This is a genomic window from Achromobacter spanius (assembly GCF_039673305.1).
GTDB lineage: Bacteria > Pseudomonadota > Gammaproteobacteria > Burkholderiales > Burkholderiaceae_B > Achromobacter > Achromobacter spanius_F.
On sequence record NZ_JBDJLJ010000047.1, the window covers coordinates 1 to 43,512 of the forward strand.

Genomic DNA, 43,512 nt, shown 5'->3' on the forward strand with positions numbered 1-43,512 from the left:
CGTTTGCGCCGCGGTCGCCGGAGGAGGGTTTGCGCGCGCCGCGCGCTTCTTCTTCCTGGCGCCGCTGGTAGCCGGCGGGATCCTTCTGGCGCTCGACGTTTTCCCGGGTGCGCTCGATCTGGGCGACCAGGCGCGCGCGGGCGCCGGTGCGGGTGCGCTTGGGCGCGTCTTCGGCATGGGCGTCGCGCGCCGTTTTCTTGATCGTCAGCGTCTTGCGCGGACGGCCCTGTTCATCAGAGGACATACGAATCCTGGCGAATGTGCAAAGGTAGGGGTATCAGAAGGGTTTGACGACGACCAGCGCCACCACCACCAAGAGCAGCAAGACGGGAACTTCGTTGAACCAGCGATAGAACTTGTGTGAACGGGTGTTCTTGCCCTGTTCGAATTTACGCAGCATGACGCCACAGGCGTGATGGTAGCCGATGACGAGCAGGACGAAAAAGAGCTTGGCGTGCATCCAGCCGTTGCCCGGTCCCACGCCGATGCGGTAGCCCAGGTACAGCCACATGCCGAACACGACCGCCACGATGGCCAGGATGGTGGTGAACCGGTACAGGCGGCGGGCCATGCCCAGCAGCGTGGCCTGGACGGCCCCGTCCGACTGCTGTGCCAGATTCACGAAAATGCGCGGCAAATAGAACAATCCGGCAAACCAGGAGGCGATGAAGACAATATGGAAGGTCTTGACCCAGAGCATGGCCATGGCGCGATCCGATCGAGGAAAGCCGCATTGTAAGCTGCGGGCCGTCCTGGTCCGGGCGCGGCAAAGGGCGCCCGCGTACGGGCGCGAGCCCCTTCAAACCACGGCGGATCCGGACGCGCGTCAGATCACGTAAAGATCCACGTATTCGTGGACCGGCATGGCTTCGAGCGTCTTCTGGTCCAGCGAGGCGCCCAGGATGCGTTGCTGCTGTCGCGCCGGAAAGACGCGGGCCAGATTGGTGCGGAACTTGGCTTCCAGGAGCGGAATGCCGTCGGCGCGGCGGCGCTTGTGGCCGATGGGGTATTCGCAGACCACTTCATCCAGCGCGGAGCCGTCCTTGAATTCGACGGTCAGCGCGTTGGCGATCGAACGCTTGGCGGGGTTGTGATAGTCGCTGGTGTAGGCAGGATCCTCGACGCAGACGATCTTGTCGCGCAGTGCGTCGATCCGCGGGTCCCGCGCGACGTCGTCCTCATAGTCGCCCGCGGTGAGGCGGCCGAACAGCAGCGGCACGGCCACCATGTACTGGATGCAGTGGTCGCGGTCGGCGGGGTTGTCCAGCGGGCCCTTCTTGTCGATGATGCGGATGCACGCCTCATGGGTGCGGATGGTGATCTTCTTGATGTCGTCCGCGCTCTTGCTCAGCGCCTTGAGCTGGCCGTGGATCTGCATGGCGCATTCCACCGCCGTCTGGGCATGGAATTCCGCGGGGAACGAGATCTTGAACAGCACGTTTTCCATCACGTAGCTGCCGTAGGGGCGCTGGAACTTGAACGGCTGGCCCTTGAAGAGCACGTCGTAGAAGCCCCAGGTCTTGGCGGTAAGCACCGACGGATAGCCCATTTCGCCAGTCCCCGCGATGAGCGCCAGGCGCACCGCGCGGCTGGTGGCGTCGCCGGCGGCCCAGCTCTTGCGGCTGCCGGTGTTGGGGGCATGGCGGTAGGTGCGCAGGCTCTGGCCGTCGACCCAGGCCAGCGACACGGCGTTGATCACTTCGTCCCGCGACAGGCCCAGCATCTGCGCGACGACGGCGGTGGACGCCACCTTGACCAGCACCACGTGGTCCAGGCCCACCTTGTTGAAGGAGTTCTCCAGGGCGATGCAGCCCTGGATTTCGTGCGCCTTGACCATGCCGGTCAGCACGTCGCGCATGGTCAGCGGTGGCTTGCCCGCGGCGACCGCCGTGCGCGACAGCCAGTCGGCCGTGGCCAGGATGCCGCCCAGGTTGTCGGAGGGATGGCCCCATTCGGCCGCCAGCCAGGTGTCGTTGAAGTCCAGCCAGCGGATCATGGCGCCGATGTTGAAGGCCGCCTGCACCGGGTCGAGCTGGAACTGCGTGCCGGGCACCTTGGCGCCGTTGGGCACCACGGTGCCCGGCACGACCGGGCCCAGCAATTTTCTGCACGCCGGATATTCCAGCGCTTCCAGGCCGCAGCCCAGCGTGTCGATCAAGCAGTTGCGTGCGGTCTCGTACGCAAGATCGCTGCTGATTTCATAGGTCAGGACGTAGTCCGCGATATCGGCCAGGACCTGGTCGGGATCGGGACGCACGTTCGAGATCGGGGCAGACATAGCAGTACCTCTTTGGAGAGTGAATACAGGTGGCCATGCCGTGCCCTCGATCCCGTCTTACTTGCGCTTGTCGATGGGCACGAACTTCTGGTCTTCCGGGCCCACGTAGTTGGCGGTGGGACGGATGATCTTGTTGTCGATGCGCTGCTCGATGATATGGGCGGACCAGCCGGCCGTGCGCGCAATGACGAACAGCGGGGTGAACATGGCGGTGGGCACGCCCATCATGTGGTAGCTGACGGCCGAGAACCAGTCCAGGTTGGGGAACATCTTCTTGACGTCCCACATGACGGTTTCCAGGCGTTCGGCGATGTCGAACATTTTGGTGGTGCCGGCCTTCTTGGACAGCTTCTTGGCCACTTCCTTGATGACCTTGTTGCGCGGGTCGGAGACCGTGTAGACCGGGTGGCCGAAGCCGATGATGACTTCCTTGGCTTCCACGCGGCGGCGGATGTCGGCCTCGGCCTCGTCCGGCGTCTCGTAGCGCTTCTGGACTTCGAACGCGACTTCGTTGGCGCCGCCATGCTTGGGGCCGCGCAGCGCGCCGATGGCGCCGGAGATGGACGAGAACATGTCCGACCCCGTGCCGGCGATGACGCGCGCCGTGAACGTGGACGCGTTGAATTCGTGTTCGGCGTACAGGTTCAGGGAGATGTGCATCGCCTTGACCCATTCGTCGCTGGGCTTTTCGCCGTGCAACAGATGCAGGAAATGGCCGCCGATGCTGTCGTCGTCGGTCTGGACGTCGATGACACGGCCGTTGTGGCTGAAGTGGTACCAGTACAGCAGGGCGGAGCCCAGGTTGGCCATCAGGCGATCGGCGATGTCGCGCGCGCCCGGGGTGTTGTGGTCGTCTTTTTCAGGCAGGACGCAGCCCAGCACCGACACGGCCGTGCGCATCACGTCCATCGGGTGGCTGGCGGCGGGCAGGGCTTCCAGGGCAACCTGCAGCTGCGCGGGCAGGCCGCGCAGGCTGCGCAGCTTTTCCTTGTAGGCCTTGAGTTCGGCTTTGTTGGGCAGCTTGCCATGGACGAGCAAGTGGGCGATTTCCTCGAATTCGCTGGTATGGGCGATGTCCAGGATGTCGTAGCCGCGGTAGTGCAGGTCGTTGCCGCTGCGGCCAACGGTACACAGCGCGGTGTTGCCCGCGACCACGCCGGACAGCGCGACCGACTTCTTGGGCTTGAAACCGGCCTTTTCTTCCGGCTTGGCGTCCGATTTGGCTTCTTGCTTCTTGGGAGCCGTGCTCATGTCTCTACTCCTTTCCTTACGCGATGGAAGATGCAATGGGGGGCGGGCGATGCCGCGGGTTTGCCGCGGCGCCGCCGGGACGTTCCGGGGTCAGGCCTTGCCCTTCTGGAAGAGCGCGTCCAGCCTGGATTCGAATTCGTGGTAACCGATGCGGTCGTACAGTTCTTCGCGCGTCTGCATCAGGTCGACCACGTTCTTCTGGTGGCCGTCGCGGCGGATGGCCGTGTAGACGGCTTCGGCGGCCTTGTTCATGGCGCGGAAGGCGGACAGCGGGTAGAGCACCATGCCCACGCCCACGCTCTTTAGCTCTTCCACCGAGAACAGCGGCGTCTTGCCGAATTCGGTGATGTTGGCCAGCACCGGCACCTTGACCGCTTTGACGAAGCGGTCGTAGGTCGGCAGGTCGTAGGCGGCTTCGGCGAAGATCGCGTCGGCGCCGGCTTCCACGCAGGCCAGCGCGCGTTCGATGGCGGCATCCACGCCGTGCGAGGCGATCGCGTCCGTGCGGGCGATCAGGTAGAAGTCGCTGTCGGTGCGGGCGTCGGCCGCGGCCTTCACGCGGTCGGCCATTTCCTCGGTCGTGACGATTTCCTTGCCGGGGCGGTGGCCGCAGCGCTTGGCGCCGACCTGGTCTTCGATGTGGCAGGCGGCCGCGCCGAACTTGATCAGGCTCTTGACGGTGCGGGCGATGTTGAACGCCGACGGCCCGAAACCGGTGTCGATGTCGACCAGGAGCGGCACATCGCACACGTCGGTGATGCGACGCACGTCGGTCAGGACGTCGTCCATGGTGTTGATGCCCAGGTCCGGCAGGCCCAGCGAGCCGGCCGCGACGCCGCCGCCGGACAGGTAGATGGCGCGGTAGCCGGCGCGCTTGGCCAGCAGGGCGTGATTGGCATTGATGGCGCCGATGATCTGCAGCGGATGCTCTTCGGCGAGCGCGCGGCGGAAAAGGGCGCCGGGCGATTCGGGTCTGGACATGGTTGTCTCCTGTTCTTGGTAGCCCACGACCTTAGCGTGGGTCCGAAAAATAAATCTGTCCCCTGCGCGACAATCGCTTCCGCCCGGGCAAAGAGACAGGTTTATGGTCCGGTCTTGCGTATTTCCGGCATTGCTTAAGGATTGGGCCCGCATGAACGGGCCCAATCCTTTTACTGCAAGCTGCTTACTTCAGCAGGTCCTTGACGCCGTCGCGCTCTTCGAGGAGCTCTTTCAGCGTGAAGTCCAGGCGCTCGCGCGAGAAGGCGTCGATTTCCAGGCCTTCGATGCGCTTGTATTCGCCGTTTTCGGTCGTGACCGGCACGCCGTAGATGATGCCTTCGGGGATGCCGTAGGAGCCGTCCGACGGGATGCCCATCGTGACCCACTTGCCGTTGCTGCCCAGGACCCAGTCACGGACGTGGTCGATGGCGGCGTTGGCGGCCGAAGCGGCCGAGGACAGGCCACGGGCTTCGATGATGGCGGCGCCGCGCTTGCCCACGGTGGGGATGAACGTGTCGCGGTTCCAGGCGTCGTCGTTGATCAGCTTGGAGAGCGATTCGCCGCCGACGGTGGCGAAGCGGTAGTCGGGGTACATGGTGGGCGAGTGGTTGCCCCACACGACCAGCTTTTCGATGTCGGCGACGGCCTTGCCAGACTTGGCGGCCAGTTGCGACAGGGCGCGGTTGTGGTCCAGGCGCAGCATGGCGGTGAAGTTCTTGGCCGGCAGGTCCGGCGCCGACTTCATGGCGATGTAGGCGTTGGTGTTGGCGGGGTTGCCGACGACCAGGACCTTGACGTTGCGGCTGGCGACGTCGTTCAGGGCCTTGCCCTGGGCCGTGAAGATCTGGGCGTTGACCGACAGCAGGTCCTTGCGTTCCATGCCGGGGCCACGGGGGCGGGCGCCGACCAGCAGGGCCACGTCGGCGTCCTTGAAGGCGGTGCGCGGGTCGCTGTGCGCGGTGACTTCCTGCAGCAGCGGGAAGGCGCAGTCATCCAGTTCCATGATGACGCCCTTCAGGGCCTTTTGCGCTTTCTCGTCGGGGATTTCCAGCAGTTGCAGGATGACGGGTTGATCTTTACCCAGCATTTCGCCCGAGGCGATGCGGAATAGCAGTGCGTAACCGATTTGGCCGGCGGCGCCGGTGACGGCGACACGCAAGGCAGGCTTGGACATGGACGTTCTCCGTAATGGTTTGGCGAGAAAAAATCTCACCAATCAGTGTAATCGTTGGGCGCGGGAATCAGCGCGGCCGCGGCCGCCCTGCGCGTCGCGCGGGCAGCTTTGAATCCTAGATCGAATTAACGTATGCGTCAATTGCTCTTCTATCTTATATAAGACATAAGACGTTGGACAGCTCGCCTCCCGATATGCCACAATAGAGCGTTTATTCGAATGCGCCGCGGCCCCGCTTGGCCGTGCGCCTGTAACAAGCCAGAAGACCGGCCGCAGCAGCGCATTACGGATGGGATTGCATCCTTTGCGCGGCTTTCCCATTTCTCCGGATAAACATGACACTTTCAAGAAGATCCATGGCAGAGCCCCGGCCCGAAACCTCCTTACGCACTCGCGCCGCCCGTCCCACGGGCGAGGGGGCCGCTTTCAGTCCGCTCTACCGCCAGATCAAGGATCTGCTTGTTCAAAGCCTCGAACGCGGCGAATGGAAGCCCGGCGAGCTCATCCCCAGCGAAATCGATCTGGCCGCCCGTTTCCAGGTGAGCCAGGGCACGGTGCGCAAGGCGGTCGATGAGCTGGCGGCCGAGCACATGCTGCTGCGCCGCCAGGGCAAGGGCACCTTTGTCGCCACCCACCACGAAGCCCGCGTGCGCTACCGTTTCCTGCGCCTGGCCCCCGACGAAGAGGGCGAGGCCGGCCGCGCGGAAAGCCGCATCCTGGAATGCCGTCGCATGCGCGCCCCAGCCGAGATCGCGCGCGCGCTGGACCTGCGGGCCGGCGAAACCGTCGTGATGATCCGCCGCCTGCTGTCCATGGGGCAGACGCCCACCGTGCTGGACGACATCTGGCTGCCCGGCTCCATATTTCGTGGCCTCACCCTCGAGCTGCTGACCGCCAACAAGGCGCCGCTCTATGGCCTGTTTGAATCCGAGTTCGGCGTCAGCATGGTGCGCGCGGACGAGAAGCTGCGCGCGGTCGCCGCGCCGGCCGAAGTCTGTACGCTGCTTAATGTTGCCGCCGGAGCGCCGTTGTTGCAGGTAGACCGGGTGTCTTACACATACGGTGACCGCCCCATGGAAATCCGCCGGGGGTTGTACTTGACCGATCGATACCACTACCGCAATAGTCTGAATTGATGAGCTTTTTACCTACGATTTGATACCAACCCATTCTCTGGGCGAAAATACCGTGTTTGCCCGCAAGGGCCCGGCATTTTTGCCGTAACGATTCCCTAGTTCCGAAACACCGAGGCCGTCATGTCCGACACCGCTGCCAAGCCACGTCCGCAGTTTCGCAATATTGGTATTGCGCAACTTGCCAGTTACCGCCTGCCCCTGGCCGGCAAGCTGTCCATTCTGCACCGCGTCAGCGGCGCGCTGCTGTTCCTCTGTCTTCCCTTGGTCATCCTGCCGTTGTTCGCGGCCAGCGTGGCCGCGCCCCAGACGTTCGCAGCCGTGGCGGCGTACGCCGGCAATCCGATCGTCAAGCTTGTCTTCCTGGTCCTGGTCTGGGGCTACCTGCATCACTTCTGTGCGGGGATCCGGTACCTGCTGCTGGATCTGCATATCGGCATCGACAAGCTGTCGGCCAAGAAGAGCGCCGGCGTGGTGTTCGGCGTCAGCCTCGCGCTGACCCTGGTGTTTGCTCTCAAACTGTTCGGAGTGCTGTAAATGGCCGCCGCTAAAAACTACGGACCCAAGCGCCTGGTCGTCGGCGCCCATTATGGCGTCATGGACTTCATCATCCAGCGCATCACCGCCGTCATCATGGCCGTGTACACGCTGGTGCTGCTCATCGGCATCCTGATGATGCCGGCCTTCACGTACGAGCACTGGACCGCGCTGTTCAACTTCTACGTGGGCGTTCTTCCGGTTGGCCAGATCCTGGCCACCCTTGCATTCATTGCGCTGGCCTGGCATGCCTGGATTGGCGTGCGCGACATCTGGATGGACTACGTCAAGTCGGTGGGCGTGCGCCTGCTGATGCAAGTGCTGACGATCCTCTGGCTGGTCGGTTCGGTCGTTTACTTCGCGCAAATCCTCTGGAGCATTTAAGCCGTGGTCTCTGTCCTGAAATCCTTGCCGCGCCGCCAGTTTGATGTGGTGGTCGTGGGCGCCGGCGGAGCCGGCATGCGTTGTTCGCTGCAACTGTCCCAAGCGGGCCTGTCGGTTGCGGTGCTCTCCAAAGTGTTCCCCACGCGTTCGCACACCGTTGCCGCTCAAGGGGGCGTGAGCGCCTCGCTGGGCAACATGAGCGAAGACAACTGGTACTGGCACATGTACGACACCGTCAAGGGTTCGGACTGGCTGGGCGACCAGGACGCCATCGAATTCATGTGCCGTGAAGCGCCGAACGCCGTGTACGAGCTCGAGCACTTCGGCATGCCGTTCGACCGCAACCCCGACGGCACGATCTATCAGCGTCCGTTCGGCGGCCACACCGCCAACTTCGGCGAAAAGCCGGTCCAGCGCGCCTGTGCCGCCGCCGACCGCACCGGCCACGCGCTGCTGCACACCCTGTACCAGCGCAACGTCGCCGCGCGCACCCAGTTCTTCGTCGAATGGATGGCGCTGGACCTGCTGCGCAACGAAGCCGGCGACGTCGTGGGCGTGACCGCCCTCGAAATGGAAACGGGCGAAATCTACATCCTGGAAGCCAAGACCACGGTGCTGGCCACCGGCGGCGCGGGCCGCATCTGGGCCGCTTCCACCAACGCCTTCATCAACACCGGCGACGGCCTGGGCATGGCTGCCCGCGCGGGCATCCCGCTGCAGGACATGGAATTCTGGCAGTTCCACCCGACCGGCGTGGCCGGCGCGGGCGTGCTGATCACGGAAGGCGTGCGCGGCGAAGGCGGCATCCTGCTGAACAAGGATGGCGAGCGCTTCATGGAGCGCTATGCGCCCACGCTGAAGGACCTGGCCCCGCGCGACTTCGTGTCGCGCTCGATGGACCAGGAAATCAAGGAAGGTCGCGGCTGCGGTCCCGACGGCAGCTACGTGGTCCTCAAGCTTGATCACCTGGGCGCCGACGTCATCAACAAGCGCCTGCCCTCGATCCGCGAAATCGCCATCAAGTTCGGCAACGTGGACCCGATCAAGGAACCGATCCCCGTCGTTCCGACCATCCACTACCAGATGGGCGGCATTCCGGCCAACTACCACGGCCAGGTGCTGTCGCGTGAAAACGGCGAGAACAAGATCGTCAACGGCCTGTACGCCATCGGCGAATGCGCCGCAGTGTCGGTCCACGGCGCGAACCGCCTGGGCACGAACTCGCTGCTGGACCTGATCGTGTTCGGCCGCGCCACCGGCAACCACATCGTGAATTCGCACCCGGAGCGCCAGCACGCGCACCAGGACCTGCCGAAGCAGGCGGTCGAATTCTCGCTGGACCGCGTGAACAAGCTGGAATCGCGCACCTCGGGCGAAAAAACGCAGGATATCGGCAACGCCATCCGCTTCTCGATGCAGCGCCACTGCGGCGTGTTCCGCACGCTGGAACTGCTGAACGAAGGCGTGACCCAGATCGAAGACCTGGCCAAGCAAGCCGACAATATCTACTTCAAGGACAAGTCCAAGGTGTTCAACACCGCCCGCGTCGAGGCGCTGGAGCTGGCGAACATGACGGAAGTGGCACGCGCCACCATCAAGTCGGCCGCCGCCCGCACCGAAAGCCGCGGCGCGCATGCACTGGACGACCACCCGACCCGCGACGACGAGAACTGGCTGAAGCACACGCTGTGGTACTCCGAAGGCAGCCGCCTGGATTACAAGCCTGTTCAGATGAAGCCGCTGACGGTCGAGTCCTTCCCGCCCAAGGCGCGTACCTTCTAAGTCCGGATTGAGCCTACTATGAGCAACAAGAGAATCGTCAAGTTCGAAATCTACCGCTACGATCCGGACAAGGACGAGCGTCCCTACATGCAGAAGCTGGACGTCGAACTCCAGCCCACCGACAAGATGCTGCTTGATGCGCTGGTGCGCATCAAGAACGACGTCGATGACAGCCTGGCCCTGCGCCGTTCGTGCCGTGAAGGCGTGTGCGGTTCCGACGCCATGAACATCAACGGCAAGAACGGCCTGGCCTGCACCACCAACCTGCGCGAACTCAAGGAACCCATCGTCCTGCGTCCGCTGCCTGGCCTGCCGGTCATCCGCGACCTGATCGTGGACATGACGCACTTCTTCAACCAGTACCACTCGATCCGTCCGTACCTCATCAACGACACGCCGCCGCCCGAGAAAGAGCGCCTGCAGTCGCCCGAGGCGCGCGAAGAGCTCGATGGCCTGTACGAGTGCATCCTGTGCGCGTGCTGTTCCACTTCCTGCCCGTCGTTCTGGTGGAATCCGGACAAGTTCGTCGGCCCGGCCGGCCTGCTGCAAGCCTACCGCTTCATCGCCGACAGCCGCGACGAAGCTACCGGCGACCGTCTGGACAACCTGGAAGATCCGTACCGCCTGTTCCGTTGCCACACCATCATGAATTGCGTCGACGTCTGTCCCAAGGGGCTGAACCCGACCAAGGCGATCGGCAAGATCAAGGAACTGATGGTCCGCCGCACGGTCTAGTTTGAAGTAGATTTTTTGATTATCGGCCCGAAAGCTCTTTTGCCGCCGGGCCGCCCCAAGGCAAAAATGTCCCCTCGGGGGGCAGCAAGCCCGCGTAGCGGGTGCGGCGTGGGGGCATTACGTTAAGGTGTCACGATGAGCAGGCTAACTGAACTGGAGCGGGCGCGACTGCGTTGGCGGGCGCGCCGCGGCCTGCTCGAAAACGACTTGATCATCACCCGGTATCTGGACGCTTACGAGGCTGAACTTACCGATGATGATGTGGCCGCATTGACCCAGCTTTTCGAGATGGGAGACAACGATCTTCTCGATTTGCTGCTGGCTCGTAAGGAACTCGAAGGCGAACTGGACACGCCCAGGCTTCGGGGCATTATTGGCCAGATGCGCGCGCTCTGATTAATTGAGAGGAATAAACATGAACCTGTCTGACAAAAAAGCCACTCTGTCCTTCTCGGACGGCAGCGCACCCATTGAGTTCCCTGTCTACAAGGGCACGGTCGGTCCGGATGTGATCGACATCCGCAAGCTGTATGGTCAGACGGGCATGTTCACGTTTGATCCCGGCTTCATGTCCACGGCTGCCTGCGAATCGGGCATCACGTACATCGACGGCGACAAGGGCGAGCTGCTGTACCGCGGCTTCCCCATCGAGCAGCTGGCCGTCAATTGCGACTTCATGGACATTTGCTACCTGATCCTGAACGGCGAACTGCCGAACCAGGAACAGAAGGCCGATTTCGACTCGCAAGTGACCCATCACACGATGGTCAACGAGCAACTGCATTTCTTCCTGCGCGGCTTCCGCCGCGATGCGCACCCGATGGCCGTCCTGACGGGCCTGGTCGGCGCGTTGTCCGCGTTCTATCACGACTCGACCGACATCACGAACCCGCAGCATCGCCACATCTCGGCGATCCGCCTGATCGCCAAGATGCCGACGCTGGTCGCGATGGCGTACAAGTACTCGCAAGGCCAGCCGTTCATCTATCCGCAGAATGACCTGTCCTACACGGGCAACTTCCTGCGCATGATGTTCGCCACGCCGTGCGAAGACTACGAGGTCAATGAAGTCGTCGAGCGCGCGCTGGACCGCATCTTCATCCTGCACGCCGATCACGAGCAAAACGCCTCCACCTCGACCGTGCGCCTGTGCGGTTCGTCGGGCACCAACCCGTTCGCCGCCATCTCGGCCGGCGTGGCTTGCCTGTGGGGCCCGGCTCACGGCGGCGCCAACGAAGCTTGCCTGCAGATGCTGGAAGAACTGCAAGCCAATGGCGGCATCGCCAAGGTCGGCGAGTTCATGGAGAAGGTCAAGGACAAGAACTCGGGCGTGCGCCTGATGGGCTTTGGCCACCGCGTCTACAAGAACTACGACCCGCGCGCCAAGCTGATGCAGGAAACCTGCAAGGAAGTTCTGGCTGCCCTGGGCCTGGAAAATGACCCGCTGTTCAAGCTGGCCATGGAACTGGAACGCATCGCCCTGTCGGATCCGTACTTCGTGCAGCGCAAGCTGTACCCGAACGTGGACTTCTACTCGGGTATCGTCCAGCGCGCCATCGGCATCCCGACCTCGCTGTTCACGGCCATCTTTGCGCTGGCCCGCACGGTGGGCTGGATCGCCCAGTGGAACGAAATGCTGTCGGATCCCGATTACAAGATCGGCCGTCCGCGCCAGCTGTTCACCGGTTCGGTCACGCGCGACGTGCCCCCGATGGACAAGCGCTGATCCGCTGTTCGCGCTTCAGCAGGAAAAACCGCCTTCGGGCGGTTTTTTTTCGTCCGCGATTTTGCGGATATCATCCGTCCCATGATTCCGATAGCACTGCCTTCCGCCGGCTTTTTCATTTTTCTGTCCGTTGGCTTCTTTGCCGGCCTGCTGCTGCTGGGCTGGGCGGTGGTTCTGGCGATCAGCGGCAGCGCTCGCCGCACGGTGCGCAAGTACTGGAAGACCTCCACCTTGCTGCTCCTGGTGCTCGCGGCGCCGTTCAGTTTCTATGTCTGGGTCCAGGCAGTGATGTGGCAGATCGAGAAAGAAAGCGGCCGCAGGGAGGCGGCGCGCAATGTCACGCTGGCGCAGGCGACTGCGGTGAGCGGCGTGACCATGCCCGCCGGCACGCGCCTGACGCTGCAGGACGAAGGCAAACTGGACACCTATGTCGAAGCCGACTTCCCGCAAGCGGTGAACATCCAGGGCGTGGAGGCGACGTCAGCGCGGCGCTACCTGGACACCGAGTACGACAAGGAGACCTACGTCACCCTGGGCCGGCATCCGCGCACGGTGATCCTGCGTGGGGCGGGCGAGCAGGTGGTTCAGGGGTGGCGTTGCGATGCCGGGCAGGACATCGAGTTCGATGTGGAGCCCGATGGCGCCATGAAGACGTTGACCCAATGCGTCCTGGCGCAGGGCAACCAGGCCGCGGGCCTGGCCATTGCGCGCGGCGCTGTTCTGCGTGGGTCGAGCGGCACCGTCTACACCGACGGCTCGCGCGATCCCGACCGCTGGTGGATCGAGATCAAGGACGACACGGCCGTACAGGTGTTTGGGTTGTTCCTGAGCAAGCCGCGGATCTACCTGGATGACGCGCGCAAGCTGGTGCGCGTCACCGATGCGGAACTGGCGTGCCCGACGGAATTCGGCGGGCTGCGCTACGCCCCCGGCACGCAATTCAAGACCGCAGGGCGCGGGTCTGGCGACGCGCGGGATCCGTACCCCGGCATTTTGGTCTTCAGTCCGTGGAACGGCCAGGCGGCCAGCCGGCCAGGCTTGGAGGACGTGCCCGAGGGCATGTCCGTGATGCAGACGCTGCAGGGCCAGGTCGTCGATATCGTGAAGAACGAAGCGGCGGGCGTGTTCCGCTTCGCGACCATCATCGTCGACGACGAGCAACCGACAACACCGGCCCGCGCCCGCTGTCCGTAGCGGGCCCTGCTAGAAGCCGATGCCGCGCGCCATCAGCACGGCGAAGAGCGGCAGGAAGATGAACAGGTGCGACGCGATCATCACCCAGCGCCGCGCCCGCTTGATCTCGGGCAGGGCGGGGACGAAGCCCGGCTGCTGGCGAGACTGTTTGGCCCAGCGCAGGAAGGTCAGCGTGGGCGGAATCGAACAGAGCGCGATGACGACGAACAGCGTGATCTTGGCGTGGAACCAGGGGTTGCCCATGTAGAACGCCGCGCCTTTGGCGCCCAGCATCAGGCGCAGCACGCCGGTGACCAGCACCAGGATCGCGCTGACCCCGTACAGGCGGTCGTAGATGACCAGGCGCTTTACGCTGGCGGCCGTCAGGTCGGGGCGCAGCAGCACGGCTTCGGCGGTCAGCACCACCACCAGTACGAAGATGGCCAGGTAGTGGAACCAGGCATACATTGCATCGGCCAGCATGACGTCTCCAGAGCAAAGGAAAAGCTAGGTTGTACCATCGCCGCGCGTCAGCGGGCCAGGGCAACAGCAAAGCGGCCTGATAGCAAAAAAACGGGCGCCCCGCAGGGCGCCCGTGGTCTGTCAGCGAGACGCTGCGATCAGCGGCGGCGCTTCTTGGCTTCTTCCGCGGCTTCCTGCTGCGCATCCACCACGGCCAGGGCCGTCATGTTGACGATGCGACGCACGGTGGCGCTGGTGGTCAGGATGTGCACGGGGCGGGCTGCGCCCAGCAGGATCGGCCCCATCGCGACGCCATTGCTGCCGGTCATCTTCAGCATGTTGTACGTGATATTGCCGGTGTCCAGGTTGGGCATGACCAGCAGGTTGGCCGGACCCTTGAGCGTGCTGTCCGGGTAGGCCAGGACACGGATCTTTTCCGACAGGGCGGCGTCGGCGTGCATTTCGCCGTCGACTTCCAGGTCAGGCGCGCGATCCTGCACGATCTGGCGCGCGGCCGACATCTTGCGCGACGATTCCGTGACGCGGCTGCCGAAGTTGGAGTGCGACAGCAGGGCGATCTTGGGCACCACGCCAAAACGCAGCATTTCGTCCGCGGCCTGGATGGTGATGCTGGCGACTTCCTCGGCCGTGGGGTTTTCGTTGACGTGCGTGTCGGTGACGAACAGCGTCTGGTCGGGCAGCATCAGCACGTTCAGGGCGGCGTACGTCTGGCCTTCCTTCTTGCCGATGATTTCGTCGATGTACTTGAGCTGGTTGTCGTACTTGCTGGCCACGCCGCACAGCAGCGCGTCGGCATCGCCACGGTGCAGCAGCATCGCGCCGATCAGCGTGTTGTGCTTGCGGATCATCGCCTTGGCGATGGCCGGCGTGACGCCTTCGCGGCCCTTCAGCTGGTAATACGCGTTCCAGGTTTCGTTGAAGCGGCTGTCGTCTTCGGGATCCACGATCTCGAAGTGCTCGCCGGCGATGAGGCGCAGGCCCGCCTTCTGGATGCGCATCTCGATGACGGCCGGACGGCCGATCAGGATCGGGAACGCCAGCTTTTCGTCGGCCACCGTCTGCACGGCGCGCAGGACGCGTTCGTCTTCGCCGTCGGCGTAGATGACGCGCTTGGGCGCCTTCTTGGCCTGGGCGAACAGCGGACGCATCAGCTGGCCGGAGTGGTACACGAAGCCCATGAGCTTCTGGCGGTAGGCTTCGATGTCTTCGATCGGGCGGGCGGCGACGCCGGAGTCGGCGGCGGCCTGGGCCACGGCCGGGGCGATCTGGACGATCAGGCGCGGGTCGAAGGGCTTGGGAATGATGTAGTCCGGACCGAACGACAGTTCCTGGCCGGCGTAGGCGCGGGCCACTTCGTCGTTCTGTTCGGCCTGGGCCAGGTCGGCGATGGCCTTGACGCACGCCAGCTTCATCTCTTCGGTGATGCGCGAGGCGCCGGCATCCATGGCGCCGCGGAAGATGAAGGGGAAGCACAGCACGTTGTTGACCTGGTTCGGGTAGTCCGAACGGCCGGTGGCGATGATGCAGTCGGGGCGGGCGGCCTTGGCGACTTCGGGGCGGATCTCGGGTTCCGGGTTGGCCAGGGCCAGGATCAGCGGGCGGTCGGCCATGGTCTTGACCATGTCGCCCGTCAGCACGCCGGCGGTGGAGCAGCCCAGGAACACGTCGGCGCCGTTGACCACGTCGGCCAGCGTGCGCGCGTCGGTCTTCTGCGCGTAGCGCTTCTTGTTGGCTTCCATGTTTTCATCGCGGCCGTCCCAGATGACGCCACGCGAGTCCACCACGTAGATGTTCTCGCGCTTGATGCCCAGGTGCACCAGCAGGTCCAGGCAGGCGATGGCGGCGGCGCCGGCGCCCGAGCAGGCCAGCTTGACCGAGCCGATGTCCTTGTTCACGACCTTCAGGCCGTTCAGGATGGCGGCGGACGAAATGATCGCGGTGCCGTGCTGGTCGTCGTGGAAGACGGGGATCTTCATGCGCTCGCGCAGCTTCTTCTCGATGTAGAAGCATTCGGGCGCCTTGATGTCTTCAAGGTTGACGCCGCCCAGCGTGGGCTCGAGCGCGGCGATGATGTCGACCAGCTTGTCCGGGTCGTTTTCGGCCAGTTCGATGTCGAACACGTCGATGCCGGCGAACTTCTTGAAGAGGCAACCCTTGCCTTCCATCACGGGCTTGGCGGCCAGGGGGCCGATGTTGCCCAGACCCAGCACGGCGGTGCCGTTGGTGATCACGCCGACCAGGTTGCCACGCGAGGTGTACTTGGATGCCGCGTCGTCGCCCTGGTCGAAAATGGCCATGCAAGCCGCAGCCACGCCGGGGGAGTAGGCCAGGGACAGGTCGTCCTGGTTGGCCAGGGTCTTGGTCGGGGTGACCGAGATTTTGCCGGGGGTGGGATAGGCGTGGTAATCCAACGCCAATTTGGTGAGAGTTTCGTCCATGGGATCGGGGCCTGGTAGGCGCTAACTGAAAAAGAAACAGGGATGCAAAAGGCGGGCTCGCGGCCCGCCGTATTCTTTGCGAAATGCTTGGGGAACACCCGTATTTCACCAGAAAGCGCGGGCGCTTGGTTGCTGCACTGCAGCGAGCGTTCGCTTTTGATCAAAAAAAGCGTGCGCCGCGTCAGCCGAAGAGCGGATGGCACATCGGCTGATGCCCCGGGTCGGGACCAGGCTTTTGGCCTGGAGGGGCCCTAGATCTCCCAGGGCGGCGTCAGGCGGCTGCCAGCGTTCAGTTTCTGGCGCAGCGCGCGGACATCGTCCCGCCGGTCCAGGCTGTCCAGCGCATACAGGACGATCCAGTCCGCGCTGACCTCGAAGAAGTCGCGCAGCTGGGCCCGCGTGTCGCTGCGCCCGAAGCCGTCCGTGCCGAGCGTGCGGTAGGGCGCGGGCACCCAGGCGCGGATCTGTTCGGGCACGGCGCGCACGTAGTCGCTGGCGGCGATCACCGGCGCGTTGCTGGCGCCCAGGCAGGCGCGGACCCAGTCCTCGTTGTCAGCGGCGTCCAGCCCCAGCACCCGTGCGCGTTCGGCCTGGCGCCCGCCGCGGGCCAGCTCGGAGAAGCTGGTGACGCTCCAGACCTCGGCCTGGATGCCGTAGTCGTCGCGCAGGCGTGCGGCGGCCGTCTCGGCCTCGCGCAGCATGGGGCCGGCGCCGAGCAGGCGCACCTGGGCGTCTCCGTTGGCCGGCCGCAGCCGGTACAGGCCGCGCAGGATGCCTTCGCGCACGGCCGGATCCGCCGGCATGGCGGGCTGCGCAAGGTTTTCGTTGGTGACGGTCAGGTAGAAGAATTCGTCGCGCTGCTCGTCCAGCATGCGGCGCATGCCGTGCTCGACAATGACCGCGACTTCGAACGCATAGGCCGGGTCATAGGCGCGGCAGTTGGGCACGGCGGCGGCCATGACGTGGCTGGAGCCGTCCTGGTGCTGCAGGCCTTCGCCGCCCAGCGTCGTGCGGCCGGAGGTCGCTCCGATGAGAAAGCCGCGCGTGCGCTGGTCGGCGGCGGCCCAGATCAGGTCGCCGATGCGCTGGAACCCGAACATCGAGTAGTAGATGTAGAAGGGCAGCATGGGCAGGCCGTTGACCGAGTAGCTGGTGCCGGCCGCCGTCCACGACGAGATGGCCCCCGCCTCGGTGATGCCTTCTTCCAGGATCTGGCCGTCGCGGGCTTCGCGGTAGTACAGCACCGAGCCGATGTCCTCGGGCTCGTAGAGCTGACCCTGCGCGGAATAGATCCCGATCTGCCGGAACAGGTTGGCCATGCCGAAAGTGCGCGCCTCGTCCGCCACGATGGGCACGATGCGCGGCCCCACGGTCGCGTCCTTGAGCAACGCGGTGAGCATGCGCACGATCGCCATGGTGGACGACATCTCTTTGCCGTCGGCGGCCAGGGCGAAGCGCGCCCATTGCTCGGCGTCGGGCGGCGACAGGCGCGGGGCCTCGGCGTTGCGCCGGGGGATGTGGCCGCCCAGCGCGGCGCGGCGCGCCTGCAGGTGGCGCATTTCCGCGCTGTCCTCGGCGGGGCGGTAGAACTTCAGCGCCAGGCAGTCGGCGTCCGAGATCGGCAGCGCGAACCGGTCGCGGAAGGCCAGCAGCGCCTCGTCGTCCAGCTTTTTCTGCTGGTGCGTGGTCATCTTGCCCTGGCCCGCCGCGCCCATGCCGAAGCCCTTTTTGGTCTGCGCCAGGATCACGGTGGGCTGGCCGCGGTGCCGGGCGGCACGGTGATAGGCGGCGTGGATCTTCACCATGTCGTGGCCGCCGCGGTGCAGGCGGTCGATGGCCTCGTCGGACCAGTCGGCCACCAGGGCGGCCAGCTCCGGGTTCTGGTTGAAGAAATGCGCGCGGTTGAAGGCGCCGTCGTTCGCGGCGAAGGTCTGGAACTGGCCGTCCACGGTATTGGCGAAGGCGCGGGCCAGCGCGCCGCCGGTGTCGCGGCGCAGCAGGGCGTCCCAGTCGCTGCCCCAGACCAGCTTGATGACGTTCCAGCCGGCGCCCGCGTACAGCGTTTCCAGTTCGTCGATGATGCGGCCATTGCCGCGCACCGGCCCGTCGAGCCGCTGCAGATTGCAGTTGACGACGAAAATCAGGTTGTCGAGTTTTTCGCGGGCGGCCAGCGTCAGGGCGGCGATGGATTCGGGCTCGTCCATTTCGCCGTCGCCGAAGATGCCCCAGACCTTGCGGTCCGCCTGGGGGACCAGCGAGCGATGCTCGAGATAGCGCATGAAGCGCGCCTGGTAGATCGCGTTGATCGGCCCGATGCCCATGGATCCGGTGGGGAACTGCCAGAAGTCGGGCATCAGCCACGGATGCGGGTAAGAGGACAGGCCGCGCAGGCCGCGCCCGGTCGCGGTGATTTCCTGGCGGAAGTGCGCCAGGTCTTCTTCGCCCAGGAAGCCTTCAAGAAAGGCGCGGGCGTAGACGCCGGGCGCCGAATGCGGCTGCATGTAGACGATGTCGCCGGGATTGTCCGGCGTGCGTGCGTGGAAGAAGTGGTTGAAGCCGACTTCGAACAGGTCGGCCGCCGACGCGTAGCTGGCGATATGGCCGCCCAGTTCGCCGTGCGCCTGGTTGGCGCGCACCACCATGGCCAGCGCGTTCCAGCGGTTGATGCGCGCGATGCGTTCCTCGACCGCGAGGTTGCCCGGGAAGGGCGGCTCATGGTCCGCGGGGATGGTGTTCAGGTACGCGGTGCGCGTCTGGCTGTTGGCGCGCAGGCCCAGCGAGGCGGCGTGTCCCAGCAGGCTGTCCAGCACATAGCCCGCGCGCGCGGCGCCGTCGGCCTGGACCAGCGACTGCAGGGCATCGCGCCATTCGGCGGTTTCGGCGGGATCGGCGTCGTCCTGGCGGGCCGGTCCGGGAAGTGGCTGGCGGGCGTCGAGCATGGTGGTGTCGTCTCCTGTTTTACCGATCATGCTAGACCCTTGCCCGTGGCATGAGTAATCAAAATCTTGGGCGATATCCCCGGGATTCAGCATAATCTGTTGTCAGGTTTTCACGCTGCGGCAGGTTCTACCGCGGAATCATGCTTACGGGTGGTGACCACTGGGTGGACGTCGAGGCGCTAGAATCCGCGGCTATCAAAGATAGGGAGAGATCCATGACCCAACCCATCCGCGTCCCCGCGGAGGTCACGCTTCCGGAACTGACGTTCCGCGGCGTCCTGCTCGGCGCGCTGATCACCGTCATCTTCACGGCGTCGAATGTCTTTCTGGGCCTGAAAGTCGGCCTGACGTTTTCCTCGGCCATTCCGGCCGCGGTGATCTCGATGTCGGTCCTGCGCATGTTCAAGGACGCCAACATCCTCGAGAACAACATGGTGCAGACGCAGGCGTCGGCCGCGGGCACGCTCTCCGCCATCATCTTCATCCTGCCGGCGCTGGTCATGATGGGCCACTGGCAGGGCTTTCCGTTCTGGCAGACGCTGGGCATCTGCGCGGCGGGCGGCATGTTGGGCGTGATGTTCACCATCCCGCTGCGCCATGTGATGGTGGTGCAGAGCGACCTGCCGTATCCCGAGGGCGTGGCCGCGGCCGAGATCCTGCGGGTGGGCAGCGCCGAGCGCGCGCAGGACGAGGCTGATGCCGGGGCGGGCACGCCGTCCAAGCCCGCCGCGACGGGCATGGGCGACATCGTCGCCGGTGGCGTCGCGGCGGCGGTGGTCAGCTTCGCCGCCAGCGGCCTGCGGGTGCTGGGCGACAGCGTCAGCGGCTGGTTCGCGCTGGGCGGCGCCGTGTTCCGGCTGCCGATGGGCTTTTCGCTGGCGCTTTTGGGCGCGGGCTATCTGATCGGCATCGTCGCGGGGCTGGCGATGCTGACCGGCCTGATCATTTCGTGGGGCATCGCGGTGCCGATCCTGACCGCCATGGGCGACATGCCCGCGGGCCTGTCGCTGGCGAAGTACGCCACGCAGTTGTGGTCGTCGCAGGTGCGCTTCATCGGCGCGGGCGTGATCGGCGTGGGTGCGATCTGGACGCTGGCCACGCTGTTCGTGCCGATGGCGCGCGGCGTGAAGGCCTCGTTTTCCGCGCTGACCAAGGCGGGCGCCGCCCGGGCCGGCAGCGCACCGCGCACCGAGCGCGATCTGTCGGCCGGCTGGATCTCGGTGGTGACGCTGGTGCTGGTGGCGATCCTGGTGATCACGTTCCAGGTCTTCCTGGCGGGCGCGCCGCTGTCGGCCGGCGCCATCTGGAAGCTGGTGGCCTATGCGGTGCTGTTCGCCTTCGTGTTCGGGTTTCTCGTGGCCGCCGCCTGCGGCTACATGGCGGGCCTGGTGGGCTCGTCGACCAGCCCGATTTCGGGCGTGGGCATCGTCGCCATCGTGCTGGTGTCCGTGCTGATGCTGGGCGTGGCCGGCGACCTGATGGCGGTGCAGAACGGCATGCAGATGACGATCGCGCTGGCGATCTTCAGTACGTCGGCCGTGGTGGCGGTGGCCTCCATTTCCAACGACAACCTGCAGGACTTGAAGACCGGCTGGCTGGTGGGCGCTACGCCCTGGCGCCAGCAGGTGGCGCTGCTGATCGGCTGCGTGGTCGGGGCCGCGGTGATCTCCCCGGTGCTGGAGCTGCTGTACAACGCCTACGGGTTCGCGGATGCGATGCCGCGCGAGGGCATGGATCCGGGGCAGGCCCTGTCCGCGCCGCAGGCGACGCTGATGCTCGCGATCGCGCGCGGCATCTTCACCCACCAGCTGAACTGGACCATGATCCTGATCGGCATGGCGGTGGGCGTCGCTCTGATCATCGTCGATGAAATCCTGAAGCGCACCTGCCGCGTCGCGCGCATCCCGGTGCTGGCGGTGGGCATCGGCATCTACTTGCCGCCGACGGTGGCCGCACCCATCGTGGCGGGCGCGCTGCTGGCCTGGTTGCTGGAAGGGGCCTTGCGCCGCCGCGCGGACGCCGCCGGCCAGCCCTACGAGCGGTACGCCGAGGCGGCCAACCGGCGCGGCGTGCTGATCGCGTCCGGCCTGATCGTGGGCGAGAGCCTGGTGGGCGTGCTGATGGCCGCCATCATCGGCGCGTCGGGCAGCGAAGCGCCGCTGGCCCTGGCGGGCGCGGGCTTCGAGACGACGGCTTCCTACCTGGGGCTTGCCGTCTTCGTGATGGTGGCCGTGCTGTTCTGGCGCCGGGTGATGAAACTGGCGTAGCGTCAGGCCGGCGAGCCTCAATCGGACCGAAGCAGGTCGGCCAGGGTGCGCGCGATGACCTTGGTGGCGCGGCGCAGGTCTTCCAGCACGACCCGTTCGTCGCTGCGCTTGGCGTGCGATTCCAGCACGGTGCGCGGACCGGCGCCATAGATCACGCCGGGTATGCCGGCCTCGGCGTACAGGCGCACGTCGGTGTACAGCGGCGTGCCCATGGCGGGGATGGGTTCGCCGAACACGTCCTGCCCGTGCTGCTGGATGGCCTGCACCAGCGGCTGGCCGCCGGGCAGGGGGCGCATCGAATTGGCCAGCAGCAGGCGCTTGATGTCGACGCCAATGCCTGGCGCGGCGGCCGCCGCCTCCTGGATGATGCGCCGGATGTCGGCCTCGACTTCAGCGGCGTTTTCCTCGGGGATCATGCGCCGGTCCAGCTTGAAACTCACCTTGCCGGGCACCACGTTCGTGTTGGTGCCGCCTTCGATGCGGCCCACGTTCAGGTACGGGTGCGAAATGCCCGGGACCTGGGAGGAGATCGCCCGGTACTTCGCGTTCTGCGCATACAGGGCGTTCAGGATCCCGACGGCGCCCTGCAGCGCGTCCACGCCGCTGCTGGGGATGGCCGCGTGGGCCATCTTGCCGTGCACCGTCACTTCCATCTGCAGGCAGCCGTTGTGCGCCGTGACGACTTCATAGCTGAAGCCCGCCGCGATCATCAGGTCCGGCCGGGTCAGGCCCTGCTTGAGGAGCCAGCCGGGCCCCAGCAAGCCGCCGAACTCCTCGTCGTAGGTGAAGTGCAGTTCGACCGCGCCACGGGCCGGCCTGGCGACCGCTTCCAGCGCGCGCACGGCAAACGTGAAACTGGCGAAATCGCTCTTGCTGACGGCGGCGGCGCGGCCGTACAGGCTGCCGTCGTCGATCTCGGCGCCATAGGGATCGTGCGTCCAGCCGTCGCCCGGCGGCACCACGTCGCCATGGGCGTTGAGCGCGATGCGGCGGCCGCCGCCGCCGTACTCGCGGCGCACGATGAGGTTGGTGATGGATTGCATCCCGTAGGCTTGCACGTCCGCGGCGGGCACGGGATGCGCCTCGGCCTGCAGGCCGAAGCCTTGCAGCAGCTCCGCGGTGCGGGCGGCGTGGGGCGCGTTGTTGCCGGGCGGCGTGTCGGTGGGCACGCGCACCAGTTCCTGCAGGAAGCGGACTTCTTCGTCGAAGTGGGCATCAACCCAGGCGTCGAGTCGGGCGTAATCGGTCATGGCGTCAGGTGGTGGTTTCGTTGGCAAGCGCATCCAGCAGGCCCAACATCGCTAGCGTGGCCAGTTCGATGTCGTCGCTGGTGGTGGATTCGCGGGGGTTGTGGCTGATGCCGGCGTTCTGTCCGCGCACGAACAGCATGGCCTGGGGCATGATCTCGTGCAGCTTCATGGCGTCGTGGCCCGCGCCGCTGGGCATGCGGTGCACGGGCACGCCCAAGGCGTCCACCGCGCGTTCCCAGCGCTGCTGCCAGCGCGGATCGCTGGGCGCGGCGGCGGCGCGCATGGTTTCCTCGAGCGTGTATCGCACGCCGCGCCGCTGGCAGATGGCGGCCAGTTCGGCCAGCACGTCGGCAACCAGGGCGTCGCGCTGCGTGTCGCTGGGCGCGCGCAGGTCCAGGCTGAAGCGGCATTCGCCCGGCACCACGTTGATGGACCCGCTGGGCACTTCCAGCATGCCGACGGTGCCGACCGAATCGCCATCGCGCGCGGCCCGCCGTTCGACGTACAGCGCAAGTTCGCAGGCGGCCAGGGCAGCGTCGCGGCGCCGGTCCATGGGCGTGGTGCCTGCATGGCTGGCCATGCCCAGGATCTGCACCTGGTGACGCACGCAGCCGTTGATGGATGTGACGACGCCGAGCGGTAGTCCCAGTTCGTACAGGACCGGTCCCTGTTCGATATGCACTTCGACGAAGCCCAGGTAGCGGGCGGGATCGCGCCGCAGGCCGGGGATGTCGCCGATGCGCAGTCCGGCGTGCGCCATGGCGTCGCGCATGGCGACGCCGCCGGCATCCTTCTGCTCCAGCCATTCCGGTTTGAAGTCGCCGATCAGCGCGCCGGACCCGAGGAATGTGGCCCGATAGCGCTGGCCTTCTTCTTCGGCGAACCCGATCACTTCCAGGTCGAAGGGCAGGCGCCGGCCCTGGCGATGCAATTCGCGCACGCAGGCCATGGGCACGAAGATCCCCAGCCGGCCGTCGTATCTGCCGGCGTTGCGCACGGTGTCGTAATGGCTGCCGGTCATGAGCGTGGGGGCGTCGGGGCGGTCGGCGCGATAGCGTCCGACCACGTTGCCGACAGCGTCGACGCCGATCTCGTCGAATCCGCAGTCGCGCATCCCCTGCAAGATGCGCTGCGCGCAGGCGCGGTGCGCGTCGGTCAGGTAGGTGACGGTGAGCTGGCCCTTTTCGGCGTAGCCGGGGTCGCTGTATTCGCTGAGCTGTTCGTGCCAGTCCCAGATGTCATGGCCCAGCGCGGGCGCGCGGAACAGCTCGTGCAGGCGGAGCTCGGCGGCGCGATGCAGATGGCGCAGCGCCTCTTCCAGTTCGGCGTCGGGCGGGTTGTCCAGCCGCCGCGCGAGCTCGTCCGCCAACTGGCCGCCATCGCGTTCCGTGCCGCGCGGCCCGCGCGGGGAAACGATCGGCGCATGGCCGAAGCGGGTGGAGTACGCGGCGCTGACTTGCGCCAATCGCGCGGCGTCGTCGGCGTTGTCGGCGGGCGCGGGCTGGATTCCCGATTGGGCGCGGACCAGCGCCAGCCGGATGTCCGGACTGGCGGCGTCCACGGCCTGACGCAGGCGTTGGCGCAGGTCCGCGACCGACCGGAAGGGGCGCGAAGGCAGCGCCTGCTCCACGACCCAGGGCGCATGCGGATACAGGTCTGCAAGCAGGGCTTGCGCCTCGGCGGGCGTGGCGGCGTTGAGTTCGGCGAGGGAATGGGCCATGGTCGTCCTGTTCAGCGGGCGGGGCTATAGGGATGCGTGCTTTTCCAGTGCCGGGCGATGTCGAGCCGGCGGCACACCCAGACGCGGTCGTGGCGCGCGATGTGGTCCAGGAAGCGCTGCAGCGCGACGATGCGTCCGGGACGGCCCAGCAGGCGGCAGTGCATGCCGATGCTGAGCATCTTGGGCGCCTCGTCGCCTTCGGCGTAGAGCGCGTCGAAGCTGTCCTTCATGTACTGGAAGAAAGGGTCCGCATGCGAGTAGCCCTGAGGCAGGGCGAAGCGCATGTCGTTGCAGTCCAGGGTGTAGGGCACGATGAGCTGGGGCGCCGTCGTGCCGTCGGTCTTTTGCACTTGCATCCAGAATGGCAGGTCGTCGCCGTAATAGTCGCTGTCGTACTCGAAGCCGCCGTAGTCGGCCACCAGCCGGCGCGTGCGCGGGCTGTCGCGCCCGGTGTACCAGCCCAGCGGGCGCGAGCCCGTCAGCGCCGTGATGGCGTCCATGGCCAGGCGCATGTGCTCGCGTTCCGTGGCCTCGTCGACGTTCTGGTAATGAATCCAGCGCCAGCCGTGGCAGGCGATTTCATGCCCCTGTTCGACGAGGGCGGCCGTCAATTCGGGGTGGCGCTGCAGGGCCATGCCGACGCCGAACACGGTCAGGGGCAGACGCCGCTTTTCGAATTCGCGCAGGATGCGCCACACGCCCGCCCGCGAGCCATATTCATAGATGCCTTCCATGCTGAGGTGGCGGTCCGGGTAGCTGGCCGGACTGAACATTTCCGACAGGAACTGCTCGGATCCCGCATCGCCATGGAGCACGCTGTTTTCGCCGCCTTCCTCGTAATTCAGCACGAACTGCACCGCGATGCGGGCATTGCCGGGCCATCTGGCGTGAGGCGGATTGCGTCCGTAGCCGACGAGGTCGCGGGGGTAGGGCAGCGTGGAATCGTAGGAAGTCATCGGAGCGGGCGACGGGGTTGCATGGCGAACTGAACCATAGCTGGAATACCAGTGCGTGTATACAAATTATGTACATCAGTCCGCGCCCGCGGCGCCATCGGCGATTGCCCTAGGACACCGGCCGCGGCGCAACGAAAAGGCGCACCACGAGGTGGGGCGCGCCTGGCGCGAAGCATGGCCGCGGATCAGCGCAGGTCGCCGCAGGGCCAGCCCGTGACCCCGAAGCCGCCGCTATCCGTTGCGGTACAGAAAGCTGTAGGCGTTGATCGCCGGCACCCCTCCCAGGTGCGCATACAGGACTCGCGAGCCGGCGGGGATTTCGCCCTTGCTGATGATGTCCATCATCCCCTGCATGGATTTGCCCTCGTACACGGGGTCGGTCATCATGCCCTCCAGCCGCGCGCAGGTGCGGATGGCTTCGTTGGTTTCCGCCGAGGGCAGGCCGTAGGCCGGATAGGCGTAGCGCGTGTCCAGGACCACATCCTTGTCCTCGATGGGCCGCTGCAGTCCCACCATGTCCGCCGTGCGCCGGGCGATCCGCAGGATCTGGGCGCGGGTCTGGTCCGGCGTGGCCGAGGCGTCGATGCCGATGACGCGGTCGGCGCGCCCGTCGGCCGCGAAACCCACCACCATGCCGGCCTGCGTGCTGCCCGTGACCGCGCACACGACGATGTAGTCGAACTTGAAGCCCAGTTCGGCCTCCTGCCGCCGCACTTCTTCGGCGAAGCCCACGTAGCCCAGGCCGCCCAGTTCATGGTCCGACGCGCCCGCGGGGATCGCGTAGGGCTTGCCGCCGCGGCGCCGGACCTCGTCGAGCGCGTCTTCCCAACTGCGTCGAAAGCCGATGTCGAAGCCCTGGTCCACCAGCCGCACATCGGCGCCCATCAGGCGGCTCATCATGATGTTGCCGACCCGGTCGTAGACCGCGTCGGAATAGTCCACCCAGTTCTCCTGGACCAGCACGCAGCCCATTCCCAGCTTGGCGGCCACGGCCGCCACCATGCGGGTGTGGTTGGACTGGATGCCGCCTATGGTGACCAGCGTGTCGCAGCCCTGCTCGAGCGCCTGCGGGATCAGGTACTCCAGCTTGCGCAGCTTGTTGCCGCCGAAGGCCAGGCCGCTGTTGCAGTCCTCGCGCTTGGCGTAGATCTCGACCTTGCCGCCCAGGTGCCTGGACAGCCGTTCCAGCTTTTCGATGGGGGTGTCGCCGAATGTCAGGCGATGACGGGGGAATCGCTGCAGATCCATGGGAGCTCCTTGGGTTTTTGCCAGCCCGGCCGAGCGGCGGGTTGGAAAAAATCATAGGAATCATGGGGTTATGTGGTCAATTGCGTATTTTTCGGGTCTGCGGAATTATTAATTTAAATTGCGGCCGATATGGATTTATTATTTTGAATACCAAAATCAATGCGAAATTAAATTTTCAGGGACGCATCTGATGACCGCCGTTTTCACGCTGGACCGCATCGACCGCCAGATTCTCCGCGTGCTGCAGGAAGACGCGCAGATCACCAACCTGGATCTCAGCGCACGCGTCCACCTGAGTCCGGCCGCCTGCCTGCGCCGGGTCGAAAAGCTCAAGAGCGAAGGGGTGATCAGGAAGACGGTGGCCTTGCTGGAACCCGCCGACGTGGACATGGCCACCCTGGTCATCGTGGGCGTGGTGCTCGACCGTTCCACGCCGGAATCCTTCACCGACTTCGAAGCGGCCGCCCGGGGCATCAGCGGCTGCCTCGAATGCCACCTGGTGGCGGGAGAATTCGACTATTTCCTGATGCTGCGCATACGCGATCTGGAACGCTTCAACAAGCTGCATGCGGGCGAGATCATCAAGTTGCCCGGCGTACGCCAGATCCGCACCTTTTTCGTGTTGAAAGAGATCCTGTCGACGACGGCGCTGCCGGTTTGACGAGGCAAATGCGCAACACTCGCATTTGGCCTTAATAAAAATGACGCGCTGCGGCATTTTCGATTAACGGATTTTGATGGCGAGTAGACGGTGAAATGTAAGGGGTTCGCTGGACATTCCAATGCCGCATGACAGCATTCCGAAAGCGCTTTTGCGTCACAGAATTGCAGGAAGACGCCCGTAAACTCAAAGGGTTATACTTCCTACCCATAGGCTAATAAAGGCTTGTACGCGCCTTCTGCCCCTGCTATCCGCCTAACGGGAAGCCCGTGTCGCGGAAGGTTTTCCTGCATCGTCTCGAGTGAAGCACTCGTAAAGGTGAAGCGATATGTCTTCGGAAATAGAATCTCTATCCACGTCTTATCTCTTTGGGGGTAATGCCCCGTATGTTGAGGAGCTTTACGAAGCCTACCTCGACAATCCCGGTTCGGTTCCTGACAATTGGCGTGAATACTTCGACCAGTTGCAGCACGCTCCCGCAACCGACGGCCAGGAATCCACTCGCGACCAGGCCCACGCTCCCATCGTCGAATCGTTCGCCCAGCGCGCCAAGGCCAATGCCTTCGTGCAACGCGCCGCCGAACCCGACCTGAGCGTCGCCAGCAAGCAGGTGTCGGTGCAATCGCTGATTGCCGCCTACCGCTCGCTGGGTTCGCGCTGGGCAGACCTGGATCCGCTCAAGCGCCAGGAACGTCCGCCGATCCCGGAACTCGATCCCGCCTTCTACGGCCTGACCGAAGCCGATCTGGACCAGACCTACTCGGCCACCAACACCTACTTCACGACCGCCAGCACCATGACGCTGCGCGACATCCTGAAGGCGCTGCGCGACACCTACTGCCGCAGCATCGGTGCAGAATTCACCCACATCTCCGACCCCGCCGCCAAGCGCTGGATCCAGGAACGCCTGGAAACCACCCTGGGCGCGCCCACCTATTCGGTCGAAGAAAAGCGCCACATCCTGCAGCAGCTGACCGAGTCCGAAGGCCTCGAGCGCTTCCTGCACACCAAGTACGTCGGCCAGAAGCGTTTCTCGCTGGAAGGCGGCGAAAGCTTCATCGCCTCGATGGACGAAGTGGTCAACCACGCCGGTGAAAACGGCGTCCAGGAAATCGTGGTCGGCATGGCCCACCGCGGCCGCCTGAACCTGCTCGTGAACATCATGGGCAAGATGCCCGGCGACCTGTTCGCCGAGTTCGAAGGCAAGCACGCCGAAGGCCTGACCGACGGCGACGTGAAGTACCACAACGGCTTCTCGAGCGACCTGTCCACGCGTGGCGGCCCCGTCCACCTGTCGCTGGCGTTCAACCCGTCGCACCTTGAAATCGTCAACCCCGTCGTCGAAGGCAGCGCCCGCGCCCGCCAGGAACGCCGCGGCGATGCCGAAGGCAAGCAAGTGCTGCCGGTGCTGGTGCACGGCGACGCGGCCTTTGCCGGCCAGGGCGTCGTGATGGAAACCCTGAACCTGGCCCAGACGCGCGGCTACGGCACGGGCGGCACCCTGCACATCGTCATCAACAACCAGATCGGCTTCACCACGTCCGACCCGCGCGACTCGCGTTCGACGCTGTATTGCACCGACGTGGTCAAGATGATCGAAGCCCCGGTGTTCCACGTCAACGGCGACGACCCCGAAGCCGTGGTGTTCGTCACCAAGCTGGCGCTGGACTACCGCCTGCAGTTCCGTCACGACATCGTCGTGGACATCGTCTGCTTCCGCAAGCTGGGCCACAACGAACAGGACACCCCGTCGCTGACGCAGCCCCTGATGTACAAGCGCATCGGCCATCACCCCGGCACGCGCAAGCTGTACGCCGACAAGCTGACCACGCAAGGCGTGCTGGCCGAAGGCGAAGCCGACCAGCTCGTCAAGGACTACCGCCAGCTGATGGAAGACGGCCAGCGCACCATCGAGCCGGTGCTGACCGACTACAAGAGCAAGTACGCCATCGATTGGTCGCCGTTCCTGGGCGCCAAGTGGACCGACCAGGCCGACACCGCGGTGCCGCTGGCTGAACTCAAGCGCATCGGCGAACGCATCACCACCGTGCCGGAAGGCTTCACGGTGCACCCGCTGGTCGCCAAGCTGCTGAACGACCGCCGCACGATGGCCAAGGGCGAAATGAACCTGGACTGGGGCATGGGCGAACACCTCGCCTTCGCGACCCTGGTGTCCTCGGGCTACGCCATTCGCATCACCGGCCAGGACTCGGGCCGTGGCACGTTCACGCACCGCCACGCCGTGCTGCACGACCAGAACCGCGAACGCTGGAACGACGGCACCTATATTCCGCTGCAGAACGTGTCGGAAGGCCAGGCTCCGTTCACCGTGATCGACTCGGTGCTGTCCGAAGAAGCGGTGCTGGGCTTTGAATACGGCTACTCCAGCGCCGAGCCCAACACGCTGACCATCTGGGAAGGCCAGTTCGGCGACTTCGTCAACGGCGCCCAGGTCGTGATCGACCAGTTCATCAGCTCCGGCGAAGCCAAGTGGGGCCGCCAGTCGGGCCTGACCCTGATGCTGCCGCACGGCTACGAAGGCCAGGGCCCCGAGCACTCGTCCGGCCGCATCGAGCGCTTCCTGCAACTGTGCGCCGACAACAACATGCAAGTGGTCCAGCCGACCTCGGCATCGCAGATCTTCCACGTTCTGCGCCGCCAGATGATCCGCCCGTTCCGCAAGCCGCTGGTGCTGTTCACGCCGAAGTCGCTGCTGCGCAACAAGGACGCGGGTTCGCCCCTGACCGATCTGGCCGGCGGCAGCTTCCGTCCGGTGATCGGCGAGGTCGACGACGCGATCGACGCCAGCAAGGTCAAGCGCGTGCTGGCTTGCTCGGGCAAGGTGTACTACGACCTGGTCAACGCCCGTCGCGAACGTGGCGCCGACAACGTCGCCATCGTCCGTGTCGAGCAGCTGTACCCGTTTGCGCACAAGTCGTTCGAATCCGAACTGCGCAAGTACCCGAAGGCAACCGAGGTGATCTGGGTTCAGGACGAACCGCAGAACCAAGGCGCCTGGTTCTACGTCCAACACCACGTGTACGAGAACATGGTCGAAGGCCAGAAGCTGGGCTACGCAGGCCGTGCCGCTTCGGCATCGCCGGCCGTGGGCTACCTGGCCAAGCACCAGGAGCAGCAGAAGGCCCTGATCGAAACGGCTTTCGCGCCCAAGTTCAAGGTCATGTTGACGAAGTAACCTTTACTTGATGCACGCGCCGCGGGCGGCAAGCGTTCCGGAACCCGTTTCGAACCTTGCCGCGCCGCGTGACCAGAACACACACTTTACGGAATAAATAAAATGGCTATTACCGACGTCGTCGTTCCCCAACTTTCCGAATCCGTCTCCGAAGCGACCTTGCTGACCTGGAAAAAGCAGCCCGGCGCTGCCGTCGAAGCGGACGAAATCCTGATCGAAGTCGAAACCGACAAGGTCGTGCTGGAAGTGCCGGCCCCCGCCTCGGGCGTGCTGGCTGAAATCGTCAAGGGCGATGGCAGCACCGTGACCTCCGGCGAAGTGCTGGCCCGTATCGACACCGCCGCCAAGGCCGGCGCCGCCGCCACCGCGCCCGCCGAAGCCCCCAAGGCTGCCGAGCAAGCCGCCGCCGCACCGGCTCCGGCCGCTGCTGCCCCGGCCTCGACGGCCGCCGCTGGCGTGGCTTCGCCCGCCGCTTCCAAGATCCTGGCCGAGAAGGGCGTTGACGCCGCTTCCGTGGCCGGCACCGGCCGCGACGGCCGTGTGACCAAGGGCGACGCCCTGGCCGCCAGCGCACAGCCCAAGGCCGCTCCGGCCAAGGCTGCCGCCGCTCCCGCCCCGACCACGCTGTCGCTGGACGGCCGTCCGGAACAGCGCGTGCCGATGAGCCGCCTGCGCGCCCGCATCGCCGAGCGCCTGCTGCAGTCGCAGCAGGAAAACGCGATCCTGACCACGTTCAACGAAGTGAACATGCAGGCCGTCATCGACCTGCGCGCCAAGTACAAGGACAAGTTCGAAAAGGAACACGGCATCAAGCTGGGCTTCATGTCGTTCTTCGTCAAGGCCGCCGTCGCCGCACTGAAGAAGTACCCGCTGATCAACGCCTCGATCGACGGCAAGGACATCATCTATCACGGCTACTTCGACATCGGCATCGCTGTCGGCAGCCCGCGTGGCCTGGTGGTGCCGATCCTGCGCAACGCCGACCAGCTGTCCATCGCTGAAATCGAAAAGACCATCGCCGACTTCGGCCGCCGCGCCGCGGACGGCAAGCTGGGCATTGAAGAAATGACCGGCGGCACGTTCTCGATCTCCAACGGCGGCGTGTTCGGCTCGATGCTGTCGACCCCGATCATCAACCCGCCGCAATCGGCCATCCTGGGCGTGCATGCCACCAAGGATCGCGCCGTCGTCGAAAACGGCCAGATCGTCATCCGCCCGATGAACTACCTGGCCCTGTCCTACGACCACCGCATCATCGACGGCCGCGAAGCCGTGCTGGGCCTGGTCGCCATGAAGGACGCCCTGGAAGATCCGCAGCGCCTGTTGCTGGACCTGTAATCTCGACGCCCCTGGCCGGCGCCGCGCGCGACCTGCGGGTCCCGCGGCGCCCCGGCCGGCTCCCCGCCGGCCTGCAGCCTGTACCCGCTGGGCAGGGCGTGCTCCACCCCACACCTCATTCGCGAGAACACTATGTCCAAACAATTTGACGTCGTCGTGATCGGCGCAGGCCCTGGCGGCTACATCGCCGCCATCCGCGCCGCGCAGCTCGGCATGTCGGTCGCCTGCATCGACGCCTGGCAGAACGGCCAAGGCGGCCCGGCTCCTGGCGGCACCTGCACCAACGTCGGCTGCATTCCGTCCAAGGCGCTGCTGCAGTCGTCGGAACACTACGAACAAGCCAACCACCACTTCGCCGAGCACGGCATCGAAGTCAAGGGCGTGAGCCTGAAGCTCGACACGCTGATCGGCCGCAAGAACACGGTGGTCAAGCAGAACAACGACGGCATCCTGTACCTGTTCAAGAAGAACAAGGTCACCTTCTTCCACGGCAAGGGCGCGTTCAACGGCCAGGTGGAAGGCGGCTGGGCCATCAAGGTCACCGGCACCGCCGAAGAAGACCTGGTAGCCAAGCATGTGGTGGTCGCCACCGGTTCGTCGGCGCGTGAACTGCCCGGCCTGCCGTTCGACGAAAAGGTCGTGCTGTCCAACGACGGCGCGCTGAACATCGGCGCCGTGCCCAAGACGCTGGGCGTGATCGGCGCCGGCGTGATCGGCCTGGAAATGGGCAGCGTGTGGCGCCGCCTGGGTTCCGACGTCACGATCCTGGAAGCGATGCCGGAATTCCTGGCCGCCGCTGACGCGCAAGTGGCCAAGGAAGCCCTGAAGGCCTTCACCAAGCAAGGCCTGAACATCCAGATGGGCGTCAAGATCGGCGAGATCAAGGCGACCGCCAAGTCGGTGACCGTGCCTTACGTCGACGCCAAGGGCGCCGAGCAGAAGCTGGTCGTGGACAAGCTGATCGTCTCGATCGGCCGCGTGCCCTACACCGGCGGCCTGAACGCCGAATCCGTGGGCCTGAAGCTGGACGAACGCGGCTTCGTGGCCGTGGACGGCGACTGCAAGACCAACCTGCCGAACGTCTGGGCCGTGGGCGACGTGGTGCGCGGCCCGATGCTGGCGCACAAGGCCGAAGAAGAAGGCGTGGCGGTTGCCGAGCGCATCGCCGGCCAGCATGGCCATGTCAACTTCGACACCGTGCCGTGGGTCATCTACACCTCGCCGGAAATCGCCTGGGTCGGCAAGACCGAGCAGCAACTCAAGGCCGAAGGCCGCGAGTACAAGGCCGGCAGCTTCCCGTTCCTGGCCAACGGCCGCGCCCGCGCGCTGGGCGACACCACCGGCTTTGCCAAGGTGATCGCCGACGCCAAGACCGACGAAGTCCTGGGCGTGCACATCGTGGGCCCGATGGCCTCGGAACTGATCTCGGAAGCCGTGACCATCATGGAATTCCGCGGCGCAGCCGAAGACATCGCCCGCATCTGCCACGCGCACCCGACCCTGTCGGAAGCCGTGAAGGAAGCCGCTCTGGCCGTGGACAAGCGTGCGCTGAACTTCTAAGACGCGCTTGACCTTTGCAAGACCGGGGGCGGGTTCCAGGACCCGCCCTTTTCTTTATCGCCACATTTCATTCAGCCTGATCTGGTTCCCACATGAACGTCAGCGAATACTACGAACACGCCCTGGCCGAACGCGGCTATAAGCCCGACGCCGCCCAAAAGCAGGCGATCGACCGCTTGCAGCGCTACTACGACGAATGGATCAAGTTCAAGTCGATGCGCTCGAACGCGCTGAAGAAGCTGCTGAACCGGCCCGATGTTCCGCGCGGCGTGTACCTGTGGGGCGGCGTGGGCCGCGGCAAGAGCTTCCTGATGGACGCCTTCTATGCCACCGTGCCGGTCGTGCGCAAGACGCGCCTGCACTTTCACGAATTCATGCGCGGCGTGCATCGCGAGCTTGAAGAAGTGAAGGGCATGCAGGATCCGCTGGACGAGGTGGCCAAGCGGGTCGCCAAGCGCTACCGCCTGATCTGCTTCGACGAATTCCACGTGTCCGATGTGGCGGACGCGATGATCCTGCACCGCCTGCTGCTCAAGCTGTTCGAGTACGGCACGTCGTTCGTGATGACGTCCAACTACGAGCCGTCCACGCTGTACACCGACGGGCTGCACCGCGACCGCGTGCTGCCCGCCATCGCGCTGATCCAGTCGCGGATGGACGTCATGAACGTGGATGCGGGCGTGGATTACCGGCGCCGTTCGCTCGAGCAGGTGCAGTGCTATCACACGCCGCTGGACGAGCACGCCCAGCAGGCGCTGCAGAAGGCCTTCGACACGCTGGCCGACACGCCGCCGCAGGAACCCGTGCTGCGGATCGAGCACCGCGAGATCCGCGCGCTGGCGCTGGGCGGTTCGGTGGTGTGGTTCGATTTCGCCACGCTGTGCGGCGGTCCGCGTTCACAGAACGACTACCTGGAGCTGGCCAACCGATTCCACGCGGTGATCCTGTCGGGCGTGCCCAGGATGGGACCGCGGCAGGCCTCCGAGGCGCGCCGGTTCACGTGGCTGATCGACGTGTTCTACGACCACCGGGTCAAGCTGATCATGTCGGCGGAGTGCCAACCCGAAGAGATCTACACCGAGGGCGCGCTGGCCAACGAATTCCATCGGACCGTGTCGCGCATTCTTGAAATGCAGTCGCGCGAGTACCTGGAGTCCGAGCGCCGCCTTGCCGCGACGTTGTAGTTATGCCGCATCCGGCCCGTTTTTTGGCGGGCCGGGCCTCTTTAAGATTGTTAATGCAAGTCATTATCAATTAAGATTTTGAGACTTCTGGTCAAGCGTCGCGGTCTCACTTGTGTCCTCCCCGTTTCTTTCTTCATCGGCCCCGTGCGTGGAAGCGCCGGGCGCGCCTGTCGATGGCCTGTACCGCGAGCATCGTCCCTGGCTGTTTGGCTGGCTGCGCCGCAAGCTGGGCTGCGAGCACCGCGCCGAGGATCTGGCGCAGGATGTCTTTGTCAGGGTGATCCAGGGCCGCAAGCAGGTGCGCGCCAACGAGGCGCGCGCGCTGCTGACCACCATCGCGAAGGGGCTGGTGGTGGACCATCAGCGTCACGCGGCGCTGGAACATGCCTACCTGGCCTATCTGGCCGCCATTCCCGAATCCTACGCGCCGTCTCCCGAAACGCAGGCCGAGCAGTTGCAGGCGCTGGTGCAGCTGGACCGCCTGCTGGACGGGCTGCCGCCCAAGGCGCGCTCGGCCTTCCTGATGTCGCAGCTGGACGGCCTGACCTATCCCGAAATCGCCGAACGCCTGGGCGTGTCGCTGAGTTCGGTGCAGCAGTACATGGTGCGCGCGATGTCCGCATGCTATGCGGTGTTCTATGCCTGACGCCGGCAACGGAATGCCGGCGGACGGCCCGCCGCAAGACGCAGTCGTGCGCGAGGCCATCGTCTGGTGGGCCAGGCTGCAGTCCGGCCTGGCCGATGCGCGCGACCGGGAATCCTGCAGCGCCTGGCTGGCGCAGGACCCCGCGCATCGCATTGCGTGGGATCGCCTGCAGGCCATCGGCCGCGATGCGCGCCGGGTGCCGTCGGCGCTGGCGCATGCCGCGCTGAACGCGCCGGCATCCCGGGGGCGCCGCGCTGCGCTGCGCAGCCTGCTGGCGGTGGCCGGCGTGGCCGCGAGCGGATGGGCGGGCTATCGCCACGCGCCATGGCAGCGCCTGGTGGCCGACGTCAGCACCCGCGTGGGGGAACGGCGTTCACTGGCGCTGGCCGATGGGCTGCGCATTACGCTGAACAGCGACACGGCCGTGCGCGTGAACGTGAACGGCAATGTCCGCGGCATCGACCTGCTGCGGGGAGAAATGCTGGTGCAGGCCGAACCGCGCCCGGGCGTCGAGGCCCTGCGGGTGGACACGGGCTACGGCGAACTGCGGGCCGAAAGGGCGCGCTTCGACCTTCGCCGCACCGCCAGCGGCTCGCGCCTTGGCGTCTACGAAGGCAGCGTCGCGCTGCTGCGCGGGGGCGTGCTGACGCACGTCAACGCCGGCGAGCGGCTGGCCTACGCGGACGACGATGACGTCCGCCGCGGCGCGTCGGACCCGGACCGCCTGGCCTGGGTCGACGGCATGGTGGTGGCCAAGGACTGGCGCCTGGACGACTTTGCGGCGTACCTGGCGCGCCAGCGCGTGGGGGTGATCCGGGTCGACCCTGCGGTGGCGCCATTGCGGCTGTCGGGCGTGTTTCCGCTGGACGATGCCGAACGCGCGCTGAAAGCGCTGGAACCCGCGTTGCCCATCACCGTGACGCGGCACACGCAGTACTGGCTGCAGGTTGGCCCTCGCGAAGCCTGACCGTTACAACTTTCTTTGCCGACGCATTGCAGGTTTTGCATCCCCGTACGGAAAGCAGGAATAGAGACCACCGTACAGGGAGATGTTTGTGTCCGCTTCATTCCATTCGCGCCTGCGCGCACCGCTGACCGCCGGCCGCAAGGCCGTCCTGGCCGCCACTTGCGCAAGCGCGCTCGTTGCCGGCGCGCCGGTCGCGTGGGCCCAGTCCGCCCCGGCCGCCGCCAATGCGCAGCGCAGCTACCAGATTCCGGCCGGCCCCCTGGCCGACGCGCTGACGCAGTTCGCGCGTAGCGCCGGGGTGGTCCTGTCGTTTGACCCCGCGCTGGTGCGGGGCCGTCGCTCGGATGGGCTGGACGGCGCGTACTCGGTCGGTGCGGGCTTTGCGCGGATCCTGTCGGGCAGCGGCCTGCTGGCGCGGGCTCAATCGGGCAATACGTGGACGCTGGTTCCCGCGCCGGCGTCCGTCGGCGACACGCACACGCTGGCGCCCGTAACGGTGTCGGGCATGGCCGACAGCGCCTTCGCGCCCACGGTGGGGTATGTCGCCACCGCCAGCGTCAGCGCCACCAAGACCGACACGCCGCTGATCGAGACGCCGCAATCCGTGTCCGTGGTCACGCGCGAACAGATCACCGAGCAGGGCGCCCAGACGCTGAACCAGGTGCTGCGCTACACGGCGGGCGTGGCCACCGAGTCGCGCGGCGCCACCGCCACGCGCCTGGACCAGTTCAACGTGCGCGGCTTTTCGGCATCGACCTACCTGGACGGGCTGCGCGTGTTCGGCGGCCGCGATGCGCTGCCGCAGGTGGATGCGTTCCGCCTGGAACGCGTGGATGTGCTCAAGGGCCCGGCCTCGGTCATGTACGGGCAGGGCGGCCCGGGCGGGGTGGTGAACCAGATCAGCAAGCGGCCGCTGGAAGAGACGCTGCGCGAAGTGGAATTGCAGGTCGGCAACTATGACTTCCGCCGCGCGAACTTCGATTTCGGCGGACCCATGGATGCCGAAGGCAAGTACCTGTACCGGCTGGTGGGGTCGGGGTACATGTCCGACGGCCAGGTGCAGGACACCAAGGAGCGCCGCTACTTCGTGTCGCCGGCCTTCGCGTGGAAGCCCAACGCCGATACATCGCTGACCGTGCTGACGAACTTCCAGCACGACCCTGACATGGGTTCGTACGGCGCGGTGCCGGCGATGCGCACCCTGCTGAGCGCGCCGGACGGCTTCCGCCTGCCGGCCGACTACTACGACGGCGACGCCAACTTCGAAAAGAGCGACCGCAAGAGCTATTCGCTGGGATACGTGCTGGACCACCGCTTCAACGATACCTTCAAGGCATCGCAGAGCCTGCGCTGGACGCACTCGGAGGCGAAGTACCGCAGCGTCTATGGCGCGATGACCAACTACTACGGCTACACGAATCCGACCTATCTGTACCACCAGCGCGCATCGATCGCGACGGACGTGGACGTGGGCGCGCTGACCATCGACAACAATCTGCAGGCGCGCTTCAACACGGGCAGGATCGGCCACCATGTACTGCTGGGCTTTGACTACCAGCACGTCAAGACCGACACGCTGTCGGGCTTTGGCTCGGCGCCGCCGCTGTACGTGAAGAACCCGAACAATCACCAGAACATTCCTGTTCCGGCCTTCTCGTCCGACGCCACGACCACGCAGTACCAGACCGGCCTGTACTTCCAGGATCAGATCAAGATCGACCGCCTGTCGTTCCTGCTGGGCGGACGCTACGACTGGTCCCGCAACGTGGGCGAAACCACCGCGATCGCGACGGGCCGCGTCACGCCGTCGGCATTGAACGCCGAGAAATTCACGGGGCGGTTCGGCGCGATCTACAACTTCGACAATGGCGTGGCGCCGTACTTCAGCTATTCGGAGTCGTTCGAGCCGCAGTCGGGCACGGGCTGGAACAACACGCCGTTCAAGCCGATCGAGGGCAAGCAGTACGAAGTCGGCATCAAGTACCAGCCGCCCGGCAGCGCCACGATGCTGACGTTTGCGGCCTTCGACATCCGGCGCGAAAACATGACGACCACCGATCCCGACCCGACGCACCTGTGCGGCACGGCCGGCGGCCGCTGCTCCATCCAGGCGGGTGAACTGCGCACGCAGGGCATCGAGCTGGAAGCCAAGACCGAGCCGATGCGCGGCCTGTCGCTGGTGGCGGCGTATTCGCTGATGAACAACGAATACACCAAGGCCTACCCCAATGCGTCCGGCTTTGACCTGAAGGGCAAGACGCCGGTCGCGCTGCCGTCGCAGCAGGCGTCGGCGTGGGCGCGCTACCAGCTGCAAGAGGGGCCGCTGGCGGGCCTGGGCGTGGGCGGCGGTGTGCGCTACATCGGTTCGTCCTATGCCAACGAAGCCAACACAATGAAGGTGCCGAAGGTCACGCTGGTCGACCTGATGCTGGACTACGACCTGGGCCGCGCGTCGCCGTCGCTCAAGGGCATGCAGGTGGCGCTGAACATCCAGAACCTGTTCGACAAGGAATACATCGCGTCTTGCTCGGGCGATTCGTGGTGCTGGTTCGGCTACCAGCGCTCGATCAAGGCCAGCTTGCGGTATCGCTGGTAAACAGAATCGGAAGGCGGCCCGGTAACGGGCCGCTTTTTCATGGGTCACCGGCCGGGGGCGTTCTCATGTTAACGAGAATAGTTATAATTCAGATCCTTCAGAGAAAAATCGCGCGTACCGCGACGCCCCCCGCCGGCGTCCGCCCGATTTCCGCAACCACCATCAATCTGAACACGTGAAAGCTCCCGCAGCCGGCGCAGGCATGATGCGCTACCGAATGGCCGTTTTTTCCCGGGCGGCTGCCGCCATCCTGGGCAGTTATGCCCTGGCCTCGGCGGCCGCGGCCTGTCTGGCCGTCTGGCTGCCCCTGGGGCGGGCGGACGCCGTGACCACGGCGCAGATGCTGTCGTTCGTGGTCTACGCCTGCGGCGTGATCTGGGTGTTTGCGACGCGCAACGCCTGGCGCGCCTGGGCCGGCATCCTGGGCCCCGCCGCGCTGCTGGGCGGGCTGTTCCTCGTCCACCGCATGATGGGGGCGGCATGAAAGCGGCCAAGCCCAAGGCCCAGGGCGAAGAGGGCCTGCGCCAGTCGATGTCGTGGCTGCATACCTGGGCCGGCCTGATCTTCGGCTGGGTGCTGTTCGCGATGTTCCTGACCGGTTCGCTGGCGTTCTTCCGGCCCGAGATCACGCGCTGGATGCAGCCCGAGATCCAGGTGCAGCCCGGCCCGCCCGTGCAGGCCGTGGCGACCGCCCAGCGCTACCTGACGGAAAACGCGCCGGACGCCAAGCGCTGGTTCATCACGCCGCCATCCGACCGCGAACCGCTGATCCAGCTCCTGTACCAGGTGCCCAAGCCCAAGCCGGGCGAGCGCGGCTTCGTGCGCGTCAAGCTGGATCCGGCCACCGGGCAGGCCGTCACGGGGCGCCAGACGCGCGGCGGCGACTTCTTCTACCGGTTCCATTTCGAACTGGAGACCGCATTCCCGTGGGGCCGATGGCTGGCCAGCATCGCGGGCATGTTCATGCTGGTGGCGATCATCAGCGGCATCATCACGCACAAGAAAATCTTCGTCGACTTCTTTACCTTCCGGCCGAAGAAGGGCGGCCAGCGGGCCTGGATGGATGGTCACAACGTCCTGTCGGTGCTCGGCCTGCCGTTCCATCTGATGATCACCTTCAGTGGCCTGGTGCTGTTCATGGTGATGCTGATGCCGGCGGGCATCCAGGCCGTGTACGAGACGCCGCGCCAGTACACCGATGACGTCTTCAAGTCATTCAAGGTCACGCCGCCGCTCAACCAGCCGGCGCCCCTGGTGGCCATTGCGCCGCTGGTGGAGCAGGCCCAGCAGCATTGGCAGGGCAGGGTGGGCCGCGTCACCGTCAACAATCCGGGCGATGCCGGCGCCACGATCACGCTGGTCCGGGATGCCGCAGACGGCGTGTCGTTCGGCCGCCTGGCGCCCTACATGCGCTTCAACGGCGTGACGGGCGCGCTGCAGGAAGGCGAGGACGAACTCAGCGCCACCGTGATGACGGCCGGCGCCATCACCGGCCTGCACCTGGGCCTGTTCGCCGAGCCGCTCCTGCGCTGGCTCTATTTCCTGGTCAGCCTGGCCGGCACGGCCATGGTGGCGACCGGGCTCGTGCTGTGGATCGCCAAGCGCCGCCAGAAGGCCCGCCCGGGCGATGCGCGCGAAGCCTTTTCGCTGCGGCTGGTGGACGGGCTGAACGCGGGCACCATCGCCGGCGTGGTGTTCGGCGTGGCGGCGGTGTTCCTGGCCAACCGCCTGCTGCCGGCGGACATGCCCGGCCGCCAGGTCTGGGAGGTGCGGTCCTTCTTCTCGGCCTGGGGCCTGTCGCTGGTCTACGCGTTTCTGTTCCAGCGGCGCAAGTGGCAGGACCTGCTGAGCATCGCGGCCCTCGCGCTGGCCCTGGTGCCGGTGGTCAATGCCTTCACCACGCAGCGCCACCTGGGCGTGTCCCTGCCCCAGGGCGACTGGGTCATGGCCGGGTTCGACCTGACCTGCCTGGCCAGCGCCGTGCTGTTCGGCTGGATGGCCCGCAAGGCCGCCAAGGCGCGCAGCGCGCCCGCCAGGACGCCGGCCAAGGCGCGCGCCGGACGCTCCGAGACGGTCAAGGCCGCCGTCGCCGCAACCCCCGTGGCGCAGGCGCACGCCGTCCAGGCCGCGCCGAACCCGCCCGCCTTCGAACCACGAGGTGATACGCCATGACGCTTGCCGCCTTCTGCCTGGCCTATGCCGGGTTCTCCGCCCTGTGCCTGGCCATGGACCGCCACTACGAAGACCTGTTCGACCGCGCCCTGCCGCGCCGGCATCGCGTGCCGCTGCGGGTGTTCGGCTGGACCGCGCTGGCGCTGTCTCTGTGGGCGTCGGCGGCGGTCTGGGGATGGAGCTACGGCACGGTGGAGTGGATCGGCATCCTCAGCATCGCCGGCATGCTGCTGATCTGGTTCCTGACCTTCCGTCCGCGCGCCGCGCTGACCGCCGGCGGGCTGTGCGCGCTGGCGGCGCCGGTGCTTGCGGTGATCTGACGCGGCGGCGCGTCGTGGCCTGCGGCAGGCGCGCGCCCGGGCACGTTACACTGACGGCTTCCCCAAGCAACCGCCTTTTCGCCTCATGAACACGCGCGTCCTCACCGGCATTACCACCACTGGAACCCCCCACCTCGGCAACTACGCGGGCGCGATCCGCCCGGCGGTCCAGGCCAGCACGCAGCCCGGCGTGGACGCATTCTTCTTCCTGGCCGACTACCATGCGCTGATCAAGTGCGACGACCCGGCGCGGGTCGCGCGTTCGCGCCTGGAAATCGCCGCCACGTGGCTGGCAGTGGGCCTGGACCACGAGCGCGTCACGTTCTACCGCCAGTCGGACATTCCCGAAATCCCCGAGCTCACCTGGTTGCTGACCTGCGTGACGGCCAAGGGGCTGATGAACCGGGCGCATGCCTACAAGGCGTCGGTGGACCAGAACGTGGCCAAGGGCGTGGAGCCCGACGACGGCATCACCATGGGGCTGTTTTCGTACCCGGTGCTGATGGCCGCCGACATCGTCATGTTCAATGCGAACAAGGTGCCGGTGGGCCGCGACCAGATCCAGCATCTGGAAATGGCGCGCGACATCGCCCAGCGCTTCAACCACCTGTACGGCCGCGAATACTTCACGCTGCCGGAAGTGGTCATCGAAGAAGACGTGGCGACCTTGCCCGGCCTTGACGGCCGCAAGATGTCCAAGAGCTACAACAACACCATTCCGCTGTTCGAAGGCGGCGCCAGCGCCTTGCGCGCGTCCGTGATGCGCATCGTGACCGATTCGCGCGCACCCGGCGAACCCAAGGACGCGGAGTCCTCGCATCTGTACACGCTGTACCGCGCGTTCGCCACGCCCGCGCAGTCGGCGCAGTTCCGCCGCCAGCTCGAAGAGGGCATGGGCTGGGGCGACGCCAAGCAGGCGCTGTACGAGCACCTTGAGGCCCTGCTGGCCCCGATGCGCGAGAAGTACGTCGGCCTGATGGCCAACCCCGGCCGCATCGAAGACATCCTGCAGGCCGGCGCCGCCAAGGCCCGCAAGATGGCCATCCCGTTCATGCAAGAGCTGCGCGAAGCCGTGGGCCTGCGCAACCTGAACGCGGGCGCCGGGGCGGGCAAGGGCGCGCAGGGCAAGAAGGAAAAGGCCAAGGGCGCGCGCTTCGTCAGCTTCCGCGACGAGGACGGCGGCTTCCGCTTCCGCCTGCTGGCAGCCGACGGCGAGGAACTGTTGCTCTCGCAACGCTTTGCCGATCCCAAGGAAGCCGGCGCGCTGATGCGCCGCCTGCAATCCGAGCCGGCCGACACCGTCCTGCAGGCCAATGAACAGGGCTATGCGGCGCTGATCGACGGCGTGGTCGTGGCGGCGGCGCCGGCGGGCGCCCAGGGCGAACCCGCTGAGCTCCTGGCGCGTGCGCGCGAAGCGCTGCAGTCGCTGTCGCAGGAATAGACCGGAAAGATCGGCGGCGCCTTGTGGCGCCGCTGGGTGCCGGCCCGGTGCGCGCGGCGTTTCGCCCCGCGCGCCATGGCCCGGGTGTCAGGCCAGCCGCGCGCTCGCTACGATGCGCCCGTCGCGCACCAGGAAGCGCTGCACGTGGCCCTGGCCGGCGATTTCCAGCTGGTCTCCGTCCGAGTAGCCCGTGACGTTGGGACAGTCCAGCCATTCCGGATTGATGAACGGAAAGTACTTCAAGGTGCCGCTGCCCTGGCTGGCGAAATCGAACGTGGTGTTGGCCACGACCTCGGGATCCCACTGGCTGGCGTCGTAGGTCAGCACGCAGCCCGTGCCGATGCGGTAGATGATGCTGGCGCCCATGCTGGCAAACCCCAGCGCGCCCACATGCAGCTGCGCGCCGTTGCGCAATTCGATGACCCGGCTGCCCAGGCGTTCCAGCGTGACGTGTTTGAAGGTGGCTTCGACGCCATCCACAACCAGGTGCGAATACTGGCCCAATGTGACGTCGCCATACACGCGGCTGGCGCCGGCCTCTTTGTCGGTGAGAATCTTGGTTTCATTGGCGGCAAGCGTGATCGTGCTAAGCATGGCGGACGGATCTCCGGTCTCTCAGGGGGCGCTGTTGCTCTCTTGCTGCTACCCGATAGACGTTTCGCGCCGCAGCTCGCCTGATCGTGGGTCTTTGCGTCGCCGGGCGACCGCCCTTTCTGGTGCGGTTTTATTATTTGGACACAATTAGATATTTTCGCTTATTTCTGCGCTTCCGATTTGAGGGATCGCAATGAATGCGGGTCATTTAGGGGTAAGTCCTAGGCGGCCTGGTGGAATTGACGAAAAAAAACCGGCGCCGCGGCGCCGGTTTTTTTGCTGCCCGAAAGGTCAGCGCTTGAGCTTGGCGAAGGCGTCGGCCATCGCGCTGTTCATGCCGCCGGCGCCGCCGGCCGAGCCGCGGCCGCCGTCGCCCTGGGGG

34 protein-coding genes and 1 pseudogene are annotated in these 43,512 nt (G+C 65.8%); 21 read left to right on the plus strand and 14 right to left on the minus strand.

Translation table 11 applies throughout. The features are described 5' to 3' along the window. From ABE485_RS24575 to ABE485_RS24600, 6 genes and pseudogenes are all read right to left on the minus strand, one after another. Window positions 1-244 (minus strand): annotated as a pseudogene (locus tag ABE485_RS24575) (DNA methyltransferase); the annotation flags it as partial. Between the two features lie 33 nt (window positions 245-277). Then, window positions 278-706 carry a CopD family protein gene (locus ABE485_RS24580; protein WP_346517860.1) on the minus strand — a complete coding sequence of 143 codons (429 nt, stop codon included), beginning with the start codon at window positions 704-706 and terminating at the stop codon, window positions 278-280. A 120-nt stretch (window positions 707-826) separates the two neighbouring features. Beyond that, window positions 827-2,278, minus strand: coding sequence for a bifunctional 2-methylcitrate dehydratase/aconitate hydratase (locus ABE485_RS24585; protein WP_346517861.1), 1,452 nt, complete (start codon window positions 2,276-2,278; stop codon window positions 827-829). A 57-nt stretch (window positions 2,279-2,335) separates the two neighbouring features. Then, window positions 2,336-3,529, minus strand: a complete 1,194-nt coding sequence (gene prpC, locus ABE485_RS24590) for a bifunctional 2-methylcitrate synthase/citrate synthase (RefSeq protein ID WP_346517862.1) — start codon at window positions 3,527-3,529, stop codon at window positions 2,336-2,338. Window positions 3,530-3,619: 90 nt separating this feature from the next. Then, on the minus strand, window positions 3,620-4,510 hold the full coding sequence (gene prpB / locus ABE485_RS24595) for a methylisocitrate lyase (RefSeq protein WP_076519442.1): 891 nt from the start codon (window positions 4,508-4,510) through the stop codon (window positions 3,620-3,622). Window positions 4,511-4,694: 184 nt separating this feature from the next. After that, window positions 4,695-5,684, minus strand: coding sequence for a malate dehydrogenase (locus tag ABE485_RS24600; protein ID WP_013392305.1), 990 nt, complete (start codon window positions 5,682-5,684; stop codon window positions 4,695-4,697). 356 nt (window positions 5,685-6,040) lie between these two features. Here ABE485_RS24600 and ABE485_RS24605 point away from each other — a divergent pair, with 356 nt between their 5' ends. The 8 genes from ABE485_RS24605 to ABE485_RS24640 all read left to right on the plus strand — a co-directional run bounded on the left by ABE485_RS24605 (window position 6,041) and on the right by ABE485_RS24640 (window position 13,175). Then, window positions 6,041-6,820 (plus strand): GntR family transcriptional regulator, encoded by a 780-nt coding sequence (locus ABE485_RS24605; protein ID WP_346517863.1) that lies wholly within the window; start codon window positions 6,041-6,043, stop codon window positions 6,818-6,820. Window positions 6,821-6,940: 120 nt separating this feature from the next. After that, window positions 6,941-7,354: a succinate dehydrogenase, cytochrome b556 subunit gene (gene sdhC / locus ABE485_RS24610; protein ID WP_008161845.1), complete on the plus strand. Its 414-nt coding sequence runs from the start codon at window positions 6,941-6,943 to the stop codon at window positions 7,352-7,354. Further along, window positions 7,355-7,738, plus strand: coding sequence for a succinate dehydrogenase, hydrophobic membrane anchor protein (gene sdhD, locus ABE485_RS24615; RefSeq protein WP_008161843.1), 384 nt, complete (start codon window positions 7,355-7,357; stop codon window positions 7,736-7,738). Window positions 7,739-7,741: 3 nt separating this feature from the next. Then, complete coding sequence (sdhA, locus tag ABE485_RS24620; protein ID WP_346517864.1) at window positions 7,742-9,520, plus strand: succinate dehydrogenase flavoprotein subunit; 1,779 nt, start codon at window positions 7,742-7,744, stop codon at window positions 9,518-9,520. An 18-nt stretch (window positions 9,521-9,538) separates the two neighbouring features. Continuing rightward, entirely contained in the window at window positions 9,539-10,255 is a 717-nt protein-coding gene (locus ABE485_RS24625; protein ID WP_105237846.1) for a succinate dehydrogenase iron-sulfur subunit, read from the plus strand. 135 nt (window positions 10,256-10,390) lie between these two features. After that, a complete protein-coding gene (locus ABE485_RS24630) occupies window positions 10,391-10,651 on the plus strand; it encodes a succinate dehydrogenase assembly factor 2 (protein WP_046802661.1) in 261 nt (86 codons plus the stop codon). Window positions 10,652-10,670: 19 nt separating this feature from the next. Beyond that, window positions 10,671-11,981 (plus strand): citrate synthase, encoded by a 1,311-nt coding sequence (locus ABE485_RS24635; protein ID WP_346517865.1) that lies wholly within the window; start codon window positions 10,671-10,673, stop codon window positions 11,979-11,981. A gap of 81 nt (window positions 11,982-12,062) precedes the next feature. After that, on the plus strand, window positions 12,063-13,175 hold the full coding sequence (locus ABE485_RS24640) for a hypothetical protein (RefSeq protein ID WP_346517866.1): 1,113 nt from the start codon (window positions 12,063-12,065) through the stop codon (window positions 13,173-13,175). Between the two features lie 9 nt (window positions 13,176-13,184). Here the strand turns inward: ABE485_RS24640 and ABE485_RS24645 are convergent, their stop codons facing one another. From ABE485_RS24645 to mdeB, 3 genes are all read right to left on the minus strand, one after another. Further along, complete coding sequence (locus ABE485_RS24645; protein ID WP_346517867.1) at window positions 13,185-13,637, minus strand: DUF2214 family protein; 453 nt, start codon at window positions 13,635-13,637, stop codon at window positions 13,185-13,187. Window positions 13,638-13,774: 137 nt separating this feature from the next. Then, window positions 13,775-16,075 (minus strand): NADP-dependent malic enzyme, encoded by a 2,301-nt coding sequence (locus ABE485_RS24650; protein WP_346517868.1) that lies wholly within the window; start codon window positions 16,073-16,075, stop codon window positions 13,775-13,777. 251 nt (window positions 16,076-16,326) lie between these two features. Then, window positions 16,327-19,014: an alpha-ketoglutarate dehydrogenase gene (gene mdeB / locus ABE485_RS24655; protein WP_346517887.1), complete on the minus strand. Its 2,688-nt coding sequence runs from the start codon at window positions 19,012-19,014 to the stop codon at window positions 16,327-16,329. 215 nt (window positions 19,015-19,229) lie between these two features. Between mdeB and ABE485_RS24660 the strand changes: the two genes are divergently transcribed. Then, complete coding sequence (locus ABE485_RS24660) at window positions 19,230-21,281, plus strand: OPT family oligopeptide transporter (protein WP_346517869.1); 2,052 nt, start codon at window positions 19,230-19,232, stop codon at window positions 21,279-21,281. 17 nt (window positions 21,282-21,298) lie between these two features. On the opposite strand, the gene ABE485_RS24665 is transcribed toward ABE485_RS24660, so the two are convergent. The 4 genes from ABE485_RS24665 to ABE485_RS24680 all read right to left on the minus strand — a co-directional run bounded on the left by ABE485_RS24665 (window position 21,299) and on the right by ABE485_RS24680 (window position 26,455). Beyond that, window positions 21,299-22,531: a M20 family metallopeptidase gene (locus ABE485_RS24665; protein WP_346517870.1), complete on the minus strand. Its 1,233-nt coding sequence runs from the start codon at window positions 22,529-22,531 to the stop codon at window positions 21,299-21,301. 4 nt (window positions 22,532-22,535) lie between these two features. Next, window positions 22,536-24,251, minus strand: a complete 1,716-nt coding sequence (locus ABE485_RS24670) for a hydantoinase/carbamoylase family amidase (RefSeq protein ID WP_346517871.1) — start codon at window positions 24,249-24,251, stop codon at window positions 22,536-22,538. A gap of 11 nt (window positions 24,252-24,262) precedes the next feature. Further along, entirely contained in the window at window positions 24,263-25,207 is a 945-nt protein-coding gene (puuE, locus tag ABE485_RS24675) for an allantoinase PuuE (RefSeq protein ID WP_346517872.1), read from the minus strand. Window positions 25,208-25,438: 231 nt separating this feature from the next. Beyond that, window positions 25,439-26,455, minus strand: coding sequence for a 1-aminocyclopropane-1-carboxylate deaminase (locus ABE485_RS24680; protein ID WP_346517873.1), 1,017 nt, complete (start codon window positions 26,453-26,455; stop codon window positions 25,439-25,441). A gap of 190 nt (window positions 26,456-26,645) precedes the next feature. Between ABE485_RS24680 and ABE485_RS24685 the strand changes: the two genes are divergently transcribed. The 12 genes from ABE485_RS24685 (at window position 26,646) to ABE485_RS24740 (ending at window position 42,536) form a co-directional block, all read left to right on the plus strand. Further along, complete coding sequence (locus ABE485_RS24685; protein ID WP_346517874.1) at window positions 26,646-27,116, plus strand: Lrp/AsnC family transcriptional regulator; 471 nt, start codon at window positions 26,646-26,648, stop codon at window positions 27,114-27,116. A 328-nt stretch (window positions 27,117-27,444) separates the two neighbouring features. Then, window positions 27,445-30,312 (plus strand): 2-oxoglutarate dehydrogenase E1 component, encoded by a 2,868-nt coding sequence (locus tag ABE485_RS24690; protein ID WP_346517875.1) that lies wholly within the window; start codon window positions 27,445-27,447, stop codon window positions 30,310-30,312. 102 nt (window positions 30,313-30,414) lie between these two features. Further along, complete coding sequence (odhB, locus tag ABE485_RS24695) at window positions 30,415-31,650, plus strand: 2-oxoglutarate dehydrogenase complex dihydrolipoyllysine-residue succinyltransferase (protein WP_346517876.1); 1,236 nt, start codon at window positions 30,415-30,417, stop codon at window positions 31,648-31,650. A gap of 132 nt (window positions 31,651-31,782) precedes the next feature. Next, on the plus strand, window positions 31,783-33,210 hold the full coding sequence (gene lpdA, locus ABE485_RS24700) for a dihydrolipoyl dehydrogenase (protein ID WP_346517877.1): 1,428 nt from the start codon (window positions 31,783-31,785) through the stop codon (window positions 33,208-33,210). A 92-nt stretch (window positions 33,211-33,302) separates the two neighbouring features. After that, window positions 33,303-34,394 carry a cell division protein ZapE gene (gene zapE, locus ABE485_RS24705; protein ID WP_346517878.1) on the plus strand — a complete coding sequence of 364 codons (1,092 nt, stop codon included), beginning with the start codon at window positions 33,303-33,305 and terminating at the stop codon, window positions 34,392-34,394. A gap of 112 nt (window positions 34,395-34,506) precedes the next feature. Beyond that, a complete protein-coding gene (locus ABE485_RS24710) occupies window positions 34,507-35,040 on the plus strand; it encodes a sigma-70 family RNA polymerase sigma factor (protein ID WP_346517879.1) in 534 nt (177 codons plus the stop codon). Then, a complete protein-coding gene (locus tag ABE485_RS24715) occupies window positions 35,033-36,007 on the plus strand; it encodes a FecR domain-containing protein (protein WP_346517880.1) in 975 nt (324 codons plus the stop codon). The genes ABE485_RS24710 and ABE485_RS24715 overlap by 8 nt, the downstream gene beginning before the upstream one ends. A gap of 82 nt (window positions 36,008-36,089) precedes the next feature. Further along, a complete protein-coding gene (locus ABE485_RS24720; protein ID WP_346517881.1) occupies window positions 36,090-38,603 on the plus strand; it encodes a TonB-dependent siderophore receptor in 2,514 nt (837 codons plus the stop codon). 202 nt (window positions 38,604-38,805) lie between these two features. Next, window positions 38,806-39,087 (plus strand): DUF3649 domain-containing protein, encoded by a 282-nt coding sequence (locus ABE485_RS24725; protein WP_346517882.1) that lies wholly within the window; start codon window positions 38,806-38,808, stop codon window positions 39,085-39,087. Then, window positions 39,084-40,775 (plus strand): PepSY-associated TM helix domain-containing protein, encoded by a 1,692-nt coding sequence (locus tag ABE485_RS24730; RefSeq protein ID WP_346517883.1) that lies wholly within the window; start codon window positions 39,084-39,086, stop codon window positions 40,773-40,775. Before ABE485_RS24725 ends, ABE485_RS24730 begins: the two co-directional genes overlap by 4 nt. Further along, window positions 40,772-41,095: a DUF3325 domain-containing protein gene (locus ABE485_RS24735; RefSeq protein ID WP_346517884.1), complete on the plus strand. Its 324-nt coding sequence runs from the start codon at window positions 40,772-40,774 to the stop codon at window positions 41,093-41,095. The genes ABE485_RS24730 and ABE485_RS24735 overlap by 4 nt, the downstream gene beginning before the upstream one ends. 85 nt (window positions 41,096-41,180) lie before the next feature. Beyond that, window positions 41,181-42,536 carry a tryptophan--tRNA ligase gene (locus ABE485_RS24740; protein ID WP_346517885.1) on the plus strand — a complete coding sequence of 452 codons (1,356 nt, stop codon included), beginning with the start codon at window positions 41,181-41,183 and terminating at the stop codon, window positions 42,534-42,536. A gap of 87 nt (window positions 42,537-42,623) precedes the next feature. Here ABE485_RS24740 and ABE485_RS24745 read toward each other — a convergent pair whose 3' ends face one another. Continuing rightward, window positions 42,624-43,130, minus strand: coding sequence for a hypothetical protein (locus ABE485_RS24745; RefSeq protein ID WP_346517886.1), 507 nt, complete (start codon window positions 43,128-43,130; stop codon window positions 42,624-42,626). Window positions 43,131-43,512 lie beyond the last annotated feature (382 nt).

What these genes read in the sequence shown, in the direction of transcription:
- ABE485_RS24720 (WP_346517881.1), top strand. Translation starts at nt 36,090, where the DNA reads ATGTTTGTGTCCGCTTCATTCCATTCGCGCCTGCGCGCACCGCTGACC.
- prpC (WP_346517862.1), bottom strand. Translation starts at nt 3,529, where the DNA reads ATGAGCACGGCTCCCAAGAAGCAAGAAGCCAAATCGGACGCCAAGCCG.
- ABE485_RS24580 (WP_346517860.1), bottom strand. Translation starts at nt 706, where the DNA reads ATGGCCATGCTCTGGGTCAAGACCTTCCATATTGTCTTCATCGCCTCC.
- ABE485_RS24685 (WP_346517874.1), top strand. Translation starts at nt 26,646, where the DNA reads ATGACCGCCGTTTTCACGCTGGACCGCATCGACCGCCAGATTCTCCGC.
- ABE485_RS24735 (WP_346517884.1), top strand. Translation starts at nt 40,772, where the DNA reads ATGACGCTTGCCGCCTTCTGCCTGGCCTATGCCGGGTTCTCCGCCCTG.
- ABE485_RS24715 (WP_346517880.1), top strand. Translation starts at nt 35,033, where the DNA reads ATGCCTGACGCCGGCAACGGAATGCCGGCGGACGGCCCGCCGCAAGAC.
- ABE485_RS24745 (WP_346517886.1), bottom strand. Translation starts at nt 43,130, where the DNA reads ATGCTTAGCACGATCACGCTTGCCGCCAATGAAACCAAGATTCTCACC.
- prpB (WP_076519442.1), bottom strand. Translation starts at nt 4,510, where the DNA reads ATGTCCAGACCCGAATCGCCCGGCGCCCTTTTCCGCCGCGCGCTCGCC.
- ABE485_RS24665 (WP_346517870.1), bottom strand. Translation starts at nt 22,531, where the DNA reads ATGACCGATTACGCCCGACTCGACGCCTGGGTTGATGCCCACTTCGAC.
- zapE (WP_346517878.1), top strand. Translation starts at nt 33,303, where the DNA reads ATGAACGTCAGCGAATACTACGAACACGCCCTGGCCGAACGCGGCTAT.
- ABE485_RS24585 (WP_346517861.1), bottom strand. Translation starts at nt 2,278, where the DNA reads ATGTCTGCCCCGATCTCGAACGTGCGTCCCGATCCCGACCAGGTCCTG.
- ABE485_RS24660 (WP_346517869.1), top strand. Translation starts at nt 19,230, where the DNA reads ATGACCCAACCCATCCGCGTCCCCGCGGAGGTCACGCTTCCGGAACTG.
- ABE485_RS24690 (WP_346517875.1), top strand. Translation starts at nt 27,445, where the DNA reads ATGTCTTCGGAAATAGAATCTCTATCCACGTCTTATCTCTTTGGGGGT.
- sdhC (WP_008161845.1), top strand. Translation starts at nt 6,941, where the DNA reads ATGTCCGACACCGCTGCCAAGCCACGTCCGCAGTTTCGCAATATTGGT.
- ABE485_RS24730 (WP_346517883.1), top strand. Translation starts at nt 39,084, where the DNA reads ATGAAAGCGGCCAAGCCCAAGGCCCAGGGCGAAGAGGGCCTGCGCCAG.
- ABE485_RS24640 (WP_346517866.1), top strand. Translation starts at nt 12,063, where the DNA reads ATGATTCCGATAGCACTGCCTTCCGCCGGCTTTTTCATTTTTCTGTCC.
- ABE485_RS24625 (WP_105237846.1), top strand. Translation starts at nt 9,539, where the DNA reads ATGAGCAACAAGAGAATCGTCAAGTTCGAAATCTACCGCTACGATCCG.
- ABE485_RS24670 (WP_346517871.1), bottom strand. Translation starts at nt 24,251, where the DNA reads ATGGCCCATTCCCTCGCCGAACTCAACGCCGCCACGCCCGCCGAGGCG.
- ABE485_RS24635 (WP_346517865.1), top strand. Translation starts at nt 10,671, where the DNA reads ATGAACCTGTCTGACAAAAAAGCCACTCTGTCCTTCTCGGACGGCAGC.
- mdeB (WP_346517887.1), bottom strand. Translation starts at nt 19,014, where the DNA reads ATGCTCGACGCCCGCCAGCCACTTCCCGGACCGGCCCGCCAGGACGAC.
- lpdA (WP_346517877.1), top strand. Translation starts at nt 31,783, where the DNA reads ATGTCCAAACAATTTGACGTCGTCGTGATCGGCGCAGGCCCTGGCGGC.
- ABE485_RS24725 (WP_346517882.1), top strand. Translation starts at nt 38,806, where the DNA reads ATGATGCGCTACCGAATGGCCGTTTTTTCCCGGGCGGCTGCCGCCATC.
- puuE (WP_346517872.1), bottom strand. Translation starts at nt 25,207, where the DNA reads ATGACTTCCTACGATTCCACGCTGCCCTACCCCCGCGACCTCGTCGGC.
- sdhD (WP_008161843.1), top strand. Translation starts at nt 7,355, where the DNA reads ATGGCCGCCGCTAAAAACTACGGACCCAAGCGCCTGGTCGTCGGCGCC.
- ABE485_RS24645 (WP_346517867.1), bottom strand. Translation starts at nt 13,637, where the DNA reads ATGCTGGCCGATGCAATGTATGCCTGGTTCCACTACCTGGCCATCTTC.
- ABE485_RS24600 (WP_013392305.1), bottom strand. Translation starts at nt 5,684, where the DNA reads ATGTCCAAGCCTGCCTTGCGTGTCGCCGTCACCGGCGCCGCCGGCCAA.
- ABE485_RS24680 (WP_346517873.1), bottom strand. Translation starts at nt 26,455, where the DNA reads ATGGATCTGCAGCGATTCCCCCGTCATCGCCTGACATTCGGCGACACC.
- ABE485_RS24740 (WP_346517885.1), top strand. Translation starts at nt 41,181, where the DNA reads ATGAACACGCGCGTCCTCACCGGCATTACCACCACTGGAACCCCCCAC.
- ABE485_RS24630 (WP_046802661.1), top strand. Translation starts at nt 10,391, where the DNA reads ATGAGCAGGCTAACTGAACTGGAGCGGGCGCGACTGCGTTGGCGGGCG.
- odhB (WP_346517876.1), top strand. Translation starts at nt 30,415, where the DNA reads ATGGCTATTACCGACGTCGTCGTTCCCCAACTTTCCGAATCCGTCTCC.
- ABE485_RS24605 (WP_346517863.1), top strand. Translation starts at nt 6,041, where the DNA reads ATGGCAGAGCCCCGGCCCGAAACCTCCTTACGCACTCGCGCCGCCCGT.
- ABE485_RS24650 (WP_346517868.1), bottom strand. Translation starts at nt 16,075, where the DNA reads ATGGACGAAACTCTCACCAAATTGGCGTTGGATTACCACGCCTATCCC.